The 57,440-nt window shown below is 71.9% G+C and carries 48 protein-coding genes, 3 pseudogenes and 2 riboswitches; of the genes and pseudogenes, 24 read left to right on the top strand and 27 right to left on the bottom strand.

Annotated elements, in window-relative coordinates; all coding sequences use genetic code 11:
- Window positions 1-237 precede the first annotated feature (237 nt).
- The 3 genes from ACZ6B1_RS25970 to ACZ6B1_RS25960 form a co-directional block, all read right to left on the bottom strand.
- Window positions 238-1,023, bottom strand: a complete 786-nt coding sequence (locus ACZ6B1_RS25970) for an enhanced serine sensitivity protein SseB C-terminal domain-containing protein (protein WP_468782577.1) — start codon at window positions 1,021-1,023, stop codon at window positions 238-240.
- Between the two features lie 188 nt (window positions 1,024-1,211).
- Window positions 1,212-2,006 (bottom strand): enhanced serine sensitivity protein SseB, encoded by a 795-nt coding sequence (locus tag ACZ6B1_RS25965; protein WP_468782200.1) that lies wholly within the window; start codon window positions 2,004-2,006, stop codon window positions 1,212-1,214.
- Between the two features lie 65 nt (window positions 2,007-2,071).
- Entirely contained in the window at window positions 2,072-2,749 is a 678-nt protein-coding gene (locus ACZ6B1_RS25960; RefSeq protein WP_468782575.1) for an AAA family ATPase, read from the bottom strand.
- Between the two features lie 179 nt (window positions 2,750-2,928).
- A riboswitch (glycine riboswitch) is annotated at window positions 2,929-3,026 on the top strand.
- Window positions 3,027-3,140, top strand: a riboswitch (glycine riboswitch).
- A 43-nt stretch (window positions 3,141-3,183) separates the two neighbouring features.
- On the opposite strand from ACZ6B1_RS25960, the gene gcvT reads away from it, so the two are divergent.
- From gcvT to ACZ6B1_RS25940, 4 genes are all read left to right on the top strand, one after another.
- Complete coding sequence (gene gcvT / locus ACZ6B1_RS25955) at window positions 3,184-4,311, top strand: glycine cleavage system aminomethyltransferase GcvT (protein WP_468782198.1); 1,128 nt, start codon at window positions 3,184-3,186, stop codon at window positions 4,309-4,311.
- Window positions 4,312-4,427: 116 nt separating this feature from the next.
- Window positions 4,428-4,805: a glycine cleavage system protein GcvH gene (gene gcvH, locus ACZ6B1_RS25950; RefSeq protein WP_468782196.1), complete on the top strand. Its 378-nt coding sequence runs from the start codon at window positions 4,428-4,430 to the stop codon at window positions 4,803-4,805.
- 14 nt (window positions 4,806-4,819) lie between these two features.
- On the top strand, window positions 4,820-6,097 hold the full coding sequence (gene glyA / locus ACZ6B1_RS25945; protein ID WP_468782194.1) for a serine hydroxymethyltransferase: 1,278 nt from the start codon (window positions 4,820-4,822) through the stop codon (window positions 6,095-6,097).
- Between the two features lie 79 nt (window positions 6,098-6,176).
- Window positions 6,177-7,544, top strand: a complete 1,368-nt coding sequence (locus tag ACZ6B1_RS25940) for an L-serine ammonia-lyase (protein WP_468782192.1) — start codon at window positions 6,177-6,179, stop codon at window positions 7,542-7,544.
- Between the two features lie 6 nt (window positions 7,545-7,550).
- Here ACZ6B1_RS25940 and ACZ6B1_RS25935 read toward each other — a convergent pair whose 3' ends face one another.
- From ACZ6B1_RS25935 to ACZ6B1_RS25895, 9 genes and pseudogenes are all read right to left on the bottom strand, one after another.
- Window positions 7,551-7,877, bottom strand: a complete 327-nt coding sequence (locus tag ACZ6B1_RS25935; RefSeq protein WP_468782190.1) for an antibiotic biosynthesis monooxygenase family protein — start codon at window positions 7,875-7,877, stop codon at window positions 7,551-7,553.
- A 55-nt stretch (window positions 7,878-7,932) separates the two neighbouring features.
- Window positions 7,933-9,276: an FAD-dependent oxidoreductase gene (locus ACZ6B1_RS25930; RefSeq protein ID WP_468782188.1), complete on the bottom strand. Its 1,344-nt coding sequence runs from the start codon at window positions 9,274-9,276 to the stop codon at window positions 7,933-7,935.
- Between the two features lie 27 nt (window positions 9,277-9,303).
- Window positions 9,304-9,738, bottom strand: a pseudogene (locus tag ACZ6B1_RS25925) (cytochrome P450); the annotation flags it as partial.
- Between the two features lie 90 nt (window positions 9,739-9,828).
- The gene (locus ACZ6B1_RS25920; protein WP_468782186.1) at window positions 9,829-11,592 is read right to left on the bottom strand and encodes a non-ribosomal peptide synthetase; all 1,764 of its coding nucleotides are present in this window, start codon (window positions 11,590-11,592) and stop codon (window positions 9,829-9,831) included.
- Window positions 11,589-12,659 (bottom strand): LLM class flavin-dependent oxidoreductase, encoded by a 1,071-nt coding sequence (locus tag ACZ6B1_RS25915; RefSeq protein WP_468782184.1) that lies wholly within the window; start codon window positions 12,657-12,659, stop codon window positions 11,589-11,591. The genes ACZ6B1_RS25920 and ACZ6B1_RS25915 overlap by 4 nt, the downstream gene beginning before the upstream one ends.
- A complete protein-coding gene (locus ACZ6B1_RS25910; protein ID WP_468782182.1) occupies window positions 12,656-13,261 on the bottom strand; it encodes a flavin reductase family protein in 606 nt (201 codons plus the stop codon). Before ACZ6B1_RS25910 ends, ACZ6B1_RS25915 begins: the two co-directional genes overlap by 4 nt.
- A 24-nt stretch (window positions 13,262-13,285) precedes the next feature.
- Entirely contained in the window at window positions 13,286-14,878 is a 1,593-nt protein-coding gene (locus ACZ6B1_RS25905) for a tryptophan halogenase family protein (RefSeq protein WP_468782180.1), read from the bottom strand.
- A 144-nt stretch (window positions 14,879-15,022) separates the two neighbouring features.
- Complete coding sequence (locus tag ACZ6B1_RS25900) at window positions 15,023-15,154, bottom strand: hypothetical protein (protein WP_468782593.1); 132 nt, start codon at window positions 15,152-15,154, stop codon at window positions 15,023-15,025.
- A 325-nt stretch (window positions 15,155-15,479) separates the two neighbouring features.
- Window positions 15,480-15,824 (bottom strand): annotated as a pseudogene (locus ACZ6B1_RS25895) (sigma-70 family RNA polymerase sigma factor); the annotation flags it as partial.
- Window positions 15,825-15,981: 157 nt separating this feature from the next.
- Between ACZ6B1_RS25895 and ACZ6B1_RS25890 the strand changes: the two are divergent.
- Window positions 15,982-16,536 carry a YceI family protein gene (locus ACZ6B1_RS25890; protein WP_468782178.1) on the top strand — a complete coding sequence of 185 codons (555 nt, stop codon included), beginning with the start codon at window positions 15,982-15,984 and terminating at the stop codon, window positions 16,534-16,536.
- Window positions 16,537-16,672: 136 nt separating this feature from the next.
- On the opposite strand, the gene ACZ6B1_RS25885 is transcribed toward ACZ6B1_RS25890, so the two are convergent.
- Complete coding sequence (locus ACZ6B1_RS25885; RefSeq protein ID WP_468782176.1) at window positions 16,673-16,813, bottom strand: helix-turn-helix domain-containing protein; 141 nt, start codon at window positions 16,811-16,813, stop codon at window positions 16,673-16,675.
- Window positions 16,814-17,080: 267 nt separating this feature from the next.
- On the opposite strand from ACZ6B1_RS25885, the gene sigJ reads away from it, so the two are divergent.
- Entirely contained in the window at window positions 17,081-17,968 is an 888-nt protein-coding gene (sigJ, locus tag ACZ6B1_RS25880) for an RNA polymerase sigma factor SigJ (protein WP_468782174.1), read from the top strand.
- A gap of 63 nt (window positions 17,969-18,031) precedes the next feature.
- On the opposite strand, the gene ACZ6B1_RS25875 is transcribed toward sigJ, so the two are convergent.
- The 3 genes from ACZ6B1_RS25875 to ACZ6B1_RS25865 are packed head-to-tail and all read right to left on the bottom strand — an operon-like array spanning window position 18,032 to window position 20,852.
- Window positions 18,032-19,360, bottom strand: a complete 1,329-nt coding sequence (locus ACZ6B1_RS25875; protein ID WP_468782172.1) for a cation:proton antiporter — start codon at window positions 19,358-19,360, stop codon at window positions 18,032-18,034.
- A gap of 14 nt (window positions 19,361-19,374) precedes the next feature.
- Entirely contained in the window at window positions 19,375-19,611 is a 237-nt protein-coding gene (locus ACZ6B1_RS25870) for a ferredoxin (RefSeq protein ID WP_468782170.1), read from the bottom strand.
- Complete coding sequence (locus ACZ6B1_RS25865; RefSeq protein ID WP_468782168.1) at window positions 19,602-20,852, bottom strand: cytochrome P450; 1,251 nt, start codon at window positions 20,850-20,852, stop codon at window positions 19,602-19,604. Before ACZ6B1_RS25865 ends, ACZ6B1_RS25870 begins: the two co-directional genes overlap by 10 nt.
- A 217-nt stretch (window positions 20,853-21,069) precedes the next feature.
- Here ACZ6B1_RS25865 and ACZ6B1_RS25860 point away from each other — a divergent pair, with 217 nt between their 5' ends.
- From ACZ6B1_RS25860 to ACZ6B1_RS25845, 4 genes are read left to right on the top strand one after another with little or no spacing between them, the layout of a single operon-like run.
- Window positions 21,070-21,861 carry a thioesterase II family protein gene (locus ACZ6B1_RS25860; protein WP_468782166.1) on the top strand — a complete coding sequence of 264 codons (792 nt, stop codon included), beginning with the start codon at window positions 21,070-21,072 and terminating at the stop codon, window positions 21,859-21,861.
- Between the two features lie 2 nt (window positions 21,862-21,863).
- On the top strand, window positions 21,864-22,577 hold the full coding sequence (locus tag ACZ6B1_RS25855; RefSeq protein ID WP_468782164.1) for a tryptophan 2,3-dioxygenase family protein: 714 nt from the start codon (window positions 21,864-21,866) through the stop codon (window positions 22,575-22,577).
- A 60-nt stretch (window positions 22,578-22,637) separates the two neighbouring features.
- Entirely contained in the window at window positions 22,638-22,862 is a 225-nt protein-coding gene (locus tag ACZ6B1_RS25850) for an MbtH family protein (RefSeq protein ID WP_468782162.1), read from the top strand.
- A gap of 3 nt (window positions 22,863-22,865) precedes the next feature.
- Window positions 22,866-23,102 carry a hypothetical protein gene (locus ACZ6B1_RS25845; protein WP_468782160.1) on the top strand — a complete coding sequence of 79 codons (237 nt, stop codon included), beginning with the start codon at window positions 22,866-22,868 and terminating at the stop codon, window positions 23,100-23,102.
- A gap of 64 nt (window positions 23,103-23,166) precedes the next feature.
- Here ACZ6B1_RS25845 and ACZ6B1_RS25840 read toward each other — a convergent pair whose 3' ends face one another.
- Entirely contained in the window at window positions 23,167-24,927 is a 1,761-nt protein-coding gene (locus ACZ6B1_RS25840; RefSeq protein WP_468782158.1) for a M28 family peptidase, read from the bottom strand.
- A 396-nt stretch (window positions 24,928-25,323) separates the two neighbouring features.
- Between ACZ6B1_RS25840 and ACZ6B1_RS25835 the strand changes: the two genes are divergently transcribed.
- From ACZ6B1_RS25835 to ACZ6B1_RS25825, 3 genes are all read left to right on the top strand, one after another.
- A complete protein-coding gene (locus tag ACZ6B1_RS25835) occupies window positions 25,324-26,340 on the top strand; it encodes a helix-turn-helix transcriptional regulator (protein WP_468782156.1) in 1,017 nt (338 codons plus the stop codon).
- Window positions 26,341-26,505: 165 nt separating this feature from the next.
- A complete protein-coding gene (locus tag ACZ6B1_RS25830) occupies window positions 26,506-27,537 on the top strand; it encodes a phosphatidylinositol-specific phospholipase C domain-containing protein (RefSeq protein ID WP_468782154.1) in 1,032 nt (343 codons plus the stop codon).
- Window positions 27,538-27,675: 138 nt separating this feature from the next.
- Complete coding sequence (locus tag ACZ6B1_RS25825; protein WP_445053783.1) at window positions 27,676-28,230, top strand: GH25 family lysozyme; 555 nt, start codon at window positions 27,676-27,678, stop codon at window positions 28,228-28,230.
- 13 nt (window positions 28,231-28,243) lie between these two features.
- Here ACZ6B1_RS25825 and ACZ6B1_RS25820 read toward each other — a convergent pair whose 3' ends face one another.
- The 3 genes and pseudogenes from ACZ6B1_RS25820 to ACZ6B1_RS25810 form a co-directional block, all read right to left on the bottom strand.
- The gene (locus tag ACZ6B1_RS25820) at window positions 28,244-28,930 is read right to left on the bottom strand and encodes an NADPH-dependent F420 reductase (protein ID WP_468782151.1); all 687 of its coding nucleotides are present in this window, start codon (window positions 28,928-28,930) and stop codon (window positions 28,244-28,246) included.
- A 151-nt stretch (window positions 28,931-29,081) separates the two neighbouring features.
- Window positions 29,082-29,294 carry an EF-hand domain-containing protein gene (locus ACZ6B1_RS25815; RefSeq protein ID WP_468782573.1) on the bottom strand — a complete coding sequence of 71 codons (213 nt, stop codon included), beginning with the start codon at window positions 29,292-29,294 and terminating at the stop codon, window positions 29,082-29,084.
- A 187-nt stretch (window positions 29,295-29,481) separates the two neighbouring features.
- A pseudogene (locus ACZ6B1_RS25810) lies at window positions 29,482-29,760 on the bottom strand (helix-turn-helix domain-containing protein); the annotation flags it as partial.
- Between the two features lie 49 nt (window positions 29,761-29,809).
- Here ACZ6B1_RS25810 and ACZ6B1_RS25805 point away from each other — a divergent pair.
- Window positions 29,810-30,442, top strand: a complete 633-nt coding sequence (locus ACZ6B1_RS25805; RefSeq protein WP_468782149.1) for a GNAT family N-acetyltransferase — start codon at window positions 29,810-29,812, stop codon at window positions 30,440-30,442.
- A gap of 12 nt (window positions 30,443-30,454) precedes the next feature.
- On the opposite strand, the gene ACZ6B1_RS25800 is transcribed toward ACZ6B1_RS25805, so the two are convergent.
- The 6 genes from ACZ6B1_RS25800 to ACZ6B1_RS25775 all read right to left on the bottom strand — a co-directional run bounded on the left by ACZ6B1_RS25800 (window position 30,455) and on the right by ACZ6B1_RS25775 (window position 37,037).
- Entirely contained in the window at window positions 30,455-31,639 is a 1,185-nt protein-coding gene (locus tag ACZ6B1_RS25800) for a YVTN family beta-propeller repeat protein (RefSeq protein WP_468782147.1), read from the bottom strand.
- Entirely contained in the window at window positions 31,639-32,427 is a 789-nt protein-coding gene (locus ACZ6B1_RS25795; RefSeq protein ID WP_468782145.1) for a polysaccharide deacetylase family protein, read from the bottom strand. The genes ACZ6B1_RS25800 and ACZ6B1_RS25795 overlap by 1 nt, the downstream gene beginning before the upstream one ends.
- A 93-nt stretch (window positions 32,428-32,520) precedes the next feature.
- Entirely contained in the window at window positions 32,521-33,141 is a 621-nt protein-coding gene (locus ACZ6B1_RS25790) for an ATP-binding protein (RefSeq protein ID WP_468782143.1), read from the bottom strand.
- A gap of 182 nt (window positions 33,142-33,323) precedes the next feature.
- Window positions 33,324-34,091, bottom strand: coding sequence for an enoyl-CoA hydratase/isomerase family protein (locus ACZ6B1_RS25785; protein ID WP_468782141.1), 768 nt, complete (start codon window positions 34,089-34,091; stop codon window positions 33,324-33,326).
- A gap of 320 nt (window positions 34,092-34,411) precedes the next feature.
- Complete coding sequence (locus tag ACZ6B1_RS25780; RefSeq protein ID WP_468782139.1) at window positions 34,412-35,656, bottom strand: L,D-transpeptidase; 1,245 nt, start codon at window positions 35,654-35,656, stop codon at window positions 34,412-34,414.
- Between the two features lie 157 nt (window positions 35,657-35,813).
- Entirely contained in the window at window positions 35,814-37,037 is a 1,224-nt protein-coding gene (locus ACZ6B1_RS25775) for a L,D-transpeptidase (RefSeq protein ID WP_468782137.1), read from the bottom strand.
- A 242-nt stretch (window positions 37,038-37,279) separates the two neighbouring features.
- Between ACZ6B1_RS25775 and glgX the strand changes: the two genes are divergently transcribed.
- The 9 genes from glgX to ACZ6B1_RS25730 all read left to right on the top strand — a co-directional run bounded on the left by glgX (window position 37,280) and on the right by ACZ6B1_RS25730 (window position 53,714).
- The gene (gene glgX, locus ACZ6B1_RS25770; RefSeq protein WP_468782135.1) at window positions 37,280-39,526 is read left to right on the top strand and encodes a glycogen debranching protein GlgX; all 2,247 of its coding nucleotides are present in this window, start codon (window positions 37,280-37,282) and stop codon (window positions 39,524-39,526) included.
- A gap of 132 nt (window positions 39,527-39,658) precedes the next feature.
- On the top strand, window positions 39,659-41,464 hold the full coding sequence (locus ACZ6B1_RS25765; protein ID WP_468782133.1) for an ABC transporter ATP-binding protein: 1,806 nt from the start codon (window positions 39,659-39,661) through the stop codon (window positions 41,462-41,464).
- The gene (locus ACZ6B1_RS25760; RefSeq protein WP_468782131.1) at window positions 41,461-43,326 is read left to right on the top strand and encodes an ABC transporter ATP-binding protein; all 1,866 of its coding nucleotides are present in this window, start codon (window positions 41,461-41,463) and stop codon (window positions 43,324-43,326) included. The genes ACZ6B1_RS25765 and ACZ6B1_RS25760 overlap by 4 nt, the downstream gene beginning before the upstream one ends.
- 27 nt (window positions 43,327-43,353) lie before the next feature.
- Window positions 43,354-45,087, top strand: coding sequence for an ABC transporter transmembrane domain-containing protein (locus ACZ6B1_RS25755; protein ID WP_468782130.1), 1,734 nt, complete (start codon window positions 43,354-43,356; stop codon window positions 45,085-45,087).
- Complete coding sequence (locus tag ACZ6B1_RS25750) at window positions 45,084-46,847, top strand: ABC transporter ATP-binding protein (protein WP_468782128.1); 1,764 nt, start codon at window positions 45,084-45,086, stop codon at window positions 46,845-46,847. Before ACZ6B1_RS25755 ends, ACZ6B1_RS25750 begins: the two co-directional genes overlap by 4 nt.
- A gap of 327 nt (window positions 46,848-47,174) precedes the next feature.
- Entirely contained in the window at window positions 47,175-49,214 is a 2,040-nt protein-coding gene (locus ACZ6B1_RS25745; RefSeq protein WP_468782126.1) for a M4 family metallopeptidase, read from the top strand.
- Between the two features lie 246 nt (window positions 49,215-49,460).
- Window positions 49,461-51,122 carry a M4 family metallopeptidase gene (locus tag ACZ6B1_RS25740; protein WP_468782124.1) on the top strand — a complete coding sequence of 554 codons (1,662 nt, stop codon included), beginning with the start codon at window positions 49,461-49,463 and terminating at the stop codon, window positions 51,120-51,122.
- A gap of 344 nt (window positions 51,123-51,466) precedes the next feature.
- Window positions 51,467-53,122, top strand: a complete 1,656-nt coding sequence (locus ACZ6B1_RS25735) for a M4 family metallopeptidase (protein WP_468782122.1) — start codon at window positions 51,467-51,469, stop codon at window positions 53,120-53,122.
- Between the two features lie 70 nt (window positions 53,123-53,192).
- Entirely contained in the window at window positions 53,193-53,714 is a 522-nt protein-coding gene (locus ACZ6B1_RS25730; RefSeq protein WP_468782120.1) for a DUF1990 domain-containing protein, read from the top strand.
- Between the two features lie 31 nt (window positions 53,715-53,745).
- Here the strand turns inward: ACZ6B1_RS25730 and ACZ6B1_RS25725 are convergent, their stop codons facing one another.
- Window positions 53,746-56,364 (bottom strand): glycosyltransferase family 1 protein, encoded by a 2,619-nt coding sequence (locus ACZ6B1_RS25725; RefSeq protein ID WP_468782118.1) that lies wholly within the window; start codon window positions 56,362-56,364, stop codon window positions 53,746-53,748.
- 363 nt (window positions 56,365-56,727) lie between these two features.
- Between ACZ6B1_RS25725 and ACZ6B1_RS25720 the strand changes: the two genes are divergently transcribed.
- Window positions 56,728-57,440: maltotransferase domain-containing protein (locus tag ACZ6B1_RS25720; protein WP_468782116.1), on the top strand; the 713-nt coding region annotated here is incomplete at its 3' end.

The raw sequence follows: 57,440 nt of genomic DNA, 5'->3' as shown, positions 1-57,440 counted from the left end.
CAGCTTCTTTGCGATCACCCGCCAGAGCTGGCGGGGAAAGTATGCGCAACCGTGATGCAGTCCAGGGGATTCCGTTATCCGATCACGGGGTAACGGCCACCGGACAGGGGGCACTTGGGACAGAACGGCGCTTCGGCTCCAATCGGACGAAACTTCGCTCTTCTACGCGCGGAGAAGTCCGTCCCGCGCACGAATTCTCCACCACGGTCCAAGTGGCGGACTCCCCGGCCCGGTTGCTCAGTAACCCCCGTGGACCGGCGGGTAGCCGTAACCGGGGGCCGGCGCCTGAGGCTGCGGCGGGCCCTGCGGCTGCGGCTGGGGAACGGCCGCGTGGGCGTCGCGATCGTAGAACGGGCGGGCGTTGGCCCGCATCCACAGCACCACCGGGTCGTAGTCGTCGGTCATCGCGACCGTCGACACCGGCAGTCCCTCGGGGACCGCGCCGACGGACTGCTGCATCATCGCGCGCACCGAGTCGACGGCGGCGGGCGAGGTGTCGTAGACGTCCAGGCCGATGGCGAGGTACGGCGCGCCGAGCGCGGGCTGCACCCAGGCGCGGCGCAGCGAGCGCAGGGCCGGGGTGCGGTGGGCGTTCTGCGTGAGCAGGGCGTAGAACTGCGCGACGTCGATGCCGGGTTCCGACAGCCGCAGGGGGCCGGCGGGCTGGCGGTCGAGGCCGGTGGCGATGCGACGCAGGTCCAGCCAGGGGATGCCGACGCCGCCGCCCGGGGCGTGCGGATTGAGCCAGAGGCCGTAGTGGTCGGGGTAGAGGGTGCGGGCCACGTCGAGCCCGTCGACCACCTCGTAGGAGCGGTTCCAGCCACTGGCCGAGAGTTCCTGCGCGGAGGTCACACAGGGGGCGTAGCCGGAGCCGTCGACCTCCATGTTCCCGTACTGGGCGTCCGGGGATCCGGCCTGGCCGTGCCACAACAGCATCCAGATCTGGCCGGAGGAGGGGGTGGCGAGGGCGCGCAGCAGTGCCTCGTACGCGTCGTAGCGGCCGGGGGTGACCTGGCGCAGCATGTGCTCGACGCTGCCGCTTGGGCTCGCGCTCACCTGTCTTTACCGCCCCTTCGATTCTTGCCCCGTGTTCGGGGACAGCTTAAGCGCCCAATGGCTCGGGGCCCTGTGTTCGTGCGCGGGTGCGGCTCGGTCGCGGCTCGTCGCACAGTTGCCGCGCCCCTCAGGCCTGCTGTCCCCGAACCCGCCGGTCAGTGGCCGTACTGGTAGAAGGGGCGGACGTTGGATTTGAGCCAGGTGGCCACCGGGTCGTCCGTGACGTCCAGGAGGACGAGGTTGACCTGCCATTTGACCGGGGCTTTACCCAGAGCCCGGCCGAGGGCCTCCAGGGGAAGGGCCCGCAGGTCGCCCTCCCACTGGGAGAGTTCCACACCCACGAACATCACCGGGTCGGCCGTCTCGACGGAGGCGAGACAGCGGCGGGCCGTGACCACCACTCCGGTGCCGGCGAACTCGGCGGAGGCGGCGGAGAGGAAGTCGACCGGGTCGTCCTGCCAGTCCGGTTCGAAGAGACGGACCCGGCCACCGGTGGCGGGGCCGTCCAGCGGGGTGTGGCCGGTCCGGCAGAGTTCGGCCACCGCCCCGGGCGGCAACGGCAGGCCGACCACCCCGTCGGGGTTCACGAGGATGCCGGCCTGCGGGGGCAGGCCGCGGGCGAACTCCACCGCCGGGGCGACGGTGTACGACATGTGGGAGCCGGCGGCCAGCCGGAGCTGCTCCTCGGAGCTGAAGACCGGGACGTACACCTGGCCCTCGATCTCCGTCGTGGGCAGGTCCAGGGGACCGCTGTGCGGGCCGCCGCCGTTGGGCAGCGGGATCCACAGCAGGCTGCGGCCCAGCACCTCGGCGATCCGGCCGCCCGCGCCGGGTACGCCGAGGGAGGCCGAGAGCACCTCCTCCAGTTCGTTGCCGGGCCAACCGCCGTGCGGGTGGGGGTGCGTCTGTGCCGGATAGTCCGCGGGAAGGTCCGCCGCCGAGAAGTCCATCTGCCTGCCGCCTGCTGGGAACCACTGCTGTGGTCCGAAAGGCTAGCGGGTGCCCGGGACGGCGCTCAGCCGGATCGGCCCGCGAAGCCGATGCGGCGCAGCACGTCCGCGGCGTCCCGGTCCAGCAGCACCGCCGAGCCGCAGCCCGCGGGCAGTTCTCCCCGCTCCACCGCGCGCAGCAGACGGGCCGCCGTACGGCGGTGGCGGCGGAAGGCGTATCGGGAGACCCCGCGGCCGCGCTCGCGCTGGCCCGCGCGGGCGGTCTCCGCGGTGACGTCGAGCAGGAGCAGGTGCAGGGTGCCGCCGCGGCGCCGGGCCGCGCGGACCAGCCAGCCGCGCACCCAGGCCTGGGTGCCGCAGTCGTGCACGACGACCCCCTCGCCGGTGCCGAGGGCGCGGCGCAGTCCGGCGTAGTGGGCGAGCCGGACCAGGGGGCGGTAGAGCGCGTAGGGGAGGAAGCGCGGCATCCGGGCGTCCCAGCGGTCGCGGGCGTCCTGGGAGTCGACGCGGTGACCGGGGACCGCGCGGTGCATCAGGGTGGACTTGCCGCTGCCGGGCAGCCCGGTGATCACCACCAGGTCGCGGGGGCCGAAGAGCAGGTCGTGCGGGCTGCGCCCGGCGCGCTCGCGCAGGTCGCGGACGACCGGGGCGGGACGTCCGGCGCAGCGCTCGCGGGCCGGGGCGGAGGGCTGCTTCGGCACCGCGAGACCGGTGGTGGCGGCGTAGGCCGTGGTCCTGTTCACCGTCATCGTCCTCCCCTTGTGGGCTCGGAACACCCTTTGCCCATTGAATGTAAAGAGAAGGTAATGCGCTGGTCCAGCGGTTGGGTGCGCGTACTGCCACAGCTCGGTTACAGATGCGGGCCCTGACGGGCCGGGGCGCGGCGTGCAATGATGTGCCCGCCAACTGCATACCGGCCGCTTGAATCCGCGCGGGAGAGTTCCCAGCCAGCTCAGCTGGGACGCCGAAGGAGCAAGTCCCTCCCTTGAATCTCTCAGGCCCCGTTACCGCGCGGGCGAGGCACATCTGAAAAGCGGGCCGCTGCGACAGTGGCTCCACCCAAGGTGCAAGCCGTGACCACTCCTCGCGAGGATCATGGCGAACCTCTCAGGTTCCGATGACAGATGGGGAGGAACGATCCTCGCCTGTCATGCCTGCCCTGGGAGACGACCGACCGATGAGCAGTACCGAACCCACTGGACCGCGCCGTACCGCGCTCGACGCCCTGCACCGCTCGCTCGGCGCGACGATGACCGACTTCGCCGGCTGGGACATGCCGCTGCGCTACGCGTCCGAGCGCGACGAGCACCTCGCGGTGCGGACGAAGGCCGGTCTCTTCGACCTCTCGCACATGGGCGAGATCACCGTGACCGGGCCGCAGGCGGCCGACCTGCTGAACTACGCCCTGGTGGGCAACATCGCGTCCGTCGGTGTCGGCCGCGCCCGCTACACCATGATCTGCCAGGCCGACGGCGGCATCCTGGACGACCTGATCGTCTACCGGCTGGCCGAACACGAGTACATGGTCGTCGCCAACGCCTCCAACGCCCAGGTGGTGCTGGACGCGCTGACCGAGCGTGCCGCGGGCTTCGACGCCGAGGTGCGCGACGACCGGGACGCCTACGCGCTGATCGCGGTCCAGGGCCCCGAGTCCCCCGGCATCCTGAAGTCGCTGACCGACGCCGACCTGGACGGCCTGAAGTACTACGCGGGCCTGCCCGGCACCGTCGCCGGCGTCCCCGCGCTGATCGCGCGCACGGGCTACACCGGCGAGGACGGCTTCGAGCTGTTCGTGAAGCCGGAGCACGCGGTGGAGCTGTGGCAGGCGCTGACCAAGGCGGGCGAGGGCGCCGGTCTGGTGCCGTGCGGCCTGTCGTGCCGGGACACCCTGCGCCTCGAGGCGGGCATGCCGCTGTACGGGCACGAGCTGACCACCTCCCTGACCCCCTTCGACGCCGGGCTCGGCCGGGTGGTGAAGTTCGAGAAGGAGGGCGACTTCGTGGGCCGCGAGGCGCTGGCCGGGGCCGCCGCCCGGGCCGAGCAGAACCCGCCGCGCGTGCTCGTCGGCCTGGTCGCCGAGGGCCGCCGGGTGCCGCGAGCCGGGTACCCCGTCGTCGCGGGCGGCACGGTGATCGGCGAGGTCACCTCCGGCGCCCCCTCCCCCACCCTGGGCAAGCCGATCGCGATGGCGTACGTCGACGCGGCGCACTCGGCGCCGGGCGCCGAGGGTGTCGGCGTGGACATCCGGGGCAGCCACGAGCCGTACGAGGTCGTGGCGCTCCCCTTCTACAAGCGCCAGAAGTAGACACTGGGCGCGGTCCGTCCACTGGACGTGACCCTGCGCACATCCCCGCTGCTCAGCAGCAGGTCCAGCAGTCCCCCATTCATCAGCACTCCCGCGCGTACAGGAGAATTCAGGCCATGAGCAACCCCCAGCAGCTGCGCTACAGCAAGGAGCACGAGTGGCTGTCGGCCGCCGAGGACGGCGTCTCGACGGTCGGCATCACCGAGTTCGCGGCCAATGCGCTCGGCGATGTGGTCTACGCCCAGCTCCCCGAGGTCGGTTCCACGGTGTCCGCGGGTGAGACCTGCGGCGAGCTGGAGTCGACCAAGTCGGTCTCGGACCTGTACTCCCCGGTCACCGGTGAGATCACCGAGGTCAACGAGGACGTCGTCAACGACCCGTCGCTGGTGAACTCGGCCCCCTTCGAGGGCGGCTGGCTGTTCAAGGTGCGCGTCACCGAGGAGCCGGGCGACCTGCTCTCCGCCGACGAGTACACCGCCCAGAACGCCGGCTGAGGAGTCGTAGCCGTATGACTGTCCTGAACACGTCCCTGCACGAGCTGGACCCGGAGATCGCCGCCGCGGTCGACGCCGAGCTGAACCGCCAGCAGTCGACGCTGGAGATGATCGCCTCGGAGAACTTCGCGCCGCTCGCGGTGATGGAGGCCCAGGGCTCGGTGCTGACCAACAAGTACGCGGAGGGCTACCCGGGCCGCCGCTACTACGGCGGCTGCGAGCACGTCGACGTCGCCGAGCAGATCGCCATCGACCGGATCAAGGAGCTGTTCGGCGCCGAGTACGCCAACGTCCAGCCCCACTCCGGCGCCTCCGCGAACCAGGCGGCGCTGTTCGCCCTCGCCCAGCCCGGGGACACCATCCTCGGCCTGGACCTGGCGCACGGCGGCCACCTCACCCACGGGATGCGGCTGAACTTCTCCGGCAAGCAGTTCAACGTGGTCGCATACCACGTCGACGAGGCGGGCCTGGTCGACATGGCCGAGGTCGAGCGGCTGGCCAAGGAGCACCGTCCGAAGGTGATCATCGCCGGCTGGTCGGCGTACCCGCGTCAGCTCGACTTCGCCGAGTTCCGCCGGATCGCCGACGAGGTCGAGGCGTACCTGTGGGTCGACATGGCGCACTTCGCGGGCCTGGTCGCGGCGGGTCTGCACCCGAACCCGGTCGAGTACGCGGACGTGGTCACCTCCACGACCCACAAGACCCTCGGCGGCCCGCGCGGCGGCATCATCCTGGCGAAGAAGGACTTCGCGAAGAAGCTGAACTCGTCCGTCTTCCCGGGCTTCCAGGGCGGTCCCCTGGAGCACGTGATCGCGGCCAAGGCGGTCTCCTTCAAGGTCGCCGCCTCGGAGGAGTTCAAGGAGCGCCAGCGGCGTACGGTGGAGGGTGCCCGCATCCTCGCCGAGCGGCTGACCGCCGCCGACGCCCGCGAGGCCGGGGTCAACGTGCTGTCCGGCGGTACGGACGTGCACCTGATCCTGGTGGACCTGCGTGAGTCCGAGCTGGACGGGCAGCAGGCCGAGGACCGCCTCCACGAGGTCGGCATCACGGTCAACCGCAACGCCGTCCCGAACGACCCGCGTCCCCCTATGGTGACCTCGGGCCTGCGCATCGGTACGCCGGCCCTGGCCACCCGGGGCTTCACGGCCGAGGACTTCGCCGAGGTCGCCGACGTGATCGCCGAGGCCCTGAAGGCGCCCGCCCCCTTCGAGGGCGCCGGCGTGGAAGGGCTCAAGGCCCGGGTGAAGGCCCTGGCCGACAAGCACCCGCTGTACCCGGGTCTGAACAAGTAAGTCCGTTTCACCGGGCACCGCGCACACTGGAACGTGTGCGCGGTGCCTGACCCGCACCACCCCGTATTGAGGAGTTTCCGTGGCCATCTCGGTCTTCGACCTGTTCTCGATCGGCATCGGCCCGTCCAGCTCCCACACGGTCGGTCCGATGCGCGCGGCGCGCATGTTCGCCCGCCGACTGCGCAACGAGGACCTGCTGGGCTCCGTCGCCGCGGTGCGCTGCGAGCTGTACGGCTCGCTCGGCGCGACCGGCCACGGCCACGGCACCCCTAAGGCGGTGCTGCTAGGTCTGGAGGGCGCCTCGCCGCGCACGGTGGACGTCGAGTCGGCCGACGACCGGGTGGAGGGGATCAGGCAGTCGGGCCGGATCTCGCTGCTCGGCGAGCACGAGATCGCGTTCTCCCTCGACGACGACCTGGTCCTGCACCGCCGCAAGGCGCTGCCCTACCACGCCAACGGCATGACGGTCTGGGCGTACGACGCGGCCGGCACGGAGCTGCTCTCCAAGACGTACTACTCGGTCGGCGGCGGCTTCGTCGTGGACGAGGACGCGGTCGGCGAGGACCGCATCGTGCTGGACGACACGGTACTGAAGTACCCCTTCCGCACCGGTGACGAGCTGCTGCGCCTGACCCGGGAGACGGGTCTGTCGATCTCCTCCCTGATGCTGGAGAACGAGCGCGCCTGGCGCACCGAGGAGGAGATCCGGGCGGGCCTGCTGGAGATCTGGCGGGTCATGCGCGAGTGCGTCCAGCGGGGCATGTCCCGGGAGGGCATCCTGCCCGGCGGCCTGAAGGTGCGCCGCCGCGCGGCCGTCTCGGCCCGCCAGCTGCGCGCCGAGGGCGACCCGCTCGCGCACGCGATGGAGTGGATCACGCTCTACGCGATGGCGGTGAACGAGGAGAACGCGGCCGGCGGCCGCGTGGTCACCGCCCCGACGAACGGCGCGGCGGGCATCATCCCGGCGGTCCTGCACTACTACATCAACTTCGTGCCGGGCGCCGACGAGGACGGCGTGGTCCGCTTCCTCCTCGCCGCCGGCGCCATCGGCATGCTGTTCAAGGAGAACGCCTCCATCTCCGGCGCCGAGGTCGGCTGCCAGGGCGAGGTCGGCTCCGCCTGCTCCATGGCCGCGGGAGCGCTCGCCGAGGTGCTCGGCGGCAGCCCCGAGCAGGTGGAGAACGCCGCCGAGATCGGCATGGAGCACAACCTCGGCCTGACCTGCGATCCCGTGGGCGGCCTGGTCCAGATCCCCTGCATCGAGCGCAACGGCATGGCCGCGGTGAAGGCGGTCACCGCGGCGAAGATGGCGATGCGCGGCGACGGCTCGCACAAGGTGTCCCTGGACAAGGTCATCAAGACGATGAAGGACACGGGCGCGGACATGTCGGTCAAGTACAAGGAGACGGCCCGGGGCGGGCTGGCGGTGAACATCATCGAGTGCTGAGCGGGCTCAGGGAGCCGGGTACTCCCCGGGGTCCTCGCTGGAGCTGGTGCGCACGACCTCCGTGATGGTCAGTTCGAAGAAGTCGTACCACTTGTCGCGGCCGAGCCGCTGGGCATCCTGGTGCTCGGGGTCCTCGCGCCACTTGCGCAGCGTCTCCGGGTCGCGCCACCACACCAGCGCCACGCGCTCGCCGTCCTCCGCCTCGTAGCTCTTGAGCCGCACGAGATCGTCACCGGCCATCTCCCGTACCTTCCGGGCCAGATGGTCCTCCGTCGTTCCGTAGGTGTCGTCGACGTTCTCGGAGAAACGCGACCTGAAGACGACCAGAATCACTGTGCCCTCCGGGCAGTTGGTTCTTGTGTGCACACATGTGGTGCGGGCGGCGCGGTCACGCGGACGCGGCGCTCGCGCGCAGTTGAGGATCGGGCAGCTCGGCGGCTGCGGGGCCGTGGCGGTGCAGGATGCGCCGGGCGACCTCGCGCAGTCGCCGCTCCTCGGCGAGCGCCGAGCTGTAGCTCTCCTCGGTGAAGGCGCAGCGCTCGTACAGCGGGACGAAGTGATCGGGCATCAGGGCGGCCAGCCGCCGGGCGACGGCCTCCTCGGCCTCGTGCCGGGGGTCCGGCAGCCGGGACATCGTCCGGTAGTGCTGGTAGGAGATGTCCGCGATCGCGTCGCCGTCGCTTCTGCGGATCCGCTCGTACGCGGTGAACGCCCGCTCCCAGTCCCCCTCCCGGTCCAGGCAGTCGACGAGCGTGCGGACGTCCTCGAAGGCGCAGTTCATGCCCTGTCCCATGAAGGGGGCCATGGCGTGGCAGGAGTCGCCGACGAGCGCGGCCGTGCCGCCGAGGGCCCAGGTGTCGCAGCGGGTGAGCCGGACGGCGGAGACCGGTTTGCTCGTCAACTGCTCCTCCAGGTCCGGGATGCCGGCGGCCAGCGACGGAAAGACCTCGGCGAACTGCCGGGCCAGGGCCGGGCCGCCGACCGCTTCCGCGTAGGAGGGGCGGGGCCCTTCCCGGCGGAAGAACACCGAGCCCGCGAACAGGGGGGAGGAGACCAGTGGGAAGGCACCGAAGAGGGCGTCACCGGCGGGCCAGTAGTGCATGAGTCCGCGATCGCAGTCGGGCAGGTCCAGGACGATCTCCTGGTAGGCCAGCTCCAGGGTGCTCACCTGTTCCCGGGCGCCCCGGTCGACGAGGGCGGCACGGACCACGGAGTGGACTCCGTCGCAGCCGAGGACGTGCCGGCAGGGGATCCACCGTTCGGCGGAGCCCGCCCGCACCAGGACCGCCGGTGCCGCCAGGTCGACGCGGACCACGGGCCGCTCGAAGTGCAGCCTCACCCCCGGTTCGGCCTCGGCCGCGTCCAGCAGCAGGCGGTGCAGCCGGTGCCGCTCGATCGCCCATATCGGCGCCCCGTCCCGGCTGTAGGGGGTCACCGCGGTGCCGCCGTCCGGCAGGTGGCCGCACCGGGCCGCGAGCGGGACGCAGATTTCGCGCACGGTCCGCTCCAGGCCGAGTTCGCGCAGCACGCGCCAGCCGCGACTGGACAGGATCACCATGAGGGAGCGGCCCTGCCCGGCCAGGATGTGCCGGGGGTCGGCGTGCCGTTCCAGTACGGTGACCTCGCCGAAACGCCGGGCGAGCTGGATCGCGGCGACCGGGCCGGCCAGACCGGCTCCGACGACCACGATGCCGCTGCCCGCCGCCGGGGCCGGCGTGCGCGAGTCGTGCATGATGGGGGCTCCTCCTGGGACGGTGGGCTACCAGGCCACGGGCGGTTCATGGACGCCGTAGGCCATGCCGTCGTACTTGAACGGGACCTCGGCGAAGTCGACGGCCAGGCGCAGGGTGGGAAGGCGCCGGTAGAGCGTGCCGTACACCACCTGCAGTTCGAGGGTGGCCGGCGGCCGGCCGAGGCAGTTGTGCGGGCCGAAGCCGAAGGCCAGGTGATGCTGGGCGGCGCGGGTGATCTCCAGCCGGTCGGGGTCGGGGAAGTTCTCCGGGTCCCGGTTGGCCAGTTCACTGGCGAGGATGAGGCCCTCCCCCGCCCGGATGGTGACGTCCCCGACGGTGATGTCCTCCAGGGCCACGCGGCGGCGGCCGGAGTGCGAGATGTTGAGGTAGCGCAGTAACTCGTCGACCGCGTGGTCGATCACCACCTGGTCCTCGGTCTCCCGCAGGAGCGCCAGCCGGTTCCTTCCGGACCGGGAAGTGGGCCAGTCGCTGGGTCATGGAACTCTCCCTTCGTCCCCGCACCGGCCGGCGGCGCGGCCGTCCTCGGTGTGTCAGCCGTTCAGAGACTGGGCGATCTCCCGCAGGTCGCGTGCCGCGAGCACCACCCGGACGGGCACGCGTACACCCAGTTCCTCTCGCAGCGAGCCGATCAGCCGGCCCGCGAGCAGGGAGTTGCCTCCCAGGTCGAAGAAGTTGGCGCCTGGATCGACCTCGGGCAGGCCGAGCAGCAGGGCGACCGCGTCGTAGAGCCGGTCCTCCTTGGAGCGTGGCTGCCGGGGTGCGCGGGACCGCCGGGGCGCGCCGTCGGCGCCGACCCGGCCGGCGAGAGCGCTCCGGTCGATCTTTCCGTTGGGCAGGGTCGGAAAGGCCTCCAGCACCTCGATGCGCGTCGGCACCATGAACTCCGGCAGGGCCGCGGCCAGCCGTTCCCGCAGGTCCGCGGCCTCGGTCACGGCGCCGGGCCGGCCGGTGACGAACGCTGCCAGCCGTGCGTCGGCGAGTCCGCCCTCGACGACCACCGCGGCCAGGTCCACGTCCGGCTGCCGGGTCAGGAAGGTCTCGATCTCGCCGGTCTCGACGCGGAACCCCCGTAGTTTGACCTGCCCGTCGGCCCGGCCGGCGAAGTGGAACCGTCCGTCGACGTCCCGTCGGCCGCGGTCGCCCGAGCGGTACATCCGGCTGCCCGGCGGCCCGAAGGGGTCGGGCAGGAATTTCTCGGCGGTCAGCCCCGGACGCCCCACATAGCCGCGGGCCAGTCCGGAACCGGCCAGGTACAGTTCGCCCTCCTCGCCGTCGGCCATCGGCTGCAGGTGCTCGTCGAGCACGTGGACCCGGGCCCCGGTCCAGGGGACACCGATTCCGACGCCGTCCGCCTCGGTGACCGGGCCGGCGATGGTGCAGCCGACGGTCACCTCGGTGGGGCCGTAGCCGTTGAACATGCGCCGGCCCGGTGCCCAGGCGCCCAGCAGGGCCGGGGTGCAGGCGTCACCGGTCGACATGATCGTGCCGCCGGGCAGCACTCCCCGACTGTCCGTGACGCTGAGCGCGGCCGGGGGCAGCACCGCGTGGTCGATCTCGTACTTGACCAGGGTCTCGTGCAGGGCGTCGCCCGGCAGCAGGTCCTCGTCGTCGGCCACGACCAGCGTGGCCCCGTGCAGCAGTGCGAGGGCGAGGTCCCAGAAGCCCGCGTCGAAACTGACGGAGGCCCAGGCCAGCACCCGGTCGCCGGGAGCCGGCCGGAACCGGTCCGCCTGGGTGGCGAACAGGTCCGCGACGCCCTCGTGGGTGACCGCCACACCTTTCGGTGTCCCGGTCGAGCCGGAGGTGTAGATCACATACATCAGGTGCAGGTCCGACAGCGGCTGACGGCGTTCGGACTGGGTCACGTTCCCACCGCCGTACCGGGCGCAGGCCCGGGCGCACTCCTCGGAGTCGAGGTCCACCTCCGGCCGCTCCACCCCCTGCTCCGGCCCGGCTCCCGAGCGCAGGAGCAGGACCGGGGCGGCGTCCTGGACCATGAACGCCTTGCGGGTCGCCGGATAGCGCGGGTCGAGGGGCAGGTAGGCACCGCCGGCCTTGAGGATCGCCAGCAGCGCCACCACCAGTTCGGCGGAGCGAGGTACGGCCAGTGCCACGAGGTGGTCGGGCCCCACGCCCCGGTCGATCAGCAGCCGGGCCAGCCGGTTGGCCCTTTCGTTGAGCGCTCCGTAGCTGAGCGAGGTGTCCTTGTGGAGCACGGCCGTGGCGTTCGGGGTGCGCGCCGCCTGTGCCTCGAACAGCTCGGGCAGGATGCGGCCGGGGAGCCTTCCGTTCACCGCGCGCCGTCCAGGTGGGGCCGGACCTCGGACGCGAACAGCTTCAGGCTGCGCTCCATGGTCTCCAGGGCCTGCTGGCCGTAGTCGAGCTGGAACAGGACGACGTCCGTACCCAGTTCCCGTTCGATCTCCCGCAGTTGCTCGATCGCGGTGCGGGGCGAGCCGATCACCGCCAGGCCCGCGGCCTCGCTCGGGCCGGAGCCGTGCTTGTCCACCATCGCCTCGCGGTAGCCCTGGTACGAGGAGGAGGTGCGGCCGCGCCACGAGGCGGCCGCCGAGCCGAAGGTGTCCCAGTGCCGGCGTAGCGCCCGCGTGCCCTGCTCCAGCGCCTCCTCGTCGGTGTCGGCCAGGTACAGCGCCACGCTGATGGCGACCCGGGACTCCTTCCCGGAGTTCTTCGGCCTCGCGGCGAACCGGCTGCGGTACAGGTCGATCATCTCGCGGACCTGACCGACCTGTTCGCGGCTGGGCGCGGAGGCGATCAGCAGGTTGTAGCCGGAGTCGCCGATCCACTCGAAGCTGGAGGGGGTGATGAGCGCGGCGGCCCACACCGGCGGGTGCGGCCCCTGGACCGGCCGCGGGAGGGAGTTCGCGTCGCGGTAGCGGAAGAACGGCGTGTCCTCGCTCACGTCGGACTCGGTCCACAGCCGGACCACGGCGTCGACGGTGGCCCTGAAACGCTCGGTGCTGCCGTCCATGTCGATGCCGAAGGAGTCGAACTCGTACGGCAGGAAGGCACGCGCGAAACCGGCCTCCAGCCGGCCGCCGCTGAGCGCGTCGAGCTGTGCGGTGCGAGCCGCGAGCTGGATCGGGTGGTGGAAGGAGGCCTGCATGCCGCCAGTCATCAGCCTGACCCTGCTGGTGCGCGCCGCCACCGCGGAGAGGAAGGCGAGCGGGTCGGGGCAGTAGCCGCCGTAGGGGTTCAGGTAGTGCTCGGTCATCTTGACGTAGTCGAGCCCGAGGTCCTCTGCCAGCTCGGACACGGCCAGCAGATTGGTGTAGTAGTCGTCGGCGCCGCGGTGCTGCGGCCCGGTGTCCGGCAGCAGCGAAATCCCGTAGCTCGTCATCTCGGTGTCTCCGTATCCAGGTCCGATGGTTCTGCCGGTGAGGGGGCAGGGTGTCGCGGAGCGGCGTCGGGGCGGCCGAGGGACCAGTACTCGCGCATCCCGTAGACCAGTGGCCGCGGCCGGGTGCCGTCTCCGGTGGTGACCCGCAGGACCTCGCCGAAGACGACGACGTGGTCACCGACGGGCACCGAGCCGGTCACCCGGCAGTCCGCGATGGAGTGCGCGTCCTGTTCGAGGTGCGGTCCGCCGCGGTCCGGACGCGCGGCCCACGCCACGTGCCGGAACCGGTCCGGCTCCCGGGCGGCGAACAGTTCGGCGACCGCGCGGGCCCGCTCGTCCAGCAGGTTCACCGCGAAGCCGCCGGTCGCGGTGAGGACGGCGAGGGTGCGGCTGAAGCGCTGGGCGCACACCAGCAGCGTCGGCGGGCTCACCGACACGCTGGAGACCGCTGTGCAGGTCATGCCGTACGGCCGGCCTTCCTCGTCGGCGGTGGTGACCACCGCGACGCCGGCGGGGAAGGCCGCCATCAGGGTTCTGAACGCGGTGGGGGAGACCGGCACGGCCGCGGTGCGGCCGTCGGCCCCCGTCATGGGTGGGGACATGATGGAGACCCTCCTGACGCTGCGTCAGATACTGGGAAGGAGGCCCCCGGCCGGGGCGCCGGCGAATCCGGCGGCCTGGTGGGCGAGGTACTCGTACTGGCCGGGCAGCCGGTCGAGCAGCGCCGACGCCTGGGCGCGTACGCGCTGGAACTCGTGGCGCGCGGCGGCTGGGTCCAGGCGGCCGAGGGCGGGCAGCGGCGGGACGTTCAGCCCACCGAGGCCCAGGATCATGGCCGTGTACGAGTAGGGCTCGAAGCCGTGGAAGCGCGGGAAGACGGAGTTCTCGTCCGGCAGCGTGGTCCGCCACTGTTCGAGGCGTTCCGCCAGGCCGTCGGGCATCTCCCGGGTCTTGGCGTCCCGCCAGTAGTCGTTGTCGGAGCGGGCCGCGGCGTAGTAGTGCAGGAAGAGGAACTCCCTTACGCCGTCCATGACATCGGCGACCTGGCGATTGTAGGAGCGGCGCAGCGGCTCGTCGTCGCGGGTGCCGGGGAAGCGCTTGACGAGCTGCTCGACCGCGTTCTGGATGAAGAAGATGCCGGTGGACTCCAGCGGCTCGACGAAGCCGCTGGACAAACCGACGGCCACGCAGTTCTTCACCCAGGACTCGGCGCTGCGGCCGATGCGCATCCTGATGTGATTGGCGGACGCGTCGGCGGCCTGCGGTCCGACGAACGCGCGCAGGGCGCGTTCCGCCTCCTCGGGCGTGGTGTAGGCGCTGGAGTAGACGTATCCGGTGCCGATCCGGTCCAGCAGCGGGATGGTCCAGATCCAGCCGGCGTCCTGTGCCGTCGCCGTGGTGCACGGCCGCATTCCGGCGGTCGCCACGTCCACGGGGACGCGCAGGGCCACCGCGCTGTCGTTGGGCAGGGAGTCCTGGTAGGAGACGAACGGCACGCCCAGCGCCTTGTTCAGCAGCAGTCCGCGGAAGCCGGTGCAGTCGACGAACAGGTCGCCGCCGATCGCCCGGTGCTCCTTCGTCAGCACCTCGCGGATGAAGCCGTCCTCGTCGAGCCGTACGTCGAGGACGTCGTCCTGGATGTGCCGGACTCCACGTGCCACCCCGTACTCACCGAGGAACCGCGCCAGCAGCGTGGCGTCGAAGTGGTAGGCGTACGGGAACTGCGTCGCGTACCCGTCGGGCACGGAGCGGGCCATGTCCCGTGCCTCCCCGGCCTCGAAGACCTCCTCGAACAGGCCTCCGTCGAGATGACGGGGCGACCGCTTGGCGTCGCACAGCGCGGCCAGCACCGAGCAGTCTCGGTCGAAGCGGTCGCTGGGGCGTTCGTGCAGCCACCAGTCGGCCAGCGGGACGCCGTCGACGACGCGCGGCCGCTCGAAGGGGTGGTAGAAGTGGTGGCCCTGCGCCCTCCAGTTCTCGAACCGGATGGCCAGCTTGTACGAGGCGTGGCAGCGCGGCATCCACTCCGGCTCGCTCAGCCCCAGGTGCCGGAAGAAGTTCCGCACCGTGCTGAAGGTGGCCTCCCCGACGCCGATCGTCGAAACGGCCCTGGACTCCACGAGAGTGACGGACAGCCGGTCACCGAAGCTCGCCTTGAGATAGGTGGCGGTCATCCAGCCGGCTGTGCCGCCGCCGACGATCACTATGTCCTTGATCATGATTTCCGTCCTGGTGGTGCGGCCAGATCCTTGGACGTTGCACGCAGACTTTGGCACGGGCCCCGGACGGGCCGGCGGGTGGGAAAAGATTCGCGAAAGACGGTCCTCGCGTTCGTCGAGCGGCCGGGTCCCGGCGGGCAGGGCTCACGGGCCGGGCAGCACCTGGATGCTCGGCCGCCTGAGCCGGGCGAGGTCCGCGACGAGTTCGTACTCCGTCACCAGACCGTTCTCGATGCGGAAGCGGACGGCCAGCCGCAGCCGCCCCCCGGGGGCCACGAGCAGGCCGACACGGCCGTCTATGGGGGCCGGTTCGGAGGTCCGGGCGGCGCCGCCGAAGCGGCTGATCTCCTGCGCGACGGCCCCGGCACCGTGCGCCGTGGACGGGCGGCCCGGGGGGCAGGACCGCCGCGTCGGCGCGCCGCACCACGTCCGGCGCCAGCCGCGCCGCGATGATTCCCGTGTCCCCGGTGCACGCCGCCGCCTGGAAGGCCGCCACGACCTCGCGGTGCTGGTCGGTCTCCACCCGGTGCCGCTCCCGGGGCTCGCGAACCTTGTGCCGGGCACGGCTGGCGAGTTTCTTGGCGGTCGCCCGGGTGCGGTCCAGGATCTCCGCGATCTCGTCGAACGGCACCCCGAACATGTCGTGCAGGACGAACGCGACCCGCTCGGCGGGGCTGAGGGTGTTGAGGACGACGAGCAGCGCGAGGCCAACCGACTCGGCCTCCAGCGCCTCGCGCTCGGGGTCGCCGTCGTCCGGCCCGGCGGCCGGCGCGAGATCGCCGCCCCGGCACTCCTCACGCCGGCGCCGCAGCGCGTCGAGGCAGACACGGGAGGCGACGGTGCGCAGCCAGCCCGGCAGGTTCCGCACCGACTGCGTGTCGGCGCGGTCCAGCCGCAGCCAGGTCTCCTGCACCGCGTCCTCCGCCTCCTCACGGGAGCCGAGCATGCGGTACGAGATTCGGAGCAGGGCACTGCGGTTCGCCTCGAAGCTGTCCGTCAGGGATGGGGGCTGGTCCATCGGTCACCTTTCCGGTTCGCGGTCCGTCGTACTCATGACCCGTGAGGCGCGGGGCGTGTGACGCGTGACGATGAGGAGAGAAGGCATGACCGAGACCGTGGCCGAGACGATTCCCGGCTTCACCGCGGGGACGTGGACCATCGACGCCCCGAACTCCGAGGTGTGCTTCACCGTTCGCCATCTGGGGGTGGCCCGGGTGCACGGCCGCTTCAACGTCTTCGGCGGCACGATCGTGACCGCGCATGACATCGAGGGGTGCTCGGTGACCGCCCGTGTCGAGACGGACAGCATCGACACCGGCTACCCGGCCCGGGACGGCTACCTCCGCGGGGAGGAGGTGCTGGCGTCCGGCCTGCACAAGGAACTGACCTTCCGTTCCACCCGCTTGCGCCGGTACGAGGACCGGGTGCTGATCGAGGGCGAGCTGACCCTGCGGGGTGTGACCCGGACGGTCACCCTGGTCGCCGAACCCGGGGGGTTCGGGGCCGACCCGGTGCGCGGGGTGCCGGTGATCGGCGTCAGTGCGTCGGCGACGCTGAGCCGGAGGGACTTCGGCCTCGCCCCGGACGTACCCGCCGCCGTGGTGGGCGAGACGGTGCGGATCACCTTGGACGTCCAGGCCTCGCTCGACGCCTCCTGAACCGTCGGCACCGGGACCGGACGGCCCTCTGCCCGGACGACCGCCGGGCAGAGGGCGCGGGACACGGCGCGCAGGACAGGACCGGTCGCCGACCGCCACCGGGGCGCGGCCGCCGGAGATACGGTTCGGGGCCGCGTCACACGGCGTCGGCCTCGAGGATGTAACCCCGGCCCCCCACGGTGCGGATGCTGAGGCCGACCGAGGCGATTCTGCGGCGCAGCCGCATGATCTGGAGGTCCAGGGCGTTTCCGGAGATCGTCCCGGTGGCCTTGACCACCTGCTGCTCCAGCTCGGAATCGACGGCAGCGCCACGTTGACGATGGTGAGATCGAGTGAGGTCATGAGCGTGGCCATGCACATCGCGAACAAGGTCAGCCGCCGCCGTCGCGTATCGGTGAGGACAGGACTCATGCCGGCTCCTCCCTCGATGTCGGTGTGATATGCAATGAACAGGTGATCATCCGTACTCCCCATCGGGTCCACGATCAGGCGGGCGGCCGGGCCGTCCACTAGCGACGACCCCTGGCGACCGAGGAGTGTGACCGTGCAGGACCACGATCGGCTGGCGCAGCGGTTCGAGGGCTGCCGGCCGCATCTGAGGACCGTCGCCTACCGGATGCTGGGCTCGCATGCCGAGGCCGAGGACGCCGTACAGGACACCTGGATCAGACTCAGCCGCAGCAACGCGGACGAAGTGGAGAACCTCCCCGCCTGGCTGACCACGGTGGTCAGCCGGGTCTGCCTGAACGTCCTCAGGTCGCGCGCCGCGCGGCCGGAGGACCCGGTCGGCGTGCACCTGCCGGACCCGGTCGTCGGGCACGAGCCCTCTCACGGCCCCGAGGACCAGGCGCTGCTGAGCGATTCGGTCAGTCTCGCGCTGCTGATCGTGCTGGACACGCTCGCCCCGGCCGAGCGGGTGGCCTTCGTGCTGCACGACATGTTCCACCTGACCTTCGACGAGATCGCGGGCGTCGTCGGGCGTACTCCGGTGGCGACCCGCAAGCTCGCCAGCCGGGCCCGCCGCCGGGTGCAGGGCGCCCACGAGGCGGACGCCGGGGGCGACTTCGAGACCCGGCGCGAGCTGGTCGACGCCTTCTTCGCCGCGGCGCGAGGCGGGGACCTCGACGGGCTGGTGGCCGTGCTGGACCCGGATGTCGAACTGCGCGCGGACGGCGGGGCCGCGCTCGCCTCCGCCACGGCGGTGATCCGCGGGGCACGCCTGGTGGCGGAGCGGGCCGCGCTGTTCCGGCAGCCCGGTGTGACCGTGACCGCCGTGCTCGTCAACGGCACCCCCGGCGTCCTGGTCGACCGGGACGGCGTGCCGGTGTCCGTCATGGGCTTCGCCGTCCGCGGGGACCGGATCACGCAGATCCAGATCCTGCTGGACACGGAGCGCCTCGCCGCGATCGACTTCGGCGCCTTCAAGGTCTAGGGCCTGCCGCGGAAGTCCCGTCGTCCGCCCGGCGGACGGGACTTCCGCGTCGGGCTCCAGGGTCTAGCCGTCCGCGGCGGCCGGTGACGCCGGGACGCCCGTCAGATCCCTGCCGCGGCGCAGGCGGGCGCGTTCCGCGTCGTTGACCTCGATGCGCCGCACGGCGCGGCGGAGCACCGGCGGAGCCATCAGCGAGGTGCAGATCGCGACGAGCACCACGACGGTGTACGAGGCGGTGTTCAGCACCCCCAGCCGGAGCCCGATCCCGGCCACGATGATCTGGATGGCGCCGCGCGCGTTCGTCCCGGCGCCGAGCACCAGGGCGGCACGGCGGTCGAGCCGGGCGACGCGGGCGCCGAGCAGGGCCCCGGCGAACTTTCCGGCGGTCGCCACGACGAGTGCGCCGAGCGCCGCGAACGCGATCGCCGGGGTGCCCAGCGCGGACAGGTCCATGCGCAGGCCCGCCTCGGCGAAGTAGAGCGGTGCGAGGACCGCGAGGGTGACGGAGCGCAGGGGCGCCAGTGACCTGTGCGCCGCCGCTCCGGCGGAGCCGGCCAGCAGCCCGCCGATCAGGGCACCGAACGACGCCTCCAGACCGGCGGCCTGCGTGGCCGCCGCGCAGCCGGTGATCACCACGGTCGCCGTGCCCACCACGGCCTGCGGGGTCCGTGCCCGGCCCATCAGCCACCGGATCGCCGGCCTGCCGAGGACCACGGAGCCGGCCGTGATCAGCAGCAGCATGCCCACCGGCCCGACGACCGCGCCGAGGGCGAGCCCGGTCTGTGCCGTCGCCGCGGCCACGGACAGCAGCATCCACCCGGCGACGTCGTCCACCACACCGACGGCGATGGTCAGCTGTGCGATGTCCCGGTGCAGCAGGCCCATGTCCGTCAGCATCTTGGCGATCACCGGCAGGGCGCTCACGCACATGGCCACCCCGACGAAGAAGGCGAACAGGCCCCGCCCGCGGCCGTCCGGCAGCAGCGCGGCGGGCGCCAGGAAGCCCGCCGCGCAGCCGAGCCCCAGGGGGATCAGCAGACCGAACAGCCCCACGGTGAGCGACGTCCGTCCGGTGCGGCGGACCAGCACGGGGTCGATCTCCAGCGCGGTCGTGCCCACCAGGAGGATCACCCCGAACTGGCCGATCGCGTCGAGCAGATGGGCCTGGGGCGCCTGCGCCGTCCGGAGCCAGTGGTGGAATCCGGGCAGGAGCACGCCGAGCACCGACGGGCCGAGCAGCACGCCGGCCGTCAACTCACCCGAGACGGCCGGGAGTCGCAGTCGGCCGGCGAGACGGCCGAGCAGCAGCGCGGCGCCGAGCAGCGAGGACGCCTGGACCAGCAGGACCAGCAGGGCGTGCCCGCCCAGCGGCGGGGCGGTGACGGGCGGCATGACGCGCTCCTCCGCTAGGAAGTGGCCCGCGGACCCGGCGGGCGAACGGTGCCGGTCTCCTCCTGGACGGTGATCGCCCGCGAGGGACAGACACGGGCGGCATGGCGTACCCGGTATCGCAGCGCGCTCGGCACGTCCTGCCGGAGCAGCCGCACCGCCCCGTCCTCCGCCCGCTGGTCGAACACCTCGTCCACGGCGAGGACGCACATCCCTGAGCCGATGCAGCGCCGCTGGTCGGTCGTCACACGCATGTCGTTCCTCCGCTCGGTTCGCGTTCGGTCCCTCCGCCGGGCCGTCGTACCGGCAGCAGACGGACCGGCAGTGAGCTGTATCCGTTGAGAAAGTTGGACCGGATCCGGGTCGGCGTCCCGGTGACCTCGACGTCGCGGACCGTCGTGGAGAGCACGTGCAGCAGCGCGCGCAGTTCGGCCCGGCCCAGGAAGGCCCCGAGGCAGTAGTGGGGCCCGTGGCCGAGAGCTACGTGCCTGTTCGGGGACCGGGACAGATCGAAGGAGCGCGGCCGCGCGAAGGCCTGCTCATCGTTGTTGGCCGAGATGTTCCACAGCGACACGATGTCTCCCGCCCGTACCCGCCGGTCCGCGACGACCTGGTCGCGGACGGCGGTCCGCGCGAAGTGGAAGGAGGGGGTCGCCCAGCGCAGCGCCTCTTCCACGGCGGTGTCCAGGTCGACCCGGCCGGCACGCAAGGCCTCCCACTGCGCGGGATGCTCGGCGAGGGCCTTGACCGTGCTGACGGCGGACACGCGCGAGGACTCGTCGCCGCCGATGATCAGGCTGTAGCAGTTCAGGGCGACCTCTTCCAGGCTCAGGGGACGGCCGTCCACCAGCCCGGTGGCGATCGAGCTGACCACGTCGTCGCCCGGGTGGGCGCGCCGCCGTGCCGCCAGATCCATGAAGTACAGGACGAGTTCGTTGCGCGATTCGAGGGCGTCGAGTTCGTCCGCCCCGGTCAGTGCTCCCTTGCTCCACCCGAGCAGCTCGGCCCGGTCCCCCTCGGGCACGGACAGCAGATCGCAGATCGTGTGCATCGGCACGTGTTCGGCGACCTCGGTGGCGAAGTCGAATGTGCCGGTCCCGGCGGCGCGTTCGACGAGGGCGGCGGTGCGCCGCTCCACCTGCCGGGCCACGGAGCCGAGCACCTTCGGCGACAGGGCCCGCCACAGCAGCGCCCGCAGTTCCCGGTGGCGGGGCCGGTCCGTGACGGCCAGCATCCTGCCGCCGGCCGAGTCGTCGCCGCGCAACAGCACGTCGAGGACGGTGCCCCGGCCCGAGGCCAGGGCACCCGACGCGCCGTAGCAGGCGACGACGTCGTCGTACCTCGTCACCACCCAGAAGCCGGGCCGGCGGTCCGAGGCGGGATGCCAGTACACCGGTTCGGTCGCGCGTACTTCGGCGAAGACCTCGATCGGATCGTGCTCCGAGAAGGTGCGTGAGTCGGTCAGATCGAGCGAGGCGACCGCTGTTCGGCTCATCGTCCGCAATCCCCACTGAAGGCTGGTAAGGCAGTGCTCGCGGTGCCGGAACCGGCTCCGGTACGCCGGATCATCACAGAGGGCCCGGCAGCCCGCGCCAGTTGTTTCAGAAGTCTTTCGCGCGCGGTCCGGACGGTGACGGAGAGACGAAAGATTGCGCCGCCGGCCCCTGGGGCCGTGAGAGGTTCCGAACACATCCGAAGCGGAGGAGCGCAGCATGCTTCGTACTCGTCGGGACCACTGCCTGCGGACACTGACCCGGGTGTCCGCGTCCACCGTGCGACTTGTCTGCCTCCCGCACTCCGGCGGCACCACGGCCGGATACGGGGCGTGGGCGGACGGACTGCCGCCGGCCGTCGAGCTGCTGGCCGCACAGTACCCGGGTCACGGCGACCGCTTCGGCGAGCCGCTCTCGGCCGACGTGCGCACGCTCGCCTCGGAGCTCGCTTCCGAACTGCTGCGCCTGCGGCCCCTGCCCACCGTGCTGTTCGGGCACAGCCTCGGGGCCCTGGTCGCCTACGAGGCCGCCCAGACCCTGAGCCTCCTGGGCCGCCCGCCCGCCGGTCTGCTGGCGTCCAGCTGTCCACCGCCCGGGGCGAGGGTCCGCAGGCCCGCCGCACAGCTCGCCGACGACGAGCTGTGGGCGCTGATCCGCTCGCTGGGCGGGGTCGATCCGGCCGTGGCCGAGCACCCGGAACTGGTGGAGGCGGTGCTTCCCGTGCTGCGCGCGGACATCACGGCGCACGAGCACTACCGGCCGGAGCCGCGGGCCGTCCCGCTGTCCTGCCCCGTCCGCTGCTACCACGGTGTCCGGGACCCGCTCGTGGACGGCGCCCGGCTGACCGGCTGGGCCGCCGTCACCACCGGGACGTTCAGCCTGCTCGAACGGGAGGGGCACCACTTCCACCCGTTCCAGGACGCCGGACCCCTGCTCGCCGATGTCGTCGCCTTCCTCGACGGCGCGACCGGGACCGGACTCAACGACACGGACCCACTGACACGGAGCTGACCATGGCCGAGCTGAGCTACTCCTCCTACCTCCATACGGACACGCTGCTCTCGCTCCAGCGGACCCGGATTCCCGAGACTGCCGACCGGACGGTGGTCCTGGCCGAGCACTTCTTCATCGTCGCGCACCAGTCCTGCGAGCTCTGGCTCAAGCAGGTCATCGCCGATCTCGGTCTGGCGCGGGACCTGTTGTCCGCTCCGGGCCGTCCGGCCGAGCAGGCGGAGAGCGGCGTGGAACTCCTGCAGCGCGCGGCCGAGCTGCTCCGTGTGCTGCACGAGCAGGTACTGGTCCTCGAACGCCTCCCGCTGCGTCACTTCGTCCAGTTCCGGCCCTACCTCGGCACGGCCAGCGGAGCGCAGTCCGAGCAGTTCCGGGTGCTGGGCCGGCTGCTCGGCGACGGCGGGGACGAAGCCGGGCTGTACCGGGCGTTCGTCGACAACGCCGCCCTGCAGGGACGCACGGTGACCGATGTCTGCCGCCTCGGCACCGCCGCCGGCAGCCTGCACCGGGCCGCCGAGGCGCTGCTCGACGTGGGCAACGGCTACTGGCGCTGGAAGGTGGCCCACCTGGGTCTGATGTCGAAGATGGTGGGAGGCGGGCAGGGCACCGCGGGAACGTCCGGGGAGGAGTACCTGATACGCCGGATCACACTTCCCTTCCCCGAGCTGCGGCGACTGCGCGGCTCACTGCACGCGGCACATCCCGCCCCCGCGTGACACCCATCGCGCCGGGACCATCGCATCGGGACCCCGTCCCCCTACCGGAAGGCGGCCTTCATGGCTGTGGACCACACCGGCCGGCCCCATCACGTCGTGATCAACCACGAGCGGCAGTACTCGGTCTGGCCCGCGGACGGCCCGCCTCCGGCGGGCTGGTCGCACGCCGGCTTCACCGGCGGGCTGGAAGAGTGCCTGGCGTACGTCGACCGCGTCTGGACCGACCTGCGCCCCGCGAGCCTGCGCGGCGGCGCGGGCCGCTCCGGGGACACCGGGAACGGCTGACCCGTGCAGGACATCGACGTGGCGGACCTGACCCTGCGGCAGCGTGAGCGGCTGCTGCTGTGGAGCGTGGTCCCCCGGCCGATCGCGCCGGTGAGCACGGTCTCGGCGGGCGGAGCGGTCAACCTGGCGCCCTTCTCGTACGAGACGGACTTCCACCTCGGCCTCGACCGGCTGGGAGCCGTCGGCTGCATGGGCGCGGCGGACTACGTCCGCACCCCGGACCGCTTCGTCGATCCCTGAGATACCCCGCGAGGAGGAGGCGGGCCAGGGGAACCCGCCTCCCCGTCGTTCTCCCGGTGTGCGATCAGCCGGTCGTCAGGGTGACGTCGTCGACGACGAAGCTGGTCTGGAGGCTGGAGTCCTCGGTGGCCGTGAAGGTCAGCGTGATCTGCTGACCGATGTACTGGCTCAGGTCCAGCGTGCGTTCGGTGTAGCCCGTGGCCGCGTTGGCGTTGGAGTACGTCTGCTTCGCGGTCCCGTTGACCTTGACCTGGAAGGTGTCGTACGCCGTGGAGCCCGACTCCCTGGTGTCGATGTGCAGCCAGTACTTCAGGGTCGCCCTGGTGCAGCCGGCCGGGATCGTCACCGTCTGGCTGACCGTGTCGGTGGCCGTGGAGCCGTAACCCGCCAGCCACGCGTACCGGGTGCCGGAGTGCGCGGACTGGCCGCTGAAGGCGCCGATCGCGCCGGTGTCCCCGGTCCACGGCGAAGTGCCGCTCTCGAAGCCGCCGTTGGAGACCGACTGCGAGGCCGTGCAGCCGCCGGCGCCGGTGACGGTCAGCGTGTACTGCGCGGTGTGCGTGGTGGAACCGGTGCCGCTGATGGTGAGGTTGTACGTGCCCGGCGCCACGGAGGAGCCGACGGACACCGTCGCAGTGGACGAGCCGCCGGAGGTCACCGAGGCCGGGCTGAAGGAGACCGTGACCCCGGCGGGGGCGCCCGAGGCGGACAGGTTCACCGTCTGGGCGGAGCCGTTGGTGGTGGCGGTGGACACGGTGGTGGTCAGCGAGGTGCCCGGGGCGGTGCTGCCCGTGGCGGGGCTCGCCGAGAGCGAGAAGTCGTCGGCCGGGACGGTGGCCGAGACCGCCTGCGTCCACAGGGTGTAGGCGACGCCGTCGGCGCTGCGGTTCAGCCCGGTGGCGTTGATGTTGCTCGTGGTGTCGCAGGAGGAGTGGTAGCAGCCGTCGTAGGCGGCGTTCGCCGTGCCGCCCCACTTGGCCGCCTGCGCCGAGGTCTTGCGGGCGCTGGCGCCCATGGCGTAGCCGGAGGTGGGGATGCCGTAGTTCTCGAAGGAGTAGTCGTCGGAGCGGCCGGCGCCCTCGGTGTTCTCCTCCGGCTGCAGGTTCAGCGAGTCCCAGTACGCCTTCATCGGGACGGCGGCCGCGGAGGTGATGTGGTTGATGAAGTAGCCGCCGTTGGGCGAGGCGACCATGTCGAAGTTGTAGTACGCCTTGATCGCCGAGCGCTGGGCGGAGGTCAGTGAACGGACGTAGAAGTCGGAGCCGTTGAGGCCCTGCTCCTCGTCCGTCCACCAGCCGAAGCGGACGCGCGCCGCCATCGACGGGTTGGTCTCGGCGAGTTTCAGCGCGACCTCCAGGAGGGTGGCGCTGCCGGAGCCGTTGTCGTTGATGCCGGGTCCGGCGGAGACGCTGTCGAGGTGCGAGCCGAACATGTACACCTTCGACGCGTCGCCGTGCGGCCACTCGGCGATCAGGTTGGGTCCGGCGCCGCTGGTGCAGCCGGAGGTGCAGGCCTGCTCGGTGACGGTGTAACCGGCCGCCTGGAGCTTGCCCTTCACGTAGGCCACCGAGTCGCGGTAACCCTGGGTGGTCGATCTGCGGTTGCCGCCGTTGCGGGTCGCTATGGCGTTCAGTTCGGTCAGGTGCGCCTGGACCTTGGTGACGTCGATGTCGGGCGCGGCCGCGGTGAGGGTGGCCGGAGCGGCCGCGGTACTGGTGCCCGCGGGGGCCGGCGCGGCGCTCGCGGGGAGCGCCACCAGGCCCAGTGCGGCGGCCAGGGTGACACCGGTCAGGGACAGGCCGGTCGGGGAGATTCTTCGAGGCACCGTGTCTCCTTTGTGGGGTGGGAGGAAACGGGAGGCGGGGCGTGGTGGTGCCGCGCCTCCCGGCCGATGCGGGTGGGGGTGGGGACCCGGGTGGGCGGTCCCCGCACTGCCGTATTGAGCATGCGCATGCCAAGGGCAGGTCAAGCCTCGCCGTGCGGAACCGGCCGGATCCAGAGGCCCGCGCCGGCTCCTCGTCGGCTCCCGGTGCCAGGTGGATCGGGGAGGCGCACCGGGGGTCACGAGGAGTTGGACGGGCGGCGACGAGATTAACCGCCGTACGGTCCGTCCGCTCCTGTCCGTTTCCGGCACGTCCGCTTCCGGCCAGTGCGGCCGCCGGGCCGGTCCGCCCGCGCGACGTCCCTGGCCTCCCCCGGGACGTGCCCGTATCGTGCGCGCATGCCCGCGGCGCAGAACCCTTCGCACGACCGGCACGACCGGCCGCCGACCGCCGCCGAGGCACGGGCGGCCTACCTGGCCATGGTGGAGCGGATCACGGCGTCGGGGACCCGGGACGCCACCGCCGAACCGGAGGAACTCCGGGGGATCTCCGCCGAGCTGACCCGGTGGCTCGCCGACCGGCGGCTCCTCGCCCCCGGCGGTGACCGGCTGAGCACTCCGGACCGGGCCTTGCGGCACATCGTCTCGGAGTACGGGCGCCGGCTGCGGGAGACGGCCGAGAGGGCCGGCCGGGACGCCGAGGCGCTGGACGACGTGCTGTCCCTGCTGACGGCCCCGCGGTTCGACGCCCGGGAAGCGGTGCAGATCGAGTACTTCACGGACCGGGAGCACACCCGCAAGCGGCTGGAGGAACTGGACGCGCTCAGCCGGGAGGAGTTCCTCGCGATGCGCAACTCCTTCCCCGACGCGCAGGTTCTGGACTCCAGCCTCGCCGGGGACCTGGACATGCCGGCGAACGGCGTCCGGATGCGCATGCTGACGTCCCAGCAGGCCGTCCGCTCACAGGCACCCGCCCGCTACCTGAACGCGCTGGCCGATGCCGGGGCCGAGGTGCGGGTCGTCCCGACGGTGCCGCTGCACATGAACATCCTGGACCGGGCGATCGTCATCATCGGGGCGGGGCCCGGGCCCCAGGGGGAGGGCGGCGACGTCATCCTGCACAGCACACCCGTCGCGCGGTGCTTCTGCAAGGTCTTCACCCACACCTGGGACCTCGCCCGGCCGCACACCGAACGCCGGCCCGGGCGCGGCCGCACCGGCTGCGAACTGTCCGCGCAGGAACGCGAGGTGCTGGCACTGCTGGCCACCGGCGCCAAGGACGAGACCATCGCTCGCCGGCTGGCCTGCTCGGACCGCACCCTGCGCCGCCTGATGAACCAGATCATGGAGAAGCTCGGCACCTCCAGCCGCTTCGAGGCCGGAGGCACCGCCGCCCGCCTGGGCCTGGTGAACTGACCGGAACCCGACGACCCGGGATGGCACGGGACGGCACGGGTCGGCCGCTGCCGGGCACCCGCGCGCCTGCCGATCGCGAGATGATGTTCCTCCAGGGGCTACCGCGCGGTAACCGCTCACTTCTACGCTTCCGCCAACTTAACCGCATGACAAGGGAGTTGGCGGATGCGCGGAGTGAGACGGGTGGTGGCGTCCGTCGGGGCCGCCGCGGCGCTGGCGGTGGGAGCGGGCCACGCGGAGGCGGAGGCGCCCAAGTTTTCCGACGTCACGGCGATCGGGACGCACAACGCGTACGAGAAGGACAAGTACCCGTACTTCGCGCAGGCGCTGGACTCGGGGGCCTCGCTGCTCGAGCTGGACGTGTACGTGGACAGCCTGAGTCACCGGTGGCGGGTCAGCCACAGCAACCCGCTCGGCAACGACAACAACTGCGAGGCCGCGAAGAGCCCGGACGAGCTGTACGGCAAGAGCCGCAACCAGGATCTCGGCGGTTGCCTGGACAACATCGCGGCCTGGAACCGGCTCCACCCCGATCACCCGCCGATCGTCTTCAAGGTGGAGATGAAGATGGGCTTCAACGACCGGGCCCGGATGGGCCCGGACGAGTTCGACACGCTGGTGTCGGGCAAGCTCGGCGCCAGCGTGTTCCGGCCGGCCGACCTGCTGGGCGCCACCCACTCCACCCTGGACGCGGCCGCCAGGGCGGACGCCTGGTCCTCCCGGGATGCCATGAAGGGCAAGTTCCTGTTCGAACTGACCCCGGGCACGGTGGAGCAGTCCAACCCGTTCGACCACTACTGGACGGACGAGGAGTACGGCGACCACTTGCGGGACCTGTCCGCGGCCGGACAGGTCTCCCGGGCCCAGGCGTTCCCGGCGGTACTGGGCGCCGAGAACGGGGATCCGCGCACCGGCCGGTACGACGCCTCGATCCGGCCGTGGTTCGTGTTCTTCGACGGGGACGCGGCGACCTACGTGAACAAGGGCTACGACACCTCGTTCTACTCCGCGAACCACTACATCCTCATCACCACGGGCGCCGACGGGGTGTCCCCCGCGATCTCCTCGACCGACCCCACGGAAGCCGAAGTGGCCGCCCGGCTCGCCCTGCTGGCCAGGAGCCACGCCAGCGTCATCACCTCCGACTGGGCCGCCGAGCCGGCCTCGGTACTGGGCTCGGTGACGACCCGGGGCTGATCCGGCACGGCGGGCGAGAGCCCCCAGGGACAGTTCCCGGTCAGCGACGGCAGCTGAGGACGCGGGACGGATCTCTCGTGGCGGACGGGGCATATATGAGTCAGCTCCTGTAACCCCACGGCACCCAGGGGGTCCCCCATGCTGCACGGCATCGACGTGAGCGCGTACCAGTCCTCGTCCTACGGCACGGACGGCCTCTCCTTCGTCTTCATCAAGGCGACGGAGGGGCGTTCGTACGTGAACCCCCGGCTCTCCGCGCAGACCAAGCACGGCCGCGACGCGGGTCTGGTCGTCGGTTACTACCACTTCCTGTGGCCGGGGCACATCACCGCCCAGGCCGAGTACTTCGTCCGGCACGCCCCGGAGAAGGCGGGCGAACTGCTCGCCGTCGACTGGGAGACCACCAGCGAGGGCAATCACGCGAGCAACGCGGAGAAGGACCTGTTCATCCGGACGGTGAAGCAACTGCGCCCGCACCACAGGGTGCTGCTGTACACCAACCGGGACTACTGGCTGAACAAGGACCACACCTCGTACGCCGGCGACGGCCTGTGGATCGCCGACTACGTGAGCGCCGGCCACCCCCGCATCAAGGCCAAGTGGCGCTTCCACCAGTACAGCAGCGAGCCCCACGACAAGGACGTGGCCGCCTTCGCGGACAAGGCCGCCCTGCGGAAGTGGGCCACGCCCTGACGGTGCCGGCGGGTCAGCCGCGGAAGGCCGCCGGCCGCTCCGGGGAGGCCGCCGCGAGGGCCTCGCGGACCGCTTCGGCGCCCGCTCGCAGGCCGTAGACCGGGGTGTCCGGCTGCTGGCGCCAGGAGTCGTCGATGCCGCCCGCGTCGACCGTGTCGAAGCCCAGCTCGTCGATGAGGCCGCGGACGATCCGCTTGGCGGCCTCGTCGTCACCGGCGACCGGCAGCGCCATCCGCTCGGGGTCACCGGCCGGGCGAGGGCGTTCCAGGATGTCCTGGGCATAGGTGCCGTTGAACGCCTTGACCACGGGGTGCCCGAGGTGCCGCTCGGTCCAGCGGCTCTCGGTCAGGCCCTCGTCCTCGATCCCGGCGATCCGGCCGTCCCGCTGCTGCGGGTAGTAGTTGCCGGTGTCGATCACGGCCACGCCCTCGGCGGCGCCGGACAGCAGGCCCGAGGGGAGGCCGGGGACCGCCTTCAGGGGGACGGTGACCACGACGACCTCGGCGCCCTCGGCGGCCTCCTCCGCCCGTACCGCCGTCGCGCCGGTCTCCTCGGCCAGGGCCTTCAGGGTCTCGGGGCCCCGGGAGTTGGCGACGGCCACGTCATGCCCGAGCGAGGTGAGCCGCCGGGTCAGATTGCCGCCGATGTTGCCCGCGCCGATGATGCCGATCTTCATGACAGACCTTCCCAGTCCATGCATGTGCATGCTTCTGACCTGGGCGACAACCCCGGGCGGCGCCGGGCTATTCCGGCCGGTACGGCGAATGGGGTACGCCGGCGGCCGGGACCCGGTGGAGCCCATGACGAAGGGGGTGCCGTCCCGCTGCGGGACGGCACCCCCTTCGGGCACCTCACTTGCTCAGGTAGGCCCAGAACTCGTCGAACGACAGGACCTTGTCGCCGTTGAGGTCGCGGCTCCGGATGACGGCCTCCGCCACCGTGTCGGTGACGTTCCAGTCACCCCCCTGGGCGAGGGCGGACTTGAACTCCGCCGCGGTGATGAAACCGTCACCGTCCGCGTCGATCCGCTGGAACTGCTTGCGTGCTTCCTCGATGTCCGCCACCGATCCGCCCCTTATGTTCGCGTTACTCATGCCGTGCTGGCGTACTGACGCTGGTCAGATTAACGGTCCGTGTGCGCCTCCAGTGCGGCGACCACCCAGGCGAAGTCCTCCTCGTGCGCGGAGACGGGTGCCCCCTTCCGTCGAGGCCGAGACCCAGCTCGCGCAGGGTGCGGATCAGCTCGAGGCGGTCCAGGGCCGCCACGTGGGTGGCCGTGACCTCGGCCACGGTCCGCTCCCCGGCCAGCACCCGGTGCACGTCCTCGAGGCCGAGACCCAGTTCGCGCAGGGTGCGGATCAGCTCGAGGCGGGCGGCCGAGGCGGCGTCGTAGAGCCGGTAGCCGCCCGCCGACCGGGCCACCGGGGGCAGGACACCCTCGTCGGACCAGTAGCGGATGGTGCGAACCGAGGGGCCGGTGGCCCGCGCCAGCTCACCGATGGTGAGAAGTCCGGTGCCGTCGTCGATCACGTCTGCGAGTCTGGGCCTTCCAGTCGGTGGAGACTCAAGGAGCGGTGGGTTGGAGACCCTGCGGGACATACTGGACGCGGTGGCGCGCGGGGTGTTCCCGCCGGCCGACGGCCGTACGACGATCGTGCCGCAGCACGGCGCGCGCGACGCGGGGGTGCTGGCCTTCACCGCGCACTCCGTCGTCTTCACGGACGAGGATCCGCGGTGGGTGCGCGAGACGCTGGACGCGGTGGACTGCGATCCGCTGTCCGCGGCGCTGAACCCCGTCTTCCTCGCCGCTCTCCTGGCCCGTACCGGGCGCCGGGCCGAGACCGTCGACGCGCTGCTGGTCGGATCGCCCTTGCCCGGCACGCCGCCGCTCGCGCTGACCGGGATCGAGGACCCCGGCCACCCGCGCATCGCCTACGCCCGCCGCCGGCGCGACGAGGTACGGGCGTGGACGGCGGACGGCGGGGTGCTGGTCATGGGGCGCGGGGTGGGCGGAAGGCTGGAGGTGAGTGTCGAGGTGGACGAGGGCGCGCGGCACCGGGGGCTGGGCCGGGCCCTGGTGACGGCGGCCCGGCACCTGGCGGCGGAGCCGCTGTGGGCGCAGACGGCGCCGGGGAACGCCCGCAGCATGCGGGCGTTCCAGGCGGCCGGCTATCGCGTGGTGGGCGCGGAGGCGCTGCTGCTGGCTCCCTGAGCGGCTGCCGGCTCAGCGGAAGACGCCGGTGTGGCCGAGGGAGTAGCGGCCCGGCTGGGGGTAGACGGCGAGTCCGTGCGGGCCGCTGCCGACCTTGATGCGGGCCAGTTCGGTGCCGGTGCGGGTGTCGATGGCGTACACCTCGGCGTTGTAGCGGCCGGAGAGCCACAGCACCTTGCCGTCGGCCGAGACCCCGCCCATGTCGGGGCTGCCGCCGCCGGGCAGGTGCCACTTCCTGGTGAGCCGGTTCTGGGTGAAGTCGAAGACGGAGATGGAGCCCTCGCCGCGGTTGGAGACGTACATCTCGCGGGAGTCGCGGCTGACGTACAGACCGTGCGTGCCCTTGCCAGTGGCGAGGAACTTCGGTCTGCCGAAGGTGTCGCCGTCCAGGATCCACAGGCCGTTGGCCACCATGTCGGCGATGTAGAACCGCTTTCCGTCGGGCGAGATCTTCACGTCCTGCGGCATGGCGCCGTGCATTTCCAGCTTCTGCCGGCCGACGACCTCCATCCTCGCGGTGTCGACCTTGAGCAGTTCGCCGCTGAACTCGCAGGAGACGATGAAGTAGCGGCCGTCGATGGAGAAGTCGGCGTGGTTGACGCCGGCGCACTCGACCGGGACGGCCTTGACCTCCTTCATGGTGTGCGCGTCGCGGAAGACCAGGCGGCGGTCCTTGGAGGCCATGACGACGGCGTACTTGCCGTCGGGCGTGAAGTACAGGTTGTACGGGTCGTGCACGTCGACCGGCTTGCCGGCCTTGCCGGTCCTCGGGTCGATGGGGGTGAGGGAGTTGCCGAGGTCGTTGTTGACCCACAGCGTCCTCAGGTCCCAGGAGGGCACGACGTGCTGCGGCTGACGGCCCACCGGGATCGTCTCGATGATCTTGTACGTCTTCGGGTCGATGACCGTGACGGTGTCGGAGTTGGTGTTGGGGACGTAGACCCGGGCGGGGAAGCCCTCGACCACCGGGGAGAGCCTGCCCGGGCGGTCGGCGGCGTAGAGGTCGGTGGGGTCCTCGACCGGTGGCATCCCCGGCAGCACGTCCACCTGTGGCTTCCTCGCCTGCGGTTGGACCGGCGCCTTGCTGGCGATGGCCTCGTTCTCGCGGTGCTGGGAGCCGCCGCACGCGGACAGCAGGGTCAGGGCGGTGAGGGTGGCTCCGGCGGCCAGGAGGCGGGCGGCTTTCGTGGTTCGCATCAGCTCAGCAGCTCCGTGGTGGTGACCGCGCGCAGTCCGCGGCGGTCGAGATCGTGGAGTACGGCGGGGAGGGCGGTGACCGTGCCGGGGTAGCCGAAGTGCAGGCTCACCACCGAGCCGGGGCGTACCTCGGCCGCGACCTTGCGGGTGATGGCGTCGGCGCCGGGCCGGGTGTAGTCGAGCGAGTCGACGTCGTACGACAGCACGTGCGGGTAGCCCGCGGCGCGGGCCAGTGCGGCGACCTCCGGGGAGGCGGTCGGGGAACGGGAGGGCCGGAACCAGGTGCCGATGGATCCGGTGAGCCGCTCGAGCCGGTCCGCGCAGTCGGTGATCTCCTTGCGGGCGGCGGCCGGTGACATGGCGTTGACGGCGACGTGCCGCTGGGTGTGGTTGCCGAGGTCGTGGCCGCCGTCGAGGATGCGGCGGGCGAGGTCCGGGTGCTCGTCCAGCCAGGTGCCGACGGCCAGCACGGTCAGCCGGGCACCGTGCCGTTCGGCCGTGCCGAGCAGGGAGGTGGCGAGGTCCGGGTCGCCCTGCCCGTGGAAGGTGAGGGCGACCCGGGGGCGGGTGCGCGGGCCATGGGTGATCTGGGCGGGCTGCCCGGGATAGGAGCGGGGGGCGGGGGCGCTGCGGGAGGTGGCCGCGGGGTGGCCGGCCGCGCGGGCGGACGCGGTGGCGCTCGGTTCGGCCGCGGTGCCCGCGCAACCGGCGGCGAACGCGCCCCCGGCGACGAGCCCGGCGCCCGCACGCAGCACCTCGCGACGGTTGGTCGTGGTCACCCGCACCATTTAAGGGGCGAAGGGTAAGAAAACGCCCGATTGGCCCGATCGGAGGAGGATGTCGGGTCGCCCCGCCCGGCCGGGGGGGCGGCCGCGGCAGCTTCAGCGGCCGGGTTCGCGCTCGGCGACGCGCATCTCGAACCACGTGGTCTTGCCGCGCGGCAGCAGGTCCACGCCCCAGCGGTCGGCGAGTTTGTCCACCAGGAACAGGCCGCGGCCGCTGACGTCCATCTCCTGAACCGGCATCAGACAGGGCAGTCCGCGGGAGGGGTCACGGACCTCCACCCGGATCCAGCCGCGACGCCGGCGCATCCGCAGCCCGAAGACCCGGGCCCCGGTGTGCCGTACGGCGTTGCCGACGAGTTCGGAGACGAGCAGGACCGTATCCTCGGTCATCTTGGGAGTGAGCCCCCAGTGCCGCAGGACGACGACCTGGGCCAGCCGGCGCGCGGTGGCCGCGGACTCCGGGCGGGACGGCAGCGGCACCTCCGCCTCCGTCGGGTTGCCGAACAGTTCGAGCGCCTTGAGCGCCCGTTCGTCCTCGACCGCGGGCGACCAGCGCGCCGCGGCCGCACGGCTGTGTCCCCGCGGCTGTCCGATGCCCTCCAGCCCCGCCATGCCCCCATGATGGCCGTCCGGAGGCGTCTCTGTGGGCGTTCCCGAGGAATACGCCCCCCGCGCGCTCCCGCCCCGCTCCAGCCCTCCGGCATATGCCGAAGGCATTGCAGGGTCGACGCCAGCCCGTCCGACCTGCGGAGACGACTCACTTCCGGGCAATCGTCAGGCTCCCTCGACGAGGCAGGCTTAAGGTTGAGTTAAGGCTCCCATAAACCGCCCCATCGAGGGACCCGGATCAGACAACGCGTCAATTGCAAGCAGGTGTGCGGGAGTTCACACTTCCGGGGTCACAGGAACTTGGCCTTGCCCGGCCCCTCCTCCACGAAGCTGCGCATGCCGCGCTCGCGGTCCTCGGTGGCGAACAGGCCCGCGAACCAGTTGCGTTCGACGGCGAGACCGGTGTCGATGTCGGTCTCCAGACCGGTGTCGACGGACTCCTTGGCCGCGCGCAGCGCGATCGCCGGCCCCTGCGCGAGCCTCGCCGCCCACGCGTGCGCCTGCTCGTACACCTCGGCGGCCGGGACGACCCGGTCCACCAGGCCGATGGCGAGCGCCTCGTCGGCCTTGACCTGGCGGCCGGTGAAGATCAGGTCCTTCGCCTTGGAGGGGCCGACCAGCCGGGGCAGCCGCTGGGTGCCACCGGCGCCCGGGATCAGGCCGAGCAGGATCTCGGGCTGGCCCAGCTTGGCGTTGTCAGCGGCGATGCGGAAGTCGGCGCAGAGTGCCAGTTCACAGCCGCCGCCGAGCGCGTAGCCGGTGATGGCCGCGACGACGGGCTTGGGGATGCGGGCGACGGCGGTGAAGGAGTCCTGCAGGGCGCGGGCGCGCAGGACCATCGCGGTGTGGTCCATGTCCTGCATCTCCTTGATGTCCGCGCCCGCCGCGAACACCCGCTCGCCGCCGTAGATCACCACGGCACGCACGTCCTCGCGGCGCGTGGCCTCCTCGGCGAGCTCCTTCAGCCGGTCCTGCGTGGCCACGTCCAGCGCGTTCATCGGCGGCCGGTCCAGGCGGATCGTTCCGACACCTTCGGCGACTTCGAGATTCACGGTCATGCCGAGCAGGTTAACGGGGACTAACGGCCGTCGCCGCGGTGCCGTCCGTCACAACCGGCCGGGGGTCCGGGGGTCGGCCCCCGGGCAGGCACAGCACGGGGACCAACGGCCGTCGCCGCGGTGCCGTCCGTCACAACCGGCCGGGGGTCCGGGGGTCCGCCCCCGGGCAGGCACAGCACGGGGACCAACGGCCGTTGCCACGGTGCCGTCCGTCACCGGCGTCCCGAAGGGGCGCGGGGAACTGCGCGACCAGCCACAGCGCACCCGCGCCCGGGAGCGGGCCGGCGGCCCGGGCTCTCACCGTGACGGAGAGCCGGGGCTCACTTCTTCCAGTCCTCCCACGACATGTTCCAGCCGTTGAGCCCGTTGTCCGGGGCCACCGTCCGGTCGTGGGAGTGCTTCACGACGACCACGTCGCCGATCATCGAGTGGTTGAAGAACCAGGCCGCCGGCACACCCTTGTCGTAGCCGCCGCGCACATCGCGCAGGCCGACGCACCCGTGACTGGCGTTGTAGTTGCCGAAGGCGCCGCCACCCCAGTAGTTGCCGTGGATGAAGGTGCCGGAGTTGGTGAGGCGGATGGCGTGCGGGACGTCCTTGATGTCGTACTCGCCGCCGTAGCCCACGGTCTCGCCGTTCATGCGGGTCACGGCGAGCTTCTCGCTCATGACCATCTGGCCGTTCCAGGTGTCGTAGCCGGGCTTGCCGGTGGTGACCGGGATGGTCTTGACGACCTTGCCGTCCTGGGTGACCTTCATCGTGTGCTTCTTGGCGTCCACGACGGAGACCTGGTCGCGGCCGATGGTGAACTTCACGGTCTTGCGCTGCTCGCCGTAGACGCCGTCGCGGCCCTCGACACCGTCGAGGTTGAGGTCGACGGTGACCTTGGTGCCTTCCTTCCAGTACTTCTCCGGGCGGAAGTCCAGGCGGTCGTTGCCGAACCAGTGCCCCTCGACGTCGACGGCCGGCTCGGTCTTGATGCTGATGGCCTTCTCGACGTCCGCCGGGCTGGTGATGCCCCGGGTGAAGCGGACGGAGAACGGCATGCCCACCCCGACGGTCGAACCGTTCTCGGGGGTGAAGTAACCGACGAAGGTGTTCCGCGGGGTGAGGGTGGTGAAGCTGGAGTCCTCCGCGGCCTCACGGCCCGCGGAGTCCTTCGCGACCGCGTGCACGCTGTACTTGGTGCCGGCGGCCAGGTGGGTCGACGGCTTCCAGGCGGCGCCGTCACCGGTGACGGCGCCCTCGACCTTCGCGCCCTTGGCGTCCTTGACGGTGACCTCGGTCAGCTTGCCCTTGGCGACGCTCACCTTCAGGGCGCCGCTGGTGTCGACGCCGGTGGCACCGGACTTGGGCGAGATGCTGACGGCGGCCGTGGACTGCTCGCTCTGCCGCGTCCCGGCGTCCGTGCCCTTTCCGTTCCCGGATCCTGCCCCGGACTCCGAGTCACCGCCCCCGCCGCACGCGGTGACGGCCACGAGCAGAGCGCCGGATATCAGCACCAACCCCTTACGGCCGAACCTCCGGCCCCCCACCGATGCCCCCGATATCGGCCGCACGTTCACCTTGCACTCCCCTCGCCGGGCCAGGTCAGGCCCGCTCCCCACCACACTTGGTGTGCGCATGGTAACCGCAGGATTTCGAGCGGGGAGTCGGCCGAAGGTCACCGTTCCGTCGCAACTTCAACCGACTGCCGCGACCCGAACCTCCCGCCCGTTCGGCTCACTTGACGGCACTGCCCGCTTTCCACTCCTTCCATGCCATGTTCCACCCTCCGAGCCCGTTGTCGGGAGAGACCGTTTTGTCCTTGCTGTTGACGACCTCGACGACGTCACCGACGAGACTGCGGTCGAAGAACCAGCCCGCGGGCGTGTCCGAGCCGCCGCCCTTGACGTCCCTGAGCCCGACGCAGCCGTGACTGACGTTCACGTTCCCCGGGGCGTCCGGGGACCAGTAGTTGCCGTGCAGGAAGGTGCCGGAGTCGGTGAGCCGCATGGCGTGCGGGACGTCGGGGATGTCGTACTCGCCGCCGAAGCCGACCGTCCGGCTGTTCATGCGGGTGACCTCGAGCATCTCCATCACCACCATCTTCCCGTTGTAGGTGGTGGTCTTCGGGGCGCCCGCGGTGATCGGCACGGTGGCCAGCAACTGCCCGTCGCGCCGCACCTCCATCATGTGCCGGGCCGCGTCCACCAGGGAGACCTGGCCGCGGCCGACGGTGAAGGTGAACGTCTTGTCCTGCAGGCCGTAGACACCGGGCGCGCCCTCCACGTCCCTGAGGCCGAGGTCGACGGTGACCTCGGTGCCGGGCTTCCAGTAGCGCTCGGGACGGAAGTCGAGCCGGTCCTTGCCGAACCAGTGCGGGCGGATCTCCACCGGTGGGTTCGCGGTCACGCGCACGGCGCGCTCGACGGCCGCGCGGTCGGTGATCTCCCGGTTGAAGGAGAGGGAGACGATCATCCCGATGCCGACGGTGGCCCGGTTCTCGGGGGTGACGTAGCCGATGAACCGCTCCGCGGGCACATACGTCGTGAACGTGGTGTGCCGGGCCGAGCGGCGGCCCCCGGAGTCGAGGGCGACCACGTCCACGGTGTACTTGGCGGCCAGTGCCAGCCGTCCGGCGTCCGGTTCCCAGCCCAGCCCACCCGCGGTGATGTGCCCGGGAACCGGGGCGTCCTGTGCGTCCTGGGACATCACGACGCTCACCTTCTCCAGGCGCCCTTCGGACACCCGGACCCGTAGCCGCTCTCCGGGTCGGACGGCCGTGCTGCCGTCATCCGGGGTGACCCGGATGGCGTCCTTCGGGGCCGGCGGTCCGCCGAGCATCCGGTCGATGTCCAGACCGCCGGAGCCGCCCGCGGTGCAGCCGGCCAGCAGTCCCACCCATGTCAGTACGGCGGCCAGCGCGGCCCCCGCGCGCCGTGCGCGTCCTTGTGCATGCCTCACATGGGACTCAACGAGCGTGCACGCCCCGGGGAAACGTGAGTGCGACGCCCGTGCTGGGCAGAACAGTGGGGAGGACGACACGAAGGGGAGCCTTCCCCCCACCGGGGAGGGCTCCCCCCGCCCGCGTCGGAGCCGCCGGGGCGCAGCCGTACCGGGCGGACGGGCGTGCGCCTGCGCGCGCCCGTCCGTTCGGCGCGGCGCGCTGCGCCCCGCGGGCGAGCCACTGAAAGAGGGGCCGACTGGTGACGAGCGCAGCCGAGCAGCGGGCACGGGCCGAGGAGCCGGCCGCCGGGAGCGGGCCGGCGACGGCGGCGGTGAGCGGCGCCCGTCGCGGCGTGCCGCCCGCGCCGGCCGTGTGGCCGGGTGCGCCGACCCCGCTGGGGGCCCGGTTCCGGGTCGGTCCGGACCGGGTCGCGGGCACCAACTTCGCGTTGTGGGCGGCCGGGGCGGAGGCGGTCCGGCTGTGCCTGTTCGACGAACGGGGCCGGGAGACCCAGGTTCCGCTGACCGAACTGACGCACGAGATCTGGCACGGCTTCGTACCCGGTGTGATGCCCGGGCAGCGCTACGGCTACCGCGTGCACGGCCGCTGGGACCCGTGGACCGGTGCGCGCTGGAACCCGGCCAAGCTCCTGCTCGACCCATACGCGCGCGCGGTGGACGGGGAGTTCCGCCTGCCGCCGGAGGTCTACGGACACGTCCGGGACTGGCCGGAGCAGCATGTCGCCGACACCGTCCGGGACGACCGGGACTCAGCGCCGTACGTCCCCAAGGGCGTCGTCGTCCATGACGACGACGACTGGTCCGACGACCGCCGCCCCAAGACGCCGTGGGCGGACTCGGTCATCTACGAACTGCATGTGCGCGGCTTCACCAGGCTGCACCCCGGCATCCCCGGGGAACTGCGCGGCACCTACGCCGGGCTCGCCCACCCGGCGGCGATCGAGCACCTCACCGGGCTGGGCGTCACGGCCGTGGAACTGCTCCCCGTGCACCAGTTCGCGCACGAGGACCATCTGCTGCGCCGGGGCCTGAAGAACTACTGGGGCTACAACTCCATCGGCTACTTCGCCCCGCACGCGGCCTACGCGGCGTCGGGGACGACGGGCGGCCAGGTCGGCGAGTTCAAGCGGATGGTCCGCGCGCTGCACGCGGCCGGCATCGAGGTCATCCTCGACGTGGTCTACAACCACACCGCCGAGGCTGGCGAACTGGGGCCCACGCTCTCCCTGAAGGGCATCGACAACCGGGGCTACTACCGGCTCCAGCACGACGCCCGCCGGTACGCCGACTACACCGGCTGCGGCAACACCCTGCACGTGGTCCAGCCCCAGGTGCTGCGCCTGATCACGGACTCGCTGCGCTACTGGGTGACCGAGATGGGCGTGGACGGCTTCCGCTTCGACCTCGCGGCGGCGCTGGCCCGCTCGATGCACGACGTCGACATGCTGTCCCCCTTTCTGGCGGTGATCGCCCAGGACCCGGTGCTGCGCCGGGTGAAGCTGATCGCCGAGCCGTGGGACATCGGCTCGGGCGGCTACCAGGTGGGCGCGTTCCCGCCGCTGTGGACCGAGTGGAACGACCGCTACCGGGACACCGTGCGGGACTTCTGGCGCCATGCGCTGCCCGACGTGCGGGAGATGGGCTACCGCCTGTCCGGCTCCAGCGACCTGTACGCCTGGGGCGGCCGGCGTCCCTACGCGTCCGTCAACTTCGTCACCGCGCACGACGGTTTCACCCTGCGCGACCTGGTCTCCTACGGCGGCAAGCACAACGCGGCCAACGGTGAGAGCAACCGGGACGGCACCGACGACAACCGCTCCTGGAACTGCGGGACGGAAGGGGAGACGGACGACGAGCGGGTACGGGCGCTGCGGCGCCGGCAGTTGCGGAACCTGATGACGACCCTGCTGCTGTCCACCGGTGTGCCGATGCTGGTCGCCGGTGACGAACTGGGCCGCACACAGCGCGGCAACAACAACGCCTACTGCCAGGACAACGAGATCAGCTGGCTGGACTGGTCCCTGCTGGACGACCCGGCCTGGCGCTCCCTGTACGAACTGACCTCCCGGCTGATCGCCCTGCGCCACCGCCATCCGGTGCTGCGCCGCCGGGCCTTCTTCTCCGGGCGCGCCCACTCGGCGGCCGGGCTGCGCGATCTGGCCTGGTTCACCCCGCGGGGCGAGGAGATGACCGAGGGCGACTGGTACGCCCCCGCCGCCACGCTTGGCATGTATCTGTCCGGTCGGGGCATTCCGGGCCGGGACGAGCGGGGCGCGCCGGTCCTGGACGACAGCTTCCTCGCGGTGCTGCACGCCGGGGACCGCCCGACGGCCTTCGTGCTGCCGGGGCCGCCGTGGGCGGAGCGCTACGAGGTGGTGGTCGACACCTCGCGCGAGGAGCAGTCCGACGCGCCGGGCACGTTCCACCCGGCGGGCACCGCGGTCACGGTGCCCGCGCGGTCGGTGCTGTTGCTCAGGGCGGGCTGAGCACCGGCGGTCCCAGCCGGCCCCGGTGCCCCTCCGGCCGCTCGAAGCCGCAGGTCGTAGGTCCAGCGGCGGAACCGGGTCCGGCCAAAACTCGGTGGGCTATGTCAGTGGCGATCCGTAGGCTCACCCCTGATGCCCACGACACGTGCAACCACCGCAGAAGAAGTCCGCCCCGCGCGCTCGGCCGTCCGCAGCCTGCTGCGCCTGTGGCCGTACGTGCGGCCCGTGCGGGCGCGGCTGTTCACGGCCGCGTTCGTCGCGATAGTCGCCTCCTGCGTGGGCCTGGTGATCCCGCTGGTGCTGAAGTGGATGGTCGACGGGCCGGTCGCCGACCGGGCCCCGGCGGGCGTCTGGCTCGGCGCGCTGTGCCTGCTGCTGCTCGGCATCGCCGAGGCGGTCCTGTTCGGCATAAGACGCTGGCTGGTGGCCCGGCCGCTGTCGCACGTCGAGGCGGAGCTGCGGGCCGCCCTGTACCGCCGGCTGCAACGGCTGCCCGTGTCCTTCCACGACCGGTGGGCGTCCGGCCAGCTCCTCTCCCGGGCCACGACCGATCTGATGCTGCTGCGCATGTTCCTGGCGTTCCCGCTGACCTTCCTGCTGGTCAACGGGGTGACGATCCTCGTCGGTGTGGTGATCATGCTGATGCAGGACTGGGTGCTCGGCCTGGTCATCCTCGGGCCCGCCGTCCCGGTGCTGTGGACCTGCGTGGTCTTCGAGCGGCGCTACGCCGAGGTGGCGCGGCGCGCCCAGGACCAGGTCGGCGACCTGACCACGGTCGTCGAGGAGAGCGTGCTCGGCATCCGCATCATCAAGGGCTTCGGCCGGCACCGCAGCCAGGCACGGGCGTTCCACGAGCTCTCGGGCAGGCTGCGCGGCACGGAACTGCGCAAGGCGCGGCTGCTGGCCACCATCTGGGGCGTCATCGTGACGCTCCCGGAGATGGCGATCGGCGCCGCGCTGGTGGTCGGCGCACTGCAGGTGGCCGACGGCGACCTGTCCGCGGGCACGCTGGTCGCCTTCCTGAGCACGGCGCTCGCCCTGCGCTGGCCGGTGGACTCGATCGGCTTCCTGCTGGCCATGAGCCAGGAGGCGGCGACAGCCACCGAGCGCTACTTCGAGGTGATGGACGAGGAACCGGAGGACGCCGGGGCGGTCGAGGGCGGCGCCGGCGCGGGATCGGAACCCGGGCTGCGCTTCCACGACGTCCGGTTCCGCTACCCCGACGCGCCCCCGGACTCCCCTCCCCTGCTCGACCGTATCGACCTGCACATCCGCCCCGGTGAGTCCATGGCCCTGGTCGGGGCCACCGGCAGCGGCAAGACGACCCTGACCGCGCTCGTCCCCCGGCTGCACGAGGTCACCTCGGGGCGCATCTGCCTGAACGGCGTGGACATCGCCGCCATGCCCCGTGAGGAGCTGCGCGCCCGGGTCGCCGTGGCCTTCGAGGAACCCACGCTGTTCTCGGCGTCCGTGGGCGAGAACGTGCTGATGGGCGCGGCGGACGGCGCCGGCGGGGCGGACCTGGACCGGGCGCTCGCGGTCGCCCAGGCCGACTTCGCGCACGCGCTGCCGCAGGGCACCGGCACCCAGGTCGGCGAGCAGGGGCTGAGCCTGTCCGGCGGGCAGCGCCAGCGCCTCGCACTGGCCCGCGCGGTGGTCGGCCGGCCGGAGTTCCTGGTGCTGGACGACCCGCTGTCCGCGCTGGACGTGCACACGGAGGCCGCCGTGGAGGCCGCGCTGCGGCAGGTGCTGGCCGACACCACCGCGCTGATCGTGGCCCACCGGCCGTCCACGGTGCTGCTCGCCGACCGGGTCGCCCTGCTGTCGGGCGGCCGGATCGCCGCCGTCGGCACCCACCAGGAACTGCTGCGCACGAACGCCGAGTACGCGCATCTGATGTCGGGCGCGGCGGCCGGGGACCGGGAGGACCACCGATGACCAGTACGACGACCGCCGCCCCGGCCGCGGAGGACGCGGACCGGCCGCCGGAGGCGCGGGGCGCCGGCGACGGCGACTCCTTCGACCACGACGTCCTGCCCACCCCGCCCGGTGCCACGGCCGCGCTGCTGCGCTCGCTGCTCGCGCCGATGAAGTCCCGGGTCGCCGTCACCACGCTCCTGCTGCTGCTCCAGCAGGCGGCCGTGCAGGCGGGCCCGCTGCTGGTGGCGTACGCCATCGACAAGGCCGTTCCGGCGTTCCGGGACCACGACCACGGGCCGCTGATCGCGGTGGGCGTCGGCTATCTGCTGTGCGCGCTGCTCTCCGGCGGGCTGCAGTTCGCGTTCATCGAGGCCTCCGCGCGGGTCAACCAGGACGTGCTGCTGGATCTGCGGGGCCGGATCTTCCGGCACGCGCAGGCCCTCAGCGTCGACTTCCACGAGCGATACACGAGCGGTCGCTTGATCTCCCGCTCCACGACGGACGTCGAATCGCTGCGCGAGCTCCTCGACGAGGGGTTGCAGGAGCTGGTGACGGTCGTGCTGTCCTTCGTCTACATCTCGGCGATGCTGCTGTGGCTGGATCTCGGCCTCGGCGCGGTCGCGGTGGCCTCCTTCGTGCCGCTGTACCTGCTGGTGCGGATGTACCAGCGGCGGGCGGGGCGGGTGTACCGGGTGCGGTCCACGGCGATCGCGGCGGTGATCGTGAAGTTCGTGGAGACGATGAACGGCATCCGCCCGGTGCGCGCCTTCCGCCGGGAGGCGGCCAACGACGCCGAGTTCGCCGTGCTGAACCAGCGGCACGAGCGCACCAACGGCGACGCCCTGCTGGAGATGGCCCGGTACGTGGTCGGGTCCCGCCTGGTGGCCAACACGGCGGTCGCCGGGATCGTGCTGTGGGGCGCCTACCGGGTGGCTTCCGGCTCGCTGGAGCTGGGTGTGCTGGCTGCGGCCGTGCTGTACCTGCGGCGGCTGTACGACCCGATCGACCGGCTCGGCATGTTCCTGAACTCCTACCAGTCCGCGGCCGCGTCCCTGGAGAAGATCGCCGGGCTGCTGGCGCAGACGCCGTCCGTGCCGGAGCCGTCGGCGCCGCGCGAGCTGCCCTCGCTCGAGAGCGAGTTCCCGGGCCGCGAGGTGGTCTTCGACGGGGTCCGCTTCGCCTACCGCACCGGCGGCGAGGTGCTGCCCCGTTTCGATCTGACCCTCCCGGCCGGGCAGACCGTGGCCGTCGTCGGCTCCACGGGCGCGGGCAAGTCGACGCTGGCCAAGCTGCTCGCCCGGTTCTACGACCCGTCCGACGGGCGGGTGCTGCTCGACGGGGTGGACCTGCGCGAACTGGGGACGCCCGAGCTGCGGCGCGGGGTGGTCATGGTGACGCAGGAGGCGTTCCTGTTCTCCGGTACGGTGGCGGACAACATCGCGATCGGCCGGCCCGATGCCACGCGGGAGGACATCGAGCGGGCCGCGAAGGCGATCGGCGCGCACGAGTTCATCAGCGCCCTGCCCGACGGCTACGACACGGACGTCCGCAAGCGCGGTGGCCGCATCTCGGCCGGTCAGCGCCAGCTCGTCGCGTTCGCCCGCGCGTTGCTGGCCGATCCGGCGGTGCTGATCCTGGACGAGGCGACCAGCTCCCTGGACGTCCCGGGCGAGCGGGCCGTGCAGCGGGCCATGGCCACGGTGCTGCGCGGCCGCACCGCCGTGGTGATCGCGCACCGGCTGTCGACCGTGGAGATCGCCGACCGGGTGCTGGTGATGGAGCACGGGCGGATCGTCGAGGACGGCAGCCCGGGCGAACTCATCGCGGGTACCGGCAGGTTCGCGGATCTGCACAAGGCCTGGCGGGACAGTCTGGCGTAGCGGGACGGACAGGGCGGGGGCGGCAGGTTGATCGACGCGTACGAGGATCCGGGCACACCCGACATCCGTGGCGGCTGGCACTACCTGGGCTGGCTGGTGCTGCGCCAGCAGGTGCGGTCGCTGGTGGGCGCGCTGCTCGGCAGCACGTGGATGGTGCTGCTGGCCGCGCAGCCGTATCTGATGGCGCGGGCGGTGGACGACGGTCTGGTGCCGGGCCGGTCCGGGGTGCTGGCCGGGTGGGCCGGCGTGATGTTCGTGGTCGGCGGGCTGAACTCCTGGGTGAGCATCATGCGGCACCGCACCATGACCCGGGTGCGGATGGACGCCAACTTCCGCACGGTGAAGCTGGTCGTGGAGCACGCGGCCCGGCTGGGGGCGGCGCTGCCGCGCCGGGCCGGGGCCGGGGAGGTCGTCACCATCGGGGTCGGTGACGTGCAGACCATCGCGCAGGCGCTGACCGTGGTCGGGCCCGGGGTGGGCTCGCTGGTGGTCTACGTGGTGGTGGCCGGGGTGCTGCTGTCCATCTCGGCGCCGCTCGCCGCGGTGGTGCTGCTCGGGGTGCCGGTGATCGCGCTGCTCACCGGGCCGCTGACGCTGCGCCTCCAGGGCGCGGAGGGCGAGTACCGGGAGCGGCAGGGCGTGCTGGCGGCCCGTATCGGAGATCTGGCGGGCGGGCTGCGGGTCCTCAACGGTTTCGGTGGCAAGGGGCTGTTCGCGGACGCCTTCCGCCGGGACTCCCAGCGGCTGCGCGCCCAGGGGTACCGGGTGGGGGCGGTGGCCAGCTGGGTGCAGGCGCTGGGCATGGGCGTGCCCACGCTGTTCCTTGCGGTGGTGACCTGGCTGGCGGCGCGGCAGGCGGCCGGGGGCGGTATCAGCATCGGTGAGCTGGTGTCGGTGTACGGCTATGTCGCGGTGCTGATCGTGCCGGTGGCGTTCTTCATCGAGCTGACCTACCAGTTGAACCGGGGCGTGGTGGCGGCCCGCCGGGTGGTGGCGCTGCTGCGGCTGGAGCCGGAACCGGACGAGGGCGCGCTGCCCGCGCCGGACGGGCCTGCCGAGCTGCACGACCCGGCGTCCGGGGTGCGGGTGCCGGCCGGCCGGCTGGTCGCGCTGGCCGCCGCGCGTCCCGCCGAGGCGGCGGCCGTGGTGGACCGGCTCGGCCGGTACGGGACGACCGACGCCACCTGGGGCGGGGTGCGGCTGGACGCGGTGCCGCTGGCCGAGGTGCGCTCGCGCATCCTGGTCGCCGACAACGAGGCGGACCTGTTCGCCGGGCCGCTCAGGGAGATGGTGGCCGCCGCGGAGCCGGCCGGCGAGGCCGCGCTGCGCCGGGCGGTGTACGCGGCCGCCGCCGAGGACGTCGTGAGGGGGCTGCCGGACGGTCTGGACTCGGCCGTCGCCGGGCAGGGCCGCAGCCTCTCCGGCGGCCAGCGGCAGCGGATCCGGCTGGTGCGCGCGCTGCTGGCCGACCCCGAGGTGCTGCTCGCTGTGGAGCCGACCTCGGCGCTGGACGCGCACACGGAGGCCACGGTCGCCGAGCGGCTGCGGGCGGCGCGCGAGGGCCGTACGACGGTGGTGGCGAGCACCTCGCCGCTGGTGCTGGACCGCGCCGACACGGTGCTGTTCCTGGCCGACGGCAAGGTGGCGGCGAGCGGCCCGCACCGGCGGCTGCTGGCCGAGGAGCCGGGCTACCGGGCACTGGTGGCGCGCGACGTCGAGGACACCGAGAACCCCGAGAACACCGAGGAGGCCGTACGGTGACGGCGGGCGAGGGGCTGCTGCCGGTCGCGGACCGGGCCGGGGTACGGCGGGCGACCGTACGGCTGGTGCGGGCCGACGGCCGGGCGTTCGCCGCCACGCTGGTGCTCAACGCGCTGGCGGCCGCGGCGGGACTGGCCGGGCCGTGGCTGGTCGGGCGGATCATCGACGAGGTCCGGGCCGGGCACGGGGTCGACGCGGTGGACGGGCCGGCGCTGCTGATCCTGGTGTGCGCGCTCGCCCAGTTGCTGCTGGCGCGCTGGGCGCGGTACGTGGGGCACCGGTTCGGGGAGCGGACGCTGGCCCGGGTGCGCGAGGAGTACGTCGACCGGGTGCTGGCGCTGCCCGCGTCGACGGTGGAGCGGGCCGGCACCGGGGATCTGACCGCGCGCGGCACGGCCGATGTGGCGACGGTCGGCACGACCCTGCGGGACGTCGGCCCGGACCTGCTCGTCAGCAGCGTGCAGGCGCTGTTCGTGCTGGGCGCGGTGTTCGCCCTCGATCCACTGCTGGGCCTGTTCGGCGTGGCGTGCCTGACGCCCATCTGGCTGGCGCTGCGCTGGTATCTGCGCCGGGCCCGGGACGGTTACCTCGCCGAGGGCGCGGCCAACTCCGAAGTGGCCGAGATCGTGGCGTCGACGGCGGCCGGGGCCCGCACCATCGAGGCGTTCCGGCTGCGCGGACGGCGGGTCACCGCGAGCCGGGACGCGCTCGAGCGATCCCGCCGGACCCGCTTCCACACCCTTTACCTGCGGACCGTCTTCTTCCCGGCGGTCGAGGTGACGTACACCGTCCCCGTGGTGGGTGTGCTGCTGCTCGGCGGCTGGCTGCACCAGCGCGGGGCGGTGGGGGTCGGCGCCGTGGTGGCGGCTGCCCTGTATCTGCGGCAGTTCACGGAACCGCTGGACCAGATCCTGATGCGGGTGGAGCAACTGCAGAGCAGCGGCGCCTCGTTCGCGCGCGTGGAGGGTCTGGCGCGTGCCCCCCGGACGGATCCGGAAGGCGCCTGCCCGGTCCCGCAGGACGACCGGATCGACGTACGCGGGGTGCGGTACTCCTACGACCGCGGCGGGGAGGTGCTGCGCGGGGTGGACCTGACGGTGCGGCCGGGTGAGCGGCTGGCCGTGGTCGGCCCGTCGGGTGCGGGGAAGACGACCCTCAGCAGGCTCCTCGCGGGCATCGACACCCCCGGGGCGGGCTCGGTGACCGTCGGTGGGGTGCCGATCGCGTCCCTGGAACCGGAACTGCTGCGCCGCCAGGTCGTCCTGGTCACCCAGGAGCACCACGTGTTCCTCGGCACGGTCCGGGACAACCTGCTGATCGCCGAACCGGACGCCACGGACGACGCGCTGTGGGCGGCCCTGGCGGCGGTGGGCGCCGACGACTGGGTGCGTGCCCTGCCCGCCGCTCTCGACACCGTGCTCGGCCCGAACGGCCACTCCACCGACGGCTCCCAGGCCCAGCAACTGGCCCTGGCGCGCGTGGTGCTGGCCGACCCCCACACCCTGATTCTGGACGAGGCCACGGCCCTGCTCGATCCCGCCACCGCCCGCCACGCCGAACGCGCCCTCGCCGCGGTCCTCCAGTCCCGCACGGTCATCGCCATCGCCCACCGTCTCCACACCGCGCACGACGCGGACCGGGTGGCCGTGATGGAGGACGGCCGGCTCAGTGAACTGGGCACGCACGAGGACCTGGTGCGGGCGGACGGGGCGTACGCGTCCCTGTGGCGGACCTGGCACGGGGACGGCGCGGCGGGCTGATCCGGCGGCCGCGGGCCCGCGCACCGGTGCGTACGGCGCGGGCGGCCCATGCCCCGTCACGCGGCCAACGGTTCGTATACCGAACACGAATATCCGGACTACGTACGATTTCCGGCCAAGTTCGTGACGTGGTCCTGACAGGTCAGGTGATTCCCTGTCACTCTTCACAACGGCCGGCTCACAGCGAACGCACAGCTTCGCACGCACCGGATGAGCCTGCCGCGCACCTGCACGTGGTTCCGCGTAACGCCCTGTTCTGCCCGGACGTCCCAACCCACCGTCCGGTCTCCCCTGGCCGCGCGACCCGCGGTCATGCAGAAGGAGTCAGTGTTGAGCAGCACCTCTCGCAGACGCACCCCCCACACCGGGCACCACCGCACCGCCACCGTCGCCCTCGCCGGCGTCGCCGCCCTGATCGCCGCGGCCGTCCAGTCCGGCGCCGCGACCGCCGCGCCCGCCAAGCCGCAGGCCGGCAAGGTCAATCCGGCCCATGTGGCCCTGAAGCTCACGCCGTCGCAGCGCACCGAGCTGATCCGGCACGCCGACGCCCAGCGGGCTGCGACGGCCAGGGCGATCGGGCTGGGCGCCAAGGAGAAGCTGGTCGTCAAGGACGTCGTCAAGGACGCCGACGGCACCCTGCACACCCGCTACGAGCGGACCTACGCCGGTCTGCCGGTGCTCGGCGGCGACCTCGTCGTCGACACCGCCAGGTCCGGTGCCACGAGGTCGGTCGTCAAGGCCACCCGGGCCACACTGAAGATCGCGGACCTCACCCCGGCCGTGTCGAAGGCCGCGGCGGAGAAGCAGGCCGTCCAGCGGGCCAGGGCCCTCGGCGGCACCAGGTCGGCGGCGGACAGCGTGCGGAAGGTCGTCTGGGCCGGCTCCGGCAAGCCCGTCCTCGCCTACGAGACGGTCGTCGGCGGCCTCCAGGACGACGGCACCCCGAACCAGCTCCACGTCGTCACCGACGCGGCCACGGGCAAGAAGCTGTTCGAGTACCAGGGGATCAAGAACGGCATCGGCAACACCCAGTACAGCGGCCAGGTCACGCTGACCACGACCCAGTCGGGCTCGAACTACACGCTGACCGACGGGGCGCGCGGCGGCCACAAGACGTACAACCTGAACCACGGCAGCTCGGGCACCGGCACGCTGTTCTCCCAGACCAACGACACCTGGGGCAACGGCACCACGTCCAACGCCGCCACCGCGGGCGCGGACGCCCACTACGGCGCCGCGGTCACCTGGGACTTCTACAAGAGCACCTTCAACCGCAGCGGCATCAAGAACAACGGCGTCGGCGCCTACTCCCGTGTCCACTACGGCAACGCGTACGTGAACGCCTTCTGGGACGACAGCTGCTTCTGCATGACCTACGGCGACGGCTCCGGCAACGCCGACCCGCTGACCTCGCTCGACGTCGCCGGCCACGAGATGAGCCACGGCGTCACCTCCAACACCGCGAACCTCAACTACAGCGGTGAGTCCGGCGGCCTGAACGAGGCCACCTCCGACATCTTCGGCACCGGCGTGGAGTTCTTCGCGAACAACTCCTCCGACGTCGGCGACTACCTCATCGGCGAGAAGATCGACATCAACGGCGACGGCACCCCGCTGCGCTACATGGACAAGCCCAGCAAGGACGGCGCGTCCAAGGACAGCTGGTACTCGGGGATCGGCGGCGTCGACGTCCACTACTCGTCCGGCCCGGCCAACCACTTCTTCTACCTGCTGAGCGAGGGCAGCGGCGCCAAGGTCATCAACGGCGTCAGCTACAACTCGCCGACGGCGGACGGCCTTCCGGTCACCGGCATCGGCCGGGACAAGGCACTGCAGATCTGGTACCGGGCGCTGACCACCAAGTGGACCTCCACCACCAACTACGCGGGCGCGCGCACCGGCACGCTGGCGGCGGCCGGCGAGCTGTACGGCACCACCAGCGCCGAGTACAAGGCCGTTCAGGACGCCTGGGCGGGCGTGGCGGTCGGTTCACGCTCCGGCGGCGGCGGGGGCGGCGGCACCTCCTACGAGAACACCACTCCGGTGTCGATCCCGGACCGCGGGGCCGCCGTCACGTCGAGCATCACCGTCTCCGGCAGGACCGGAAACGCGCCGAGCGGCCTCCAGGTGAGTGTGGACATCACCCACACCTGGCGCGGCGACCTGCTGATCGATCTGGTCGGCCCCTCGGGCGCCTCGTACCGCCTGAAGAACTTCTCCTCCTCGGACTCGGCGGACAACGTCCAGGAGACGTACACGGTCAACGCTTCCTCCGAATCGGCCAACGGAACCTGGAAGTTGAAGGTGCAGGATCAGGCCACGTATGACACGGGCAAGATCAACAGCTGGAAGCTGACCTTCCCGTAAACCGCTCACGACGAGCCGGGAAACAGGGCGCCGTCCGGGGGTTCACCCCCTCGGGCGGCGCCCGTTTACATAACTGAAACGATTATCGGACAGTCGGTTTTGAGCCAACATCACTTCAGGGTCATGACATGTACGCACCCCTGGTGCCACTCTTCCCTCACCGCCGCAGCAGCACAGCAACTTCCCATCACCACCTCCGGACAGTGACCCCACTCTGACCGGACTCCCCCACGAGAAGGAGCTTCTGTGAGCCCCCTCTACGCGCGTCGCAAGCGCACCACTCTGGCCGTCGCCACCGCTGTCGCGGCCGGAGCCCTGCTTTCCACTGGTCTGACCACCAGTGCCAGCGCCCACTCCCCGGCCGAGGCCGCCGCCGCGAAGCCCCTCGCGGCGGCCCCGACCCAGCTCTCCGCCGCGGCGCGCACCACGCTGATCAAGCAGGCCCAGGCCGGCGCCGCCGGCACCGCGCAGGAGATAGGCCTCGGCGCCAAGGAGAAGCTGGTCGTCAAGGACGTCGTCAAGGACGCCGACGGCACCCTGCACACCCGCTACGAGCGCACCTACGGCGGACTGCCCGTCCTCGGCGGCGACCTCATCGTCCACACCGCCAAGTCCGGCAAGGCCGAGGGCGTCACCAAGGCCAACAAGTCGGCCGTGAAGGTGGCCTCGCTCAAGCCGCAGATCACCGCCGCCAAGGCGGAGAAGCAGGCCGTGGGCGCCGCCAGAACCCTGGGGTCCGCCAAGACCACGGCGGACGGGGCGCGCAAGGTGATCTGGGCCGGCTCCGGCAAGCCCGTCCTCGCCTACGAGACGGTGGTCGGCGGCCTCCAGGACGACGGCACCCCGAACCAGCTCCACGTCATCACCGACGCGGCCACGGGTAAGAAGCTCTACGAGTACCAGGGCATCGAGAACGCGACCGGCACCGGCAAGACCCTGTACTCCGGCACCGTCAGCCTCACCACCAACCTGTCGGGCTCGACGTACCAGCTGTACGACACGACGCGGGGCGGCCACAAGACGTACAACCTGGCCCGCAAGACCTCCGGCACCGGCACCCTGTTCACCGACGCCGACAACGTCTGGGGCACGGGCACGGCCTCCAGCTCCTCGACGGACCAGACGGCCGCCGCGGACGCCGCCTACGGCGCGCAGGAGACCTGGGACTTCTACAAGAGCACCTTCGGCCGCAACGGCATCAAGAACAACGGCGTCGGAGCCTACTCCCGCGTCCACTACAGCAGCGCCTACGTCAACGCGTTCTGGGACGACAGCTGCTTCTGCATGACCTACGGCGACGGCAGCGGCAACACCCACCCGCTGACCTCGCTCGACGTGGCGGGCCACGAGATGAGCCACGGCGTCACCTCCAACACCGCGGGCCTCAACTACAGCGGCGAGTCCGGCGGCCTGAACGAGGCCACCTCCGACATCTTCGGCACCGGCGTGGAGTTCTACGCCAACAACGCCTCCGACGTCGGCGACTACCTCATCGGCGAGAAGATCAACATCAACGGCGACGGCACCCCGCTGCGCTACATGGACAAGCCCAGCAAGGACGGCGGCTCCGCCGACTACTGGTCCTCCACCGTGGGCAACAAGGACGTGCACTACTCGTCCCGTGTCGCGAACCACTTCTTCTACCTGCTGTCCGAGGGCAGCGGCTCGAAGACGATCAACGGCGTGACCTACAACTCGCCCACCTACAGCGGCTCCACGGTGACCGGCATCGGCCGCGCCAAGGCGCTGCAGATCTGGTACAAGGCGCTCACCACGTACATGACGTCGACCACGAACTACAAGGCCGCCCGCACGGCGACCCTGAGCGCGGCGTCGGCCCTGTACGGCTCGGGCAGCACCGAGTACAACGCGGTGGCCGCGGCCTGGACGGCGGTCAACGTCAGCTAGTCGCAGCAGAGTCGGACGAGGGCGGTACCGGGGCGGTGGCCCCGGTACCGCCCTCTCCTTTTGCCCCGACTCCATGGCCGGAAGCCGACGTTCCCCGAGCTGGACGTCTCGGCGCCGCGCACCGGGCGCGGCTCGGAGGTTCGCACCTTCGGGCCGTGTCCGCACGTATTTCCGAGACCGTTACCGGACAGCCATTTTCCGGCCAACATCACTCGGGGGCATGACATGTACGCGCTCTCCACGTCAGGCTGTCCCCACCGCCGCGGCACCACAGCACCTTCACAGCACCACACTCCTGTCGGCCCCCACGCCGGCCGGAAGCCCCCCACGAACAAGGAGCTTCAGTGAGCCCCGTTCACGCGCGCCAAAAGCGCACCAAGCTGGTCATCGCCACCGCGGTGGCGGCCGGCGCCCTGATCACCACCGGTGTGGCCCTCAACGCCAACGCCGACACCCCCCACGGGTCCACCCCCGCCGGCTCCCTGCCGGCCGCCCCGGCCCAGCTCTCCGCCGGGGCCCGCACCACGCTGATCCAGCAGGCCCAGGCCGGCGCCGCCGGCACCGCGCGGGAGATGGACCTCGGCGCCAAGGAGAAGCTGGTCGTCAAGGACGTCGTCAAGGACGCCGACGGCACGGTGCACACCCGCTACGAGCGCACCTACGGCGGACTGCCCGTCCTCGGTGGCGACCTCATCGTCCACGCCAAGTCCGGCAGGACCGAGGGCGTCACCGAGAGCACCAAGGCCACCATCGCGGTCGGCTCGCTCACGCCGAAGATCGCCACCGGCAAGGCCGAGTCGCAGGCGCTGACCGCTGCCAAGGCGGCCGGTTCGCAGAAGACGGCCGCCGACACGGCACCGCGCAAGGTGATCTGGGCGGCCGACGGCAAGCCGGTCCTCGCCTACGAGACGGTCGTCGGCGGCCTCCAGGACGACGGCACGCCGAACGAGCTGCACGTCGTCACCGACGCCAACACCGGCAGGAAGCTGTTCGAGCACCAGGCCGTCGAGACGGGGTCCGGCAAGACCCGGTACTCGGGCACCGTGACGCTCGGCACGGCCAAGTCCGGTTCCAAGTACCAGCTCAAGGACACCTCGCGCGGCGGTCACCAGACGACCAACCTGGCCCGCAAGACCAGCGGCAAGGGCACGCTGTTCACCGACGCGGACGACGTGTGGGGAACCGGCACCGCCACCTCCTCGCCCACCGACCAGACGGCCGCCGCCGACGCGGCCTACGGCGCCCAGGTCACCTGGGACTTCTACAAGAACACCTTCGGGCGCAGCGGCATCAAGAACGACGGCAAGGCCGCGTACTCCCGCGTCCACTACGGCAGCAACTACGTCAACGCCTTCTGGGACGACAGCTGCTTCTGCATGACCTACGGCGACGGCGAGGGCGACACCCACCCGCTGACCGCGCTGGACGTGGCCGGCCACGAGATGAGCCACGGCGTCACCTCCAACACCGCCGGTCTCGAGTACAGCGGCGAGTCCGGCGGCCTGAACGAGGCCACCAGCGACATCTTCGGCACGGGCGTGGAGTTCTACGCCAAGAACGCCACCGACAAGGGCGACTACCTCATCGGTGAGAAGATCGACATCAACGGCGACGGCACTCCGCTGCGCTACATGGACAAGCCCAGCAAGGACGGCGGCTCCGCCGACTACTGGTCGGCCGGCGTCGGCGACAAGGACGTGCACCTGTCCTCGGGCGTCGCGAACCACTTCTTCTACCTGCTCTCCGAGGGCAGCGGCGCGAAGACGATCGACGGCGTGAAGTACGACTCGCCGACGTCCGACGGCTCCAAGGTCACCGGCATAGGCCGGGACAAGGCGCTGAAGGTCTGGTACAAGGCGCTCACCGAGTACATGACGTCGACCACCGACTACAAGGACGCCCGCAAGGCGACCCTGAGCGCGGCGTCGGCCCTGTACGGCGCCTCCAGCACCGAGTACAAGACGGTCGCGGCCGCCTGGACGGCCGTCAACGTCAAGTGACGACGGTCCGGTGAAGCTGGGCGGTACCCGGTCGGAGGTCGTCCCGGGTACCGCCCTACCCTTTTGACCCATGTCCCAGGCGCCCTTCACCTACGAGCCGGTCGGCGCGACGCGCGACGACCCGGCCTTCTGCCCGCCCGGTTTCCGCCCGATGCTCGTCCGCACCCGCCTCGGCGAGGGAACGGCGGTCTTCGGCCGGGCCGCCGAGGCGGTCCTCACCTGGGAGATGCACCGCGCCATGGGCGTCGGTATCGACGCCGGCGCCGACCGCGCCGCCCCCGGTGTGGACGTCACGGTCACCCTGGCCGGCCTCATCAAGGCACCCTGCCGTGTCGTCTGGACCACCGAGGAACCCCGGCGCGCGGGCTGGGCCTACGGCACCCTCGAAGGCCACCCCGAGTGTGGCGAGGAGGCCTTCGTGGTCGACCGTACGGGTGACGGCACGGTCTGGCTGACGGTCGCCGCCTTCAGTCGCCCCCAGAAGTGGTACGCCCGCGCCGGCGGCCCCGCCACCCGGGCCTTCCAGCACGCCTACGCCCGCCGCTGCGGCACCGTCCTGAAGCGACTGTGCGCCGAGTACGACGAGGCCTGAGCGACGCGCCGGCCACCCGGCCCGCGCGCCCTCAGCGCAGCAGCACCCCCGCTCCCTCCGCCGCGTCCTGCGAGGGCACCGTCACCAGGCCCAGTTCGGCCGCCGAGGTGAGGAGCCGGTGGGCCGGGAGGATGCGCACGGTGTAGCCGTAGGGGCCGGTGCGGTCCAGGGCGAGCGGTCCCTCGTAGAGGCGGCGGCCCTCCAGGTCGGGAGTGCCGGTCGGCTTCAGCGGCACCGCCGTGGCCTCGGTGATGCGGTCCTCCGCGTCCACCCGGCCCGAGACCGCCTGCACCTCCACGTCGTCCGGCTCCAGCTCGCCCAGCCCCACCCGCACCCGCAGCCCCACGGTCGCGCCCAGTTCCGCGGTGGCCGTGGGGGCCGTCGTCTCCACGTGGTCGACGCTCACCCCGGGCCAGGCGGCCCGCACCCTGGCCTTCCACGCGGCCAGTTCACGGGCCGTGTCCGGGGTCAGCGCCCGGTGCGACTGGGCGGCGGGGGCGTACAGCCGGTCGACGTACTCCCGGACCATGCGGCCCGCCAGCACCTTCGGGCCGAGCCGGCCGAGGGTGCGCCGGACCATCTCGATCCAGCGGTCGGGCAGCCCGCCCCGGCCGCGCTCGTAGAAGCGCGGGGTCACCCGCTGTTCCAGCAGGTCGTAGAGGGCGGCGGCCTCGATGTCGTCACGACGGTCGGGGTCGGTGCCGGCGCCGTCCGCGGTCGGGACGGCCCAGCCGAAGTCGGGCTGGAACCATTCGTCCCACCAGCCGTCCAGCACGGACAGGTTGAGGCAGCCGTTGAGCGCAGCCTTCATCCCGGAGGTGCCGCAGGCCTCCAGCGGGCGCAGGGGGTTGTTCAGCCAGACGTCGCAGCCCGGGTACAGCTTCTGCGCCATCGCCATGCCGTAGTCGGGCAGGAAGACGAGACGGTGGCGCACGCGCGGGTCGTCGGCGAACCGCACCAGCTCCTGCACCAGCCGCTTGCCGCCGTCGTCCGCCGGGTGCGCCTTGCCCGCGACGACGATCTGGATCGGCCGCTCCGGGTGCAGCAGCAGCTCCATCAGCCGGTCACGGTCGCGCAGCATGAGGGTCAGGCGCTTGTACGACGGGACGCGCCGGGCGAACCCGATGGTGAGCACGTCGGGGTCGAGGACGCCGTCGATCCAGCCCAGCTCCGCGTTCCCGGCGCCGCGCTGCCGCCAGGAGGCGCGCAGCCGCTCCCGTACCTCGAACACGAGCTGTTCGCGCAGGGTTCGGCGCAGCTCCCAGATGTCCTGGTCCGCGATGTCCGCCACCGAGTCCCAGCGCTCCGAGCCGCCGACGGTCAGCGCGTCCTCGGCCCGCTGGGAGCCGATCTGCCGGGCGCCGAGCCGGAGCACCTCGGGGGCTACCCAGGTCGGGGCGTGCACTCCGTTGGTCACCGAGGTGATCGGCACCTCCTCGGCGTCGAACCCCGGCCACAGGCCCGCGAACATCTCCCGGCTGACCTGCCCGTGCAGCAGGGACACCCCGTTGGCCCGCTGGGCCAGCCGGAGCCCCATGACGGCCATGTTGAACAGGTTCGGCTCGCCGCCCGGGTAGGTCTCCATGCCCAGGGCGAGGATCCGCTGCACGTCGATGCCCGGGAGTTCGGAGTCCGGGCCGAAGTGCCGGGCGACCAGCTCCCGGTCGAACCGGTCGATCCCGGCCGGGACCGGGGTGTGCGTGGTGAACACGGTGCCGCCCCGCACCGCCTCCAGAGCCGCGTCGAAATCGAGCCCCCGCTCGCACAGTTCGGCGATCCGCTCGAGGCCGAGGAAACCCGCGTGCCCCTCGTTGGTGTGGAACACCTCGGGCTCCGGGTGGCCGGTGAGCCGGCAGTAGGTGCGCACGGCCCGGACACCTCCTATGCCCAGCAGCATCTCCTGGAGCAGCCGGTGCTCGCTGCCGCCGCCGTACAACCGGTCGGTCACCCCGCGTTCGCCGAGGTCGTTCTCCTCCACGTCCGAGTCGAGCATCAGCAGCGGCACCCTGCCGACCTGCGCCAGCCAGATCCGCGCGTGCAGCGCCCTGCCCCCGGGCAGCGCGAGCGAGACCTGGGCCGGGGTGCCGTCGGCCTCCTTCAGCTGGGTGACGGGCAGCTCGTGCGGGTCGAGCACCGGGTAGTGCTCCTGCTGCCAGCCGTCCCGGGACAGGCTCTGGCGGAAGTAGCCGTGCCGGTACAGCAGCCCCACCCCGATCAGCGGCACCCCGAGGTCGCTGGCCGCCTTGAGGTGGTCGCCGGCGAGGATGCCGAGGCCGCCGGAGTACTGGGGCAGCGCCGCCGTGATGCCGAACTCCGGTGAGAAGTAGGCGACCGCGGCGGGCAGTCCGTCACCCTGGTGCTGGTACCAGCGGTCGCCGGTCAGATAGTCGCCGAGGTCGTCCACGACCGCGGTCAGCCGGCGCAGGAACCGCCGGTCGCCGGCCAGCTCGGCCAGCCGGGCCGGGCGTACTCCGCCCAGGAGGCGCACCGGGTCGCCCTTGGCCGCCGCCCACCGCTCGGGGTCGACGGACTGGAACAGGTCGCGCGTTTCCGCATGCCAGGACCAGCGCAGATTGCGCGCCAGGTCGCTCAGCGGCCGGAGGGGTTCGGGGAGAACGGGACGGACGGTGAACCGACGGATCGCCTTCACATCTCACCTCGGACGCGTTGCGTGGTGTGAGACGCACGGCGCTGTACGTCTCGTCGTCCCTGTCGACGGTAGTGGTTACCGGGGGGTCGGTGGGGACATACCGGGACGGGTGTCGGGCGCGCCGGGGTCACAGGGCGGGTGGTGCCGGGGGCGTGGAGCCGCGGTCGGCGGGCACCCGGAAAAGAGGGCCGGTCTTGAACGTAGACGTACGCGCGAGTAGTTAACAAAGTGCCGGATTGCCCACCCGATCCGGATGGGAAGGCTCCCCCGGTACGCCCCCACAGCAGCACCACCGCACGAACGCAGGACCCACCTCCCCATGTTCATCCGCCCACACCCACGTTGACGCGGACAGGAGCGGTCATGCCCGCCACGCACCACTCGTCAGCACCACCGACCAGCAGGACAGCCGGCAAGAAGGCCTCGGGCAGGAAGTCCGGGAAGCCCGCGGAGGACCTCCGCGATCCCGGCCCGCCCCGGCAGCGCCCCGCGGAGGCCGGGTCCACGGCCGTCGGACGCATCCCCGTCCTCGACGTGCGACCCGTGGTCCAGCACGGGCGCCGGCCCGCCAAGGCCGTGACCGGCGAGGCGTTCGAGGTGTCGGCCACCGTGTTCCGCGAGGGACACGACGCCGTCGCCGCGAACGTCGTGCTGCGCGACCCGGAGGGCCGGCCGGGCCCCTGGACCCCGATGCGCGAACTCGCCCCGGGCACCGACCGCTGGGGCGCCACCGTGACACCGGGCGAGCCCGGCCACTGGACCTACACGGTGGAGGCCTGGTCGGACCCGGTCGGCACCTGGCGGCACCACGCCCGGATCAAGATCCCGGCGGGCATCGACACCGACCTGGTCCTGGCCGAGGGCGCACAGCTGTACGAACGGGCGGCCGCCGGGGTGCCGGAGGAACGGCGCGAGACCGTCCTGGAGGCCGCCGCGTCCCTCCGGGACGAGGGCCGTCCGGCCGCCTGGCGGCTGGCGGCTGCGCTGTCTCCTGAGGTGGAGGGGGTGCTGTCCCGTTATCCGCTGCGGGAGTTGGTGACCGCGTCGGAGGCGATGCCGCTGCTGGTGGAGCGGGA

Source organism: Streptomyces sp. NPDC041129, assembly GCF_055592265.1.
The sequence above is the reverse complement of the archived record's forward strand: the minus strand, read 5'-3'. Positions and strand labels throughout refer to the sequence as shown.

Excerpts from the sequence above, each read along its gene's own strand:
- ACZ6B1_RS25790 (WP_468782143.1), bottom strand. The coding sequence starts at position 33,141 with ATGCCTTCGGCATATGCCGGAGGGCTGGAGCGGGGCGGGAGCGCGCGG.
- ACZ6B1_RS25915 (WP_468782184.1), bottom strand. The coding sequence starts at position 12,659 with ATGACGAGCTACGGGATTTCGCTGCTGCCGGACACCGGGCCGCAGCAC.
- ACZ6B1_RS25850 (WP_468782162.1), top strand. The coding sequence starts at position 22,638 with ATGGCTGTGGACCACACCGGCCGGCCCCATCACGTCGTGATCAACCAC.
- gcvT (WP_468782198.1), top strand. The coding sequence starts at position 3,184 with ATGAGCAGTACCGAACCCACTGGACCGCGCCGTACCGCGCTCGACGCC.
- ACZ6B1_RS25865 (WP_468782168.1), bottom strand. The coding sequence starts at position 20,852 with ATGAGCCGAACAGCGGTCGCCTCGCTCGATCTGACCGACTCACGCACC.
- ACZ6B1_RS25875 (WP_468782172.1), bottom strand. The coding sequence starts at position 19,360 with ATGCCGCCCGTCACCGCCCCGCCGCTGGGCGGGCACGCCCTGCTGGTC.
- ACZ6B1_RS25890 (WP_468782178.1), top strand. The coding sequence starts at position 15,982 with ATGACCGAGACCGTGGCCGAGACGATTCCCGGCTTCACCGCGGGGACG.
- ACZ6B1_RS25825 (WP_445053783.1), top strand. The coding sequence starts at position 27,676 with ATGCTGCACGGCATCGACGTGAGCGCGTACCAGTCCTCGTCCTACGGC.
- ACZ6B1_RS25860 (WP_468782166.1), top strand. The coding sequence starts at position 21,070 with ATGCTTCGTACTCGTCGGGACCACTGCCTGCGGACACTGACCCGGGTG.
- ACZ6B1_RS25835 (WP_468782156.1), top strand. The coding sequence starts at position 25,324 with ATGCCCGCGGCGCAGAACCCTTCGCACGACCGGCACGACCGGCCGCCG.
- ACZ6B1_RS25905 (WP_468782180.1), bottom strand. The coding sequence starts at position 14,878 with ATGATCAAGGACATAGTGATCGTCGGCGGCGGCACAGCCGGCTGGATG.
- ACZ6B1_RS25870 (WP_468782170.1), bottom strand. The coding sequence starts at position 19,611 with ATGCGTGTGACGACCGACCAGCGGCGCTGCATCGGCTCAGGGATGTGC.
- ACZ6B1_RS25795 (WP_468782145.1), bottom strand. The coding sequence starts at position 32,427 with ATGGTGCGGGTGACCACGACCAACCGTCGCGAGGTGCTGCGTGCGGGC.
- gcvH (WP_468782196.1), top strand. The coding sequence starts at position 4,428 with ATGAGCAACCCCCAGCAGCTGCGCTACAGCAAGGAGCACGAGTGGCTG.
- ACZ6B1_RS25820 (WP_468782151.1), bottom strand. The coding sequence starts at position 28,930 with ATGCATGGACTGGGAAGGTCTGTCATGAAGATCGGCATCATCGGCGCG.
- ACZ6B1_RS25930 (WP_468782188.1), bottom strand. The coding sequence starts at position 9,276 with ATGCACGACTCGCGCACGCCGGCCCCGGCGGCGGGCAGCGGCATCGTG.
- glyA (WP_468782194.1), top strand. The coding sequence starts at position 4,820 with ATGACTGTCCTGAACACGTCCCTGCACGAGCTGGACCCGGAGATCGCC.
- ACZ6B1_RS25965 (WP_468782200.1), bottom strand. The coding sequence starts at position 2,006 with ATGGACTTCTCGGCGGCGGACCTTCCCGCGGACTATCCGGCACAGACG.
- ACZ6B1_RS25730 (WP_468782120.1), top strand. The coding sequence starts at position 53,193 with ATGTCCCAGGCGCCCTTCACCTACGAGCCGGTCGGCGCGACGCGCGAC.
- ACZ6B1_RS25760 (WP_468782131.1), top strand. The coding sequence starts at position 41,461 with ATGACCAGTACGACGACCGCCGCCCCGGCCGCGGAGGACGCGGACCGG.
- ACZ6B1_RS25910 (WP_468782182.1), bottom strand. The coding sequence starts at position 13,261 with ATGTCCCCACCCATGACGGGGGCCGACGGCCGCACCGCGGCCGTGCCG.
- ACZ6B1_RS25800 (WP_468782147.1), bottom strand. The coding sequence starts at position 31,639 with ATGCGAACCACGAAAGCCGCCCGCCTCCTGGCCGCCGGAGCCACCCTC.
- ACZ6B1_RS25785 (WP_468782141.1), bottom strand. The coding sequence starts at position 34,091 with ATGACCGTGAATCTCGAAGTCGCCGAAGGTGTCGGAACGATCCGCCTG.
- ACZ6B1_RS25830 (WP_468782154.1), top strand. The coding sequence starts at position 26,506 with ATGCGCGGAGTGAGACGGGTGGTGGCGTCCGTCGGGGCCGCCGCGGCG.
- ACZ6B1_RS25970 (WP_468782577.1), bottom strand. The coding sequence starts at position 1,023 with ATGCTGCGCCAGGTCACCCCCGGCCGCTACGACGCGTACGAGGCACTG.
- ACZ6B1_RS25765 (WP_468782133.1), top strand. The coding sequence starts at position 39,659 with ATGCCCACGACACGTGCAACCACCGCAGAAGAAGTCCGCCCCGCGCGC.
- ACZ6B1_RS25855 (WP_468782164.1), top strand. The coding sequence starts at position 21,864 with ATGGCCGAGCTGAGCTACTCCTCCTACCTCCATACGGACACGCTGCTC.